The 54,467-nt window shown below is 69.3% G+C and carries 66 protein-coding genes and 3 pseudogenes (1 of these 69 running past the window's edge); 29 read left to right on the top strand and 40 right to left on the bottom strand.

What is annotated here, in order from left to right; translation table 11 throughout:
* The 3 genes and pseudogenes from RM445_RS27890 to RM445_RS27885 all read left to right on the top strand — a co-directional run.
* On the top strand, positions 1–39 hold the final stretch of the coding sequence (locus RM445_RS27890; RefSeq protein WP_311559849.1) for a hypothetical protein. It extends 102 nt beyond the left edge of the window; only the last 39 of its 141 coding nucleotides appear in the window; the start codon falls outside the window, past its left edge; its stop codon occupies positions 37–39.
* A gap of 102 nt (positions 40–141) precedes the next feature.
* Positions 142–360 (top strand): annotated as a pseudogene (locus RM445_RS32570) (AI-2E family transporter); the annotation flags it as partial.
* A gap of 43 nt (positions 361–403) precedes the next feature.
* Positions 404–853 (top strand): AI-2E family transporter, encoded by a 450-nt coding sequence (locus tag RM445_RS27885; RefSeq protein WP_311559855.1) that lies wholly within the window; start codon positions 404–406, stop codon positions 851–853.
* Positions 854–1,044: 191 nt separating this feature from the next.
* Here RM445_RS27885 and RM445_RS27880 read toward each other — a convergent pair whose 3' ends face one another.
* From RM445_RS27880 to RM445_RS27865, 4 genes are all read right to left on the bottom strand, one after another.
* Complete coding sequence (locus RM445_RS27880) at positions 1,045–1,836, bottom strand: IclR family transcriptional regulator (protein ID WP_311559848.1); 792 nt, start codon at positions 1,834–1,836, stop codon at positions 1,045–1,047.
* A 206-nt stretch (positions 1,837–2,042) separates the two neighbouring features.
* Positions 2,043–2,489 (bottom strand): hypothetical protein, encoded by a 447-nt coding sequence (locus RM445_RS27875; protein ID WP_311559847.1) that lies wholly within the window; start codon positions 2,487–2,489, stop codon positions 2,043–2,045.
* A 140-nt stretch (positions 2,490–2,629) separates the two neighbouring features.
* A complete protein-coding gene (locus RM445_RS27870; protein WP_311559846.1) occupies positions 2,630–3,109 on the bottom strand; it encodes a hypothetical protein in 480 nt (159 codons plus the stop codon).
* Positions 3,110–4,226: 1,117 nt separating this feature from the next.
* Positions 4,227–4,790, bottom strand: a complete 564-nt coding sequence (locus tag RM445_RS27865; RefSeq protein WP_311559845.1) for a dihydrofolate reductase family protein — start codon at positions 4,788–4,790, stop codon at positions 4,227–4,229.
* A 317-nt stretch (positions 4,791–5,107) separates the two neighbouring features.
* Between RM445_RS27865 and RM445_RS27860 the strand changes: the two genes are divergently transcribed.
* The 4 genes from RM445_RS27860 (at position 5,108) to RM445_RS27845 (ending at position 8,717) form a co-directional block, all read left to right on the top strand.
* The gene (locus RM445_RS27860) at positions 5,108–5,542 is read left to right on the top strand and encodes a universal stress protein (protein WP_311559844.1); all 435 of its coding nucleotides are present in this window, start codon (positions 5,108–5,110) and stop codon (positions 5,540–5,542) included.
* A 13-nt stretch (positions 5,543–5,555) separates the two neighbouring features.
* Positions 5,556–6,584, top strand: coding sequence for a Bug family tripartite tricarboxylate transporter substrate binding protein (locus tag RM445_RS27855; RefSeq protein ID WP_311559843.1), 1,029 nt, complete (start codon positions 5,556–5,558; stop codon positions 6,582–6,584).
* Between the two features lie 74 nt (positions 6,585–6,658).
* The gene (locus tag RM445_RS27850) at positions 6,659–7,210 is read left to right on the top strand and encodes a tripartite tricarboxylate transporter TctB family protein (protein ID WP_311559842.1); all 552 of its coding nucleotides are present in this window, start codon (positions 6,659–6,661) and stop codon (positions 7,208–7,210) included.
* Between the two features lie 22 nt (positions 7,211–7,232).
* Positions 7,233–8,717 (top strand): tripartite tricarboxylate transporter permease, encoded by a 1,485-nt coding sequence (locus RM445_RS27845; protein WP_397469413.1) that lies wholly within the window; start codon positions 7,233–7,235, stop codon positions 8,715–8,717.
* A 169-nt stretch (positions 8,718–8,886) separates the two neighbouring features.
* Here RM445_RS27845 and RM445_RS27840 read toward each other — a convergent pair whose 3' ends face one another.
* The 6 genes from RM445_RS27840 to RM445_RS27815 all read right to left on the bottom strand — a co-directional run bounded on the left by RM445_RS27840 (position 8,887) and on the right by RM445_RS27815 (position 13,986).
* Entirely contained in the window at positions 8,887–9,084 is a 198-nt protein-coding gene (locus RM445_RS27840) for a hypothetical protein (RefSeq protein WP_311559840.1), read from the bottom strand.
* A gap of 979 nt (positions 9,085–10,063) precedes the next feature.
* On the bottom strand, positions 10,064–10,342 hold the full coding sequence (locus RM445_RS27835; protein ID WP_311559839.1) for a glycine-rich protein: 279 nt from the start codon (positions 10,340–10,342) through the stop codon (positions 10,064–10,066).
* Between the two features lie 172 nt (positions 10,343–10,514).
* Positions 10,515–11,042 (bottom strand): hypothetical protein, encoded by a 528-nt coding sequence (locus RM445_RS27830; RefSeq protein WP_311559838.1) that lies wholly within the window; start codon positions 11,040–11,042, stop codon positions 10,515–10,517.
* Between the two features lie 165 nt (positions 11,043–11,207).
* On the bottom strand, positions 11,208–12,107 hold the full coding sequence (locus RM445_RS27825; protein ID WP_311559837.1) for a bile acid:sodium symporter family protein: 900 nt from the start codon (positions 12,105–12,107) through the stop codon (positions 11,208–11,210).
* A gap of 134 nt (positions 12,108–12,241) precedes the next feature.
* Positions 12,242–13,504 carry an alpha/beta hydrolase family protein gene (locus tag RM445_RS27820; RefSeq protein ID WP_311559836.1) on the bottom strand — a complete coding sequence of 421 codons (1,263 nt, stop codon included), beginning with the start codon at positions 13,502–13,504 and terminating at the stop codon, positions 12,242–12,244.
* Complete coding sequence (locus tag RM445_RS27815) at positions 13,501–13,986, bottom strand: hypothetical protein (protein WP_311559835.1); 486 nt, start codon at positions 13,984–13,986, stop codon at positions 13,501–13,503. The genes RM445_RS27820 and RM445_RS27815 overlap by 4 nt, the downstream gene beginning before the upstream one ends.
* A gap of 170 nt (positions 13,987–14,156) precedes the next feature.
* Between RM445_RS27815 and RM445_RS27810 the strand changes: the two genes are divergently transcribed.
* On the top strand, positions 14,157–16,766 hold the full coding sequence (locus RM445_RS27810; protein WP_311559834.1) for a helix-turn-helix transcriptional regulator: 2,610 nt from the start codon (positions 14,157–14,159) through the stop codon (positions 16,764–16,766).
* A gap of 95 nt (positions 16,767–16,861) precedes the next feature.
* On the opposite strand, the gene RM445_RS27805 is transcribed toward RM445_RS27810, so the two are convergent.
* Positions 16,862–17,785, bottom strand: coding sequence for an amidohydrolase family protein (locus RM445_RS27805; protein ID WP_311559833.1), 924 nt, complete (start codon positions 17,783–17,785; stop codon positions 16,862–16,864).
* A 372-nt stretch (positions 17,786–18,157) separates the two neighbouring features.
* Here RM445_RS27805 and RM445_RS27800 point away from each other — a divergent pair, with 372 nt between their 5' ends.
* Positions 18,158–19,039 carry an STAS domain-containing protein gene (locus tag RM445_RS27800; protein ID WP_311559832.1) on the top strand — a complete coding sequence of 294 codons (882 nt, stop codon included), beginning with the start codon at positions 18,158–18,160 and terminating at the stop codon, positions 19,037–19,039.
* A gap of 64 nt (positions 19,040–19,103) precedes the next feature.
* Positions 19,104–19,376 carry a hypothetical protein gene (locus RM445_RS27795; protein ID WP_311559831.1) on the top strand — a complete coding sequence of 91 codons (273 nt, stop codon included), beginning with the start codon at positions 19,104–19,106 and terminating at the stop codon, positions 19,374–19,376.
* 4 nt (positions 19,377–19,380) lie between these two features.
* Here the strand turns inward: RM445_RS27795 and RM445_RS27790 are convergent, their stop codons facing one another.
* On the bottom strand, positions 19,381–19,731 hold the full coding sequence (locus RM445_RS27790; RefSeq protein ID WP_311559830.1) for a hypothetical protein: 351 nt from the start codon (positions 19,729–19,731) through the stop codon (positions 19,381–19,383).
* A 141-nt stretch (positions 19,732–19,872) separates the two neighbouring features.
* Here RM445_RS27790 and RM445_RS27785 point away from each other — a divergent pair, with 141 nt between their 5' ends.
* Complete coding sequence (locus RM445_RS27785) at positions 19,873–20,211, top strand: hypothetical protein (RefSeq protein WP_311559829.1); 339 nt, start codon at positions 19,873–19,875, stop codon at positions 20,209–20,211.
* Positions 20,212–20,255: 44 nt separating this feature from the next.
* On the opposite strand, the gene RM445_RS27780 is transcribed toward RM445_RS27785, so the two are convergent.
* The 4 genes from RM445_RS27780 to RM445_RS27765 form a co-directional block, all read right to left on the bottom strand.
* Positions 20,256–20,651, bottom strand: coding sequence for an STAS domain-containing protein (locus tag RM445_RS27780; RefSeq protein ID WP_311559828.1), 396 nt, complete (start codon positions 20,649–20,651; stop codon positions 20,256–20,258).
* A complete protein-coding gene (locus tag RM445_RS27775; RefSeq protein ID WP_311559827.1) occupies positions 20,638–20,811 on the bottom strand; it encodes an STAS domain-containing protein in 174 nt (57 codons plus the stop codon). The genes RM445_RS27780 and RM445_RS27775 overlap by 14 nt, the downstream gene beginning before the upstream one ends.
* Before the next feature lie 123 nt (positions 20,812–20,934).
* The gene (locus tag RM445_RS27770; protein ID WP_311559826.1) at positions 20,935–22,014 is read right to left on the bottom strand and encodes a sigma-70 family RNA polymerase sigma factor; all 1,080 of its coding nucleotides are present in this window, start codon (positions 22,012–22,014) and stop codon (positions 20,935–20,937) included.
* 76 nt (positions 22,015–22,090) lie between these two features.
* Positions 22,091–22,438: a hypothetical protein gene (locus tag RM445_RS27765; RefSeq protein ID WP_311559825.1), complete on the bottom strand. Its 348-nt coding sequence runs from the start codon at positions 22,436–22,438 to the stop codon at positions 22,091–22,093.
* Between the two features lie 338 nt (positions 22,439–22,776).
* Between RM445_RS27765 and RM445_RS27760 the strand changes: the two genes are divergently transcribed.
* Complete coding sequence (locus tag RM445_RS27760) at positions 22,777–23,112, top strand: hypothetical protein (protein WP_311559824.1); 336 nt, start codon at positions 22,777–22,779, stop codon at positions 23,110–23,112.
* A 108-nt stretch (positions 23,113–23,220) separates the two neighbouring features.
* Here RM445_RS27760 and RM445_RS27755 read toward each other — a convergent pair whose 3' ends face one another.
* Genes RM445_RS27755 through RM445_RS27710 form a run of 10 tightly spaced genes read right to left on the bottom strand, consistent with a single transcriptional unit; the run spans position 23,221 to position 28,855 of the window.
* Positions 23,221–23,511 carry a gas vesicle protein K gene (locus tag RM445_RS27755; protein ID WP_311559823.1) on the bottom strand — a complete coding sequence of 97 codons (291 nt, stop codon included), beginning with the start codon at positions 23,509–23,511 and terminating at the stop codon, positions 23,221–23,223.
* A complete protein-coding gene (gene gvpJ, locus RM445_RS27750) occupies positions 23,508–23,681 on the bottom strand; it encodes a gas vesicle protein GvpJ (protein ID WP_311559822.1) in 174 nt (57 codons plus the stop codon). Before gvpJ (RM445_RS27750) ends, RM445_RS27755 begins: the two co-directional genes overlap by 4 nt.
* Complete coding sequence (locus RM445_RS27745; RefSeq protein ID WP_311559821.1) at positions 23,678–24,445, bottom strand: GvpL/GvpF family gas vesicle protein; 768 nt, start codon at positions 24,443–24,445, stop codon at positions 23,678–23,680. Before RM445_RS27745 ends, gvpJ (RM445_RS27750) begins: the two co-directional genes overlap by 4 nt.
* Positions 24,438–24,827 carry a gas vesicle protein gene (locus RM445_RS27740; RefSeq protein WP_397469409.1) on the bottom strand — a complete coding sequence of 130 codons (390 nt, stop codon included), beginning with the start codon at positions 24,825–24,827 and terminating at the stop codon, positions 24,438–24,440. The genes RM445_RS27745 and RM445_RS27740 overlap by 8 nt, the downstream gene beginning before the upstream one ends.
* Entirely contained in the window at positions 24,824–25,171 is a 348-nt protein-coding gene (gene gvpO / locus RM445_RS27735; RefSeq protein ID WP_311559820.1) for a gas vesicle protein GvpO, read from the bottom strand. Before gvpO ends, RM445_RS27740 begins: the two co-directional genes overlap by 4 nt.
* Positions 25,172–25,207: 36 nt before the next feature.
* Positions 25,208–25,438 carry a gas vesicle protein GvpG gene (locus RM445_RS27730; protein WP_311559819.1) on the bottom strand — a complete coding sequence of 77 codons (231 nt, stop codon included), beginning with the start codon at positions 25,436–25,438 and terminating at the stop codon, positions 25,208–25,210.
* A 3-nt stretch (positions 25,439–25,441) separates the two neighbouring features.
* Positions 25,442–26,188 carry a GvpL/GvpF family gas vesicle protein gene (locus RM445_RS27725; RefSeq protein WP_311559818.1) on the bottom strand — a complete coding sequence of 249 codons (747 nt, stop codon included), beginning with the start codon at positions 26,186–26,188 and terminating at the stop codon, positions 25,442–25,444.
* On the bottom strand, positions 26,188–26,616 hold the full coding sequence (gene gvpJ / locus RM445_RS27720; protein ID WP_311559817.1) for a gas vesicle protein GvpJ: 429 nt from the start codon (positions 26,614–26,616) through the stop codon (positions 26,188–26,190). The genes RM445_RS27725 and gvpJ (RM445_RS27720) overlap by 1 nt, the downstream gene beginning before the upstream one ends.
* A gap of 3 nt (positions 26,617–26,619) precedes the next feature.
* Positions 26,620–27,834, bottom strand: coding sequence for an SRPBCC family protein (locus tag RM445_RS27715; protein WP_311559816.1), 1,215 nt, complete (start codon positions 27,832–27,834; stop codon positions 26,620–26,622).
* On the bottom strand, positions 27,827–28,855 hold the full coding sequence (locus RM445_RS27710) for a hypothetical protein (RefSeq protein ID WP_311559815.1): 1,029 nt from the start codon (positions 28,853–28,855) through the stop codon (positions 27,827–27,829). Before RM445_RS27710 ends, RM445_RS27715 begins: the two co-directional genes overlap by 8 nt.
* Before the next feature lie 129 nt (positions 28,856–28,984).
* On the opposite strand from RM445_RS27710, the gene RM445_RS27705 reads away from it, so the two are divergent.
* From RM445_RS27705 to RM445_RS27695, 3 genes are all read left to right on the top strand, one after another.
* On the top strand, positions 28,985–29,908 hold the full coding sequence (locus RM445_RS27705; RefSeq protein WP_311559814.1) for an STAS domain-containing protein: 924 nt from the start codon (positions 28,985–28,987) through the stop codon (positions 29,906–29,908).
* Between the two features lie 4 nt (positions 29,909–29,912).
* The gene (locus RM445_RS27700) at positions 29,913–30,215 is read left to right on the top strand and encodes a phosphatase RsbU N-terminal domain-containing protein (RefSeq protein WP_311559813.1); all 303 of its coding nucleotides are present in this window, start codon (positions 29,913–29,915) and stop codon (positions 30,213–30,215) included.
* 255 nt (positions 30,216–30,470) lie between these two features.
* A complete protein-coding gene (locus RM445_RS27695) occupies positions 30,471–31,955 on the top strand; it encodes a sensor histidine kinase family protein (RefSeq protein WP_311559812.1) in 1,485 nt (494 codons plus the stop codon).
* Here RM445_RS27695 and RM445_RS27690 read toward each other — a convergent pair.
* Positions 31,941–32,309, bottom strand: a complete 369-nt coding sequence (locus tag RM445_RS27690; RefSeq protein ID WP_311559811.1) for a cupin domain-containing protein — start codon at positions 32,307–32,309, stop codon at positions 31,941–31,943. The two genes, RM445_RS27695 and RM445_RS27690, sit on opposite strands and share 15 nt — an antisense overlap.
* Before the next feature lie 240 nt (positions 32,310–32,549).
* On the opposite strand from RM445_RS27690, the gene RM445_RS27685 reads away from it, so the two are divergent.
* The 5 genes and pseudogenes from RM445_RS27685 (at position 32,550) to RM445_RS27665 (ending at position 34,307) form a co-directional block, all read left to right on the top strand.
* A complete protein-coding gene (locus RM445_RS27685) occupies positions 32,550–32,738 on the top strand; it encodes a hypothetical protein (protein WP_311559810.1) in 189 nt (62 codons plus the stop codon).
* Positions 32,708–32,902: pseudogene (locus RM445_RS27680) on the top strand (hypothetical protein); the annotation flags it as partial. The gene RM445_RS27685 and the pseudogene RM445_RS27680, both read left to right, overlap by 31 nt.
* A 135-nt stretch (positions 32,903–33,037) precedes the next feature.
* A pseudogene (crcB, locus tag RM445_RS27675) lies at positions 33,038–33,439 on the top strand (fluoride efflux transporter CrcB); the annotation flags it as partial.
* A gap of 61 nt (positions 33,440–33,500) precedes the next feature.
* On the top strand, positions 33,501–33,878 hold the full coding sequence (crcB, locus tag RM445_RS27670; protein WP_311559809.1) for a fluoride efflux transporter CrcB: 378 nt from the start codon (positions 33,501–33,503) through the stop codon (positions 33,876–33,878).
* Positions 33,879–33,902: 24 nt separating this feature from the next.
* Positions 33,903–34,307 carry a universal stress protein gene (locus RM445_RS27665; RefSeq protein ID WP_311559808.1) on the top strand — a complete coding sequence of 135 codons (405 nt, stop codon included), beginning with the start codon at positions 33,903–33,905 and terminating at the stop codon, positions 34,305–34,307.
* Between the two features lie 81 nt (positions 34,308–34,388).
* On the opposite strand, the gene RM445_RS27660 is transcribed toward RM445_RS27665, so the two are convergent.
* A complete protein-coding gene (locus tag RM445_RS27660) occupies positions 34,389–35,414 on the bottom strand; it encodes a substrate-binding domain-containing protein (RefSeq protein ID WP_397469412.1) in 1,026 nt (341 codons plus the stop codon).
* A 139-nt stretch (positions 35,415–35,553) separates the two neighbouring features.
* Between RM445_RS27660 and RM445_RS27655 the strand changes: the two genes are divergently transcribed.
* Positions 35,554–35,976, top strand: a complete 423-nt coding sequence (locus RM445_RS27655; RefSeq protein ID WP_311559806.1) for a MarR family winged helix-turn-helix transcriptional regulator — start codon at positions 35,554–35,556, stop codon at positions 35,974–35,976.
* Positions 35,977–36,003: 27 nt separating this feature from the next.
* Here RM445_RS27655 and RM445_RS27650 read toward each other — a convergent pair whose 3' ends face one another.
* The 3 genes from RM445_RS27650 to fmdA are packed head-to-tail and all read right to left on the bottom strand — an operon-like array spanning position 36,004 to position 38,236.
* Entirely contained in the window at positions 36,004–36,663 is a 660-nt protein-coding gene (locus RM445_RS27650) for an AmiS/UreI family transporter (protein ID WP_311559805.1), read from the bottom strand.
* 25 nt (positions 36,664–36,688) lie between these two features.
* On the bottom strand, positions 36,689–36,961 hold the full coding sequence (locus tag RM445_RS27645) for an FmdB family zinc ribbon protein (protein WP_311559804.1): 273 nt from the start codon (positions 36,959–36,961) through the stop codon (positions 36,689–36,691).
* 21 nt (positions 36,962–36,982) lie between these two features.
* Entirely contained in the window at positions 36,983–38,236 is a 1,254-nt protein-coding gene (fmdA, locus tag RM445_RS27640) for a formamidase (protein ID WP_311559803.1), read from the bottom strand.
* 176 nt (positions 38,237–38,412) lie between these two features.
* On the opposite strand from fmdA, the gene RM445_RS27635 reads away from it, so the two are divergent.
* A complete protein-coding gene (locus RM445_RS27635) occupies positions 38,413–39,639 on the top strand; it encodes an MFS transporter (protein ID WP_311559853.1) in 1,227 nt (408 codons plus the stop codon).
* A 988-nt stretch (positions 39,640–40,627) separates the two neighbouring features.
* Here RM445_RS27635 and RM445_RS27630 read toward each other — a convergent pair.
* The 3 genes from RM445_RS27630 to RM445_RS27620 all read right to left on the bottom strand — a co-directional run bounded on the left by RM445_RS27630 (position 40,628) and on the right by RM445_RS27620 (position 43,096).
* Entirely contained in the window at positions 40,628–41,152 is a 525-nt protein-coding gene (locus tag RM445_RS27630) for a 2'-5' RNA ligase family protein (RefSeq protein WP_311559802.1), read from the bottom strand.
* A 215-nt stretch (positions 41,153–41,367) separates the two neighbouring features.
* Positions 41,368–42,528 (bottom strand): amidohydrolase family protein, encoded by a 1,161-nt coding sequence (locus RM445_RS27625; RefSeq protein ID WP_311559801.1) that lies wholly within the window; start codon positions 42,526–42,528, stop codon positions 41,368–41,370.
* Between the two features lie 286 nt (positions 42,529–42,814).
* Positions 42,815–43,096 (bottom strand): cupin domain-containing protein, encoded by a 282-nt coding sequence (locus RM445_RS27620; RefSeq protein ID WP_311559800.1) that lies wholly within the window; start codon positions 43,094–43,096, stop codon positions 42,815–42,817.
* 598 nt (positions 43,097–43,694) lie between these two features.
* On the opposite strand from RM445_RS27620, the gene RM445_RS27615 reads away from it, so the two are divergent.
* A complete protein-coding gene (locus RM445_RS27615; RefSeq protein ID WP_311559799.1) occupies positions 43,695–43,931 on the top strand; it encodes a hypothetical protein in 237 nt (78 codons plus the stop codon).
* Between the two features lie 563 nt (positions 43,932–44,494).
* Here RM445_RS27615 and RM445_RS27610 read toward each other — a convergent pair.
* The 3 genes from RM445_RS27610 to RM445_RS27605 all read right to left on the bottom strand — a co-directional run bounded on the left by RM445_RS27610 (position 44,495) and on the right by RM445_RS27605 (position 45,567).
* Entirely contained in the window at positions 44,495–44,659 is a 165-nt protein-coding gene (locus tag RM445_RS27610; protein WP_311559798.1) for a DUF4177 domain-containing protein, read from the bottom strand.
* Between the two features lie 132 nt (positions 44,660–44,791).
* On the bottom strand, positions 44,792–44,932 hold the full coding sequence (locus tag RM445_RS32565; protein WP_397469411.1) for a KTSC domain-containing protein: 141 nt from the start codon (positions 44,930–44,932) through the stop codon (positions 44,792–44,794).
* 128 nt (positions 44,933–45,060) lie between these two features.
* A complete protein-coding gene (locus RM445_RS27605; RefSeq protein ID WP_311559797.1) occupies positions 45,061–45,567 on the bottom strand; it encodes a hypothetical protein in 507 nt (168 codons plus the stop codon).
* Positions 45,568–45,653: 86 nt separating this feature from the next.
* Here RM445_RS27605 and RM445_RS27600 point away from each other — a divergent pair, with 86 nt between their 5' ends.
* Complete coding sequence (locus tag RM445_RS27600) at positions 45,654–46,814, top strand: site-specific integrase (protein ID WP_311559796.1); 1,161 nt, start codon at positions 45,654–45,656, stop codon at positions 46,812–46,814.
* A gap of 386 nt (positions 46,815–47,200) precedes the next feature.
* On the opposite strand, the gene RM445_RS27595 is transcribed toward RM445_RS27600, so the two are convergent.
* Positions 47,201–47,398, bottom strand: a complete 198-nt coding sequence (locus tag RM445_RS27595) for an IS3 family transposase (RefSeq protein ID WP_397469410.1) — start codon at positions 47,396–47,398, stop codon at positions 47,201–47,203.
* A gap of 287 nt (positions 47,399–47,685) precedes the next feature.
* Here RM445_RS27595 and RM445_RS27590 point away from each other — a divergent pair, with 287 nt between their 5' ends.
* The 3 genes from RM445_RS27590 to RM445_RS27580 all read left to right on the top strand — a co-directional run bounded on the left by RM445_RS27590 (position 47,686) and on the right by RM445_RS27580 (position 49,746).
* The gene (locus tag RM445_RS27590; RefSeq protein WP_311559795.1) at positions 47,686–48,300 is read left to right on the top strand and encodes a GNAT family N-acetyltransferase; all 615 of its coding nucleotides are present in this window, start codon (positions 47,686–47,688) and stop codon (positions 48,298–48,300) included.
* A 720-nt stretch (positions 48,301–49,020) separates the two neighbouring features.
* Positions 49,021–49,242 (top strand): hypothetical protein, encoded by a 222-nt coding sequence (locus tag RM445_RS27585; RefSeq protein ID WP_311559794.1) that lies wholly within the window; start codon positions 49,021–49,023, stop codon positions 49,240–49,242.
* 213 nt (positions 49,243–49,455) lie between these two features.
* Entirely contained in the window at positions 49,456–49,746 is a 291-nt protein-coding gene (locus RM445_RS27580) for a hypothetical protein (protein ID WP_311559793.1), read from the top strand.
* Positions 49,747–49,793: 47 nt separating this feature from the next.
* Here the strand turns inward: RM445_RS27580 and RM445_RS27575 are convergent, their stop codons facing one another.
* Together RM445_RS27575 and RM445_RS27570 are read right to left on the bottom strand one after the other, a co-directional pair.
* Positions 49,794–50,948 (bottom strand): IS256 family transposase, encoded by a 1,155-nt coding sequence (locus RM445_RS27575; protein ID WP_449619193.1) that lies wholly within the window; start codon positions 50,946–50,948, stop codon positions 49,794–49,796.
* Positions 50,949–51,433: 485 nt separating this feature from the next.
* Entirely contained in the window at positions 51,434–51,616 is a 183-nt protein-coding gene (locus tag RM445_RS27570; RefSeq protein WP_311559792.1) for a hypothetical protein, read from the bottom strand.
* 832 nt (positions 51,617–52,448) lie between these two features.
* On the opposite strand from RM445_RS27570, the gene RM445_RS27565 reads away from it, so the two are divergent.
* Both RM445_RS27565 and RM445_RS27560 read left to right on the top strand, forming a co-directional pair.
* The gene (locus RM445_RS27565; protein ID WP_311559791.1) at positions 52,449–52,781 is read left to right on the top strand and encodes an acyl-CoA dehydrogenase family protein; all 333 of its coding nucleotides are present in this window, start codon (positions 52,449–52,451) and stop codon (positions 52,779–52,781) included.
* Between the two features lie 337 nt (positions 52,782–53,118).
* Positions 53,119–54,393, top strand: coding sequence for a carboxylate--amine ligase (locus RM445_RS27560; protein WP_311559790.1), 1,275 nt, complete (start codon positions 53,119–53,121; stop codon positions 54,391–54,393).
* Positions 54,394–54,467: the final 74 nt, after the last annotated feature.

Genomic DNA, 54,467 nt, shown 5'->3' with positions numbered 1-54,467 from the left:
TTCCTGGTGCGCCGGGCAACTACCCGCGATCATCTCTGACGCCCGAGCAGGCCGTGGTCCCGTCGGGGACCTGCTCGAGCGCAGCAACGCGCTGCAGTTCGTTCAGGACAACGAGGCGCGGATCCGGAGTTCGCCACCGGGTTGGGCACCCCGGCGCTGAACCTCCTGCGCGGGCTGGGCACCGGGGTCGTCGCAGCTGTCACCATCTTCGTGCTGTCCTACCTCGCGGTCCTCGAAGGCCCCAAGGTCGTCGACGGCACCCTTGCGCTGTTCCCCCCGCAGCGTGCCGAGCGCATCCGTCGGGTGACCCGGGACTGCGCCAAGACCGTCACCGGCTACATCTCCGGCAACCTGCTGATCAGCGCCATATCGCCCTGTTCGTGGCGATCGCCGACCTCATCCCCTGGTCGGGGCCACCCTCGGCGCCGTCGTCGCATCGATCGCGGCGTTCCTGCACTCGGTACCCGCCGGCATCGCCGTGGTGATCTTCTTCGTGATCTACCAGCGACTGGAGAACCACCTGTTGCAGCCGGTGATCTTCGCCCGCACGGTCAAGCTGAACCCGCTCGCCGTACTGATCGCGATCCTGCTGGCCACCGAACTCGCCGGCATCCTCGGCGCCCTGCTCGCCATCCCGGTCGCCGGCATCATCCAGGTCGTCCTGCGCGACGTGTGGGACCACCGCCGCGGTGCACCGAAACCCGAGCCCACCGTCGGAGAGGCGCGGGTTCCGGTTGATCACGCGGCCGGCCCCGACGACCACGCCCGCCTCGACACCACCGACAACAGCACGACGCGTGATGGGAACGATCGCATACCGACACCGGGCAGCAGGCAACAGTCAACGCCTTGAGGGCCGCGCAGCCAGTCCCCACCGCTTCGCGGCTGCGCGCACCGCTGTGCCCGTCCCGGCGGGCGGTCACACTCTCAGCGCGGGGCCGATCGACCGCGCCCGGTTCACAGACGCGCCCGTCAGCAGGATCCCGACGAGGTGGACCCTTTCCGCCTTGTCTCCGGCAGACGGTCTGGCGAACGCCGAAGTCGTCACCCGGTGGCGGACGCGGATTGTTCGATCGGAGGCGGTTGCTCGTGTTGCCGGGCGCCTCGGTGGTGGGCGTGGGGATGCAGTTCGCGGTTGAGTGCGTGCGCGGCGAGTCGCAGCGCGGGCAGAACCTCCTCGACGGCGACCGGGCTGATCGTCTCGACCTCGACTTCGACCGCCGCGTAAGCGAGCCCGTTCGCGTCGAGTACCGGTACCGCGATCGCCCGGCGGTTGATGGTCAGCTCGCCGTGGTTGGTGGCGAACCCGTTGTGGCGCACCGTGTGAAGAGCCTGCAGGAGTTGGTCGGTCCGGGTGAGGGTGCGCCGGGTGTGGGCGGCCAGGCAACCACTGGTGGCGAGCCGGACGGTCTCGGCGGGAGCGAAGGCCAGAAGTGCTTTGCCCAACGCGGTGGCGTGCACGGGGAGGCGGGCGGCCGGACCGAACGACGTCACCGGCGTGTAGCCGGGGGACTTCTCGATGTAGGAGATCTCCATCTCGTCGAGCACCCCCAAGCGCACCGTGCGGTGCAGCACCTCGACCAGGTCGGCGACCACGTGCGGCCCCCGCTCCTGGAGCGTCGGCTCGGGCGGAACGTCGTAGGTGAGCCGCTCCAACGCGGGTCCGTGCCGGAACGTCCCGTCGGGCTCGCGGGTGAGCCACTCCCGGTCGGTCAGCTCGTAGACGAGCCGGTGCGCGGTCGACATGGGTAGCTCGGCGTGGCGAGCGAGGTCGGACAGGTGATAGCAACTGCCGCGGTTGAACTCGGTGAGGATCGCTGCCAGCTTCGCCGTCACAGACCTGCCCTGATCCGCAGAATTGCCTGCCATGCCACCCCGTCCACCTCGACGCCCGGGCCGGACCATAAAACGACTGCGGTCATCCCGCCGAGCGTGTCGCCGAACTGGAACACATCCAACGGAAAATGGCCAGGGCAGGATCGGTCCGATCCGTCTGCCGAATCAAACGGCCTGCAAAACAGATGGAAAGGGCGTGGCGTGGCCTATCTGCATTCGCTCGGCGGCTGAAGCGGAGTGGGACTCGGCACCCCACGAGCCGCGTCCCCTCTGGTGAGTGCAGCCTCGACGGGTCCGGGGTGTGCGTAGCCCGGGAGGAATCCGTCGAAATCGAGCGCTTCCTGCAGTGAGCGACTCGCCTCGGCCAGGTCGGCGCACACCTGCGAGGTGTGGCTGCCTGCCCGATGGCGGGCGCACCGGCGGGTGGTGTGGAGCAGCCGGGTCATGGCCTCGTAAGTGGGCCAGCCGACCAGCGGGCGGGCAGCTTGTGCGGCTCGGTCGATCGCCGCGGCCAGCTCCGTGGCGCCGGCGCCGGCGGCGAGCAGGTCGATGACCTCGCCCACCGCAGCGGCGCCGGCGCGGGCTGCCCCGGCGGTGCGCCGCTCACCCGCCCCCGCGCCCCGCTCTACGGGTGGGTGCTCGCGCTGTTCCACCGCGCTCGGACGACGTCCCGCTGCCTGACGTCCCGCTGCCTGACGTCCCGCTGCCTGACGTCCCGCTGCCTGACGTCCCGCTGCCTGCGTGCACCGCACGGCCTGCAGCTCGAGGGCAGGCGGCTCGGTGGGCGCGGTGTTCATCCGGTCGCTGCTGCCGTGCGCGCCGGTGTCTCCTGCCCGGGCGGCTGATGCACCGCTGGTCGGGGCGTCGTCGATTGACGTGTGTCGGGTTGACGTGTGGGTGGCCGGGGCGTGGTCACGCCGTAGCGCAGCCACCGGTTGACGGCGGCGGCTTGCAGGACGGGGTCGGCGACCTCGCAGACGATCCGGTGGTAGGGCTCGCCGCGCAGGTAGAGGGCGAGCACGACCGGCCTCGAACCGGCCGCCCAGAGCTGGGCGGTGTCACCGATGCCGAACACGCCGACCCGGTGGCGGCGGGTGCTCCAGCCGGGGCAGGGCAACCGGGGGCTGGCGGTCATCGCAAAGGATCGGCCCAGCACGAACGCCCGGTGGATCCGCTCGCGGGGCAAGCGCACACAGCGCCGCCGGGCCAGCACCGCGGCAACGCCGGTGAGGCGCAGGTCCAGGTGGGACTCGGCGATGTTCAGCTCCAGCATGACCGTGAACCCTCCGGCAGCTGTTTGGACACGTCTCCCCCTCGGACACCTGCCGCATCGCCCCGACCCCCCGGAGCTCCGACCAATAACGGATCGCGCGGATCCACCGAAACACATGCCGGCACAAGCGACAAGAGGCAAACCAGGAAACCATGTGCGGTCCATTAAGGACAGTCAGTTTTCGGTCACGCAGTGAAACCGACCGAGGTGTCTCTGCGAGCCGAACCAATCCTTCCCGGACACGCGCTGACACCTGTCACGCACCGTGTCGCCCGAGCCGAGATCCCGGACACGAACGGGTTGTCACCGGAACGAAACCCCACTGCTCAGGGCTCTCGCCGACGATCGTCGCTGGTAGCGCGCACATGGCCTGCCCGACCGGACGCCACCTGCTCCCAGCGGGGTGCGCCCGGGGCCGTCGAGACCACCTCGGACAGCGCCGGCAACCCGAGGCGTTCTACGCCGCATCTCTACACCCCCATTTCTTGGTACCGCCTGAACTGCCGTTGGTGGTACTTCCGTCACTTCTCGCGCGCTCGAGGTTCCGCACGCGACGCTCAGCACATTCTCTATTTCTGCTTTCACGTCCTGTGGACTCGGATCGATCCGTCAGCGCAGTGACCCGTCACCGGTGAGCACACGAGGACCCGCGCACGGCAGATCGTCCGCACGCGGACCCCGACGACAACGCGTCGCGCAACTGAGTCAAACGTTGGTCACTCGACAGATAGCGATCACCAGCGATGCCGCCGTCCGCGTCGACCGCCGATCCCATCGTGGTTCCTGACGTCTGCGAGATCTTCGTGACAGATACCGATGGCCGGGGTCTCCGACAGGCCGGCGCGGGCAATGGCCGCTCCCCGGCAAGAGCAGCGACAACGCCCGCGAGGCACCTCAGGCTGTCGACGAGTGCACCCCCTTGCGGCGACTTCGACAGCCGCGGCGGTGTTGGTCAGCCGAACCGTGCCCAAGGGGGCCTCGCGGGCCGTACCGCCCTCCGGCGTCGCCCTGCACGGCGGAAGAGCCTCACGCAGTGTGACGACCCAATCTGCCCTAACGGGTGAGTCGAGGTTCGGTCAAGGGGCCGTGGCCGCCCCGCCGAACCGACGTCGGGCTCTCAGTGCCTGGTCTCGTACCTGGTCAGGACCACGCCCTCGGGGAACGTCCGGGTCTCCACCAGGGTCAGGTTCACCCAGTTGTCCAGGGCCGTGAAGAACGGCGTGCCGCTGCCCACCAAGACCGGTGCGGTGGCCAGCACGTACTCGTCGATCAGCCCGGCCCGCATCGCCGCTGCGGCGAGTGTGGCGCCGGCGATGTCCATAGAGCCGCCGTCCTCGGCCTTGAGCCGGGCGATCTCGGTGACCGCGTCGCCGGTGACCAGGCGGGTGTTCCAGTCGACCGTGCTGATCGTGGAGGAGAACACCGCCTTCGGCATGTCCCTCCAGCGGCGGGCGTACTCGATCTCCGCCGGTGTGGCGTCGGGCTGCTGGTCGGCGGTCGGCCAGTGGGAACTCATCGTCTCCCACAGTTTGCGCCCGTACAGCGCCAGGCCGGTCGCCCCGACCCGGTCGGACCACCACTGGAACAGCTCGTCGCTCGGCACGCTCCAGCCCAGGTCGTCGCCCGTCGCGGCGATGTAGCCGTCCAGGCTCAGGTTCATGCCGAAGGTCAGTTTCCGCATGCGTCAGCTCCCTGTGAGTCGGTATCCGGCGTGCAGACCAGCACGGCGCGGGAAAATCATCGGTAGGCCGACGCCGAGGAGTCCGCCGGGGGCGACCATCGCGGACACCACCGTCGCCCGCGGCCGGCCACCGCTCCGGCGGACAACAAGCAGATTGCAGACACGCCCTGACAATGCACACAACGCACGTCAGCGCGTATAACCCTCATGCACCCCGGCTCTGCCTCGCACGGTGTTCCGCACCACATGGCTCAGCCTTCGCAGCTGGCACACCATCGATCCGGCGGCGCCGTCGGGTCGGAGTCGGACGGAGTGAGATGACCATCGTCGTCGCCTACCAGGAGACTCCGGAGGGCCGCCGGGCGCTCGGGCACGCAATGGCCGAAGCCGGACTGCGCCACACCGACCTCGTCGTGCTGACCGCGCCGTCGCGTCCCGACGGCGACCCGGTGACCCGGCTGCCCGAGGTCCCGGTGCCCCACTTGGGCGGCCCGCCCGCCGCCGACGGCGCCGCCGACGGTTCGGTGGCCACCGCCGAGCACCCAGCCGCGGCGGTGCACCTGCGCAGCGCGGTGAAGCCGGACCACCTCGCCGACGAGCTGCTCGACCTGGCCGGCGAGCTCGACGCCGAGCTGATCGTCATCGGACTGCGGCGACGGTCCCCGGTCGGCAAGCTGCTGCTCGGCTCGGCCGCGCAGCACATCCTGCTCAACTCCACGGTGCCGGTGCTGGCCGTGCGCCTTCCCGACTGACCAGGAGGCGACGATGGCAGCCGACACCGAACAGGCACCACCCGCCGACCCGCCCCGCCGACGATCGGTGGGCACTGTCGTATGGGCCGTGTTCGCCACGATCGTCATCGTGGCCGGGTTCATCAGCACGCTGGGCTCCGAGGCCGGTGATTCGGCCCGCAGCCGGCTCGGTCTGATCGCCCCTGCCGCCCCTGGCGGCGGCTGGGACCTGGTCGCCCGCGAGTCCCAGCAGGCCCTCAAGGCCGACGGCATCGTCAACAACGTTCAGGTCGTCAACATCCCCGGGGCGGCCGGCACCATCGGGCTGGGTCAGCTGACCGACATGTCCGGGCAGGGCAACACGTTGATGGTCACCGGCACCGTGATGGTCGGCGGCATCATCGCCAACGACAGCTCCACGACCCTGGCCGACGTCACGCCGATCGCCCGGCTCGCGGAGGACTTCGAGGTCATCGTGGTGCCGGCCGCGTCGCCGCACCAGAACCTGCGCAGCCTGCTCGACGCGTGGAAGGCCGACCCGGCGGGCACCGCGATCGGCGGCGGCTCCAAGGGTGGTACCGACCACCTGCTGGCGGGCATGGTCGCCGGGGCCTACGGCATCGACACCACGAAGCTGAACTACATCGCCTTCTCCGGGGGCGGCGAGGCACTCAACGCGCTGTTGGCCAACACGGTCGCCGCGTCGGTCTCCGGTTACAACGAGTTCGCCGACCAGATCGAGGCCGGCAACGTCCGGGCGCTGGCCGTCGGCACCAAGGACCGGGTCGAGGGCGTCGACGTGCCCAGCCTCGGTGAACAGGACATCGACGTCGAACTGACCAACTGGCGCGGGCTGGTCGGCCCGCCCGGGCTGAGCCCCGAGCAGCGCCAGGTGTTGATCGACATCGTCACCGAGATGCGCAACGGGCCGGCCTGGCAGGACACGATCGCCCGCAACAAGTGGCGGGACAACTTCATCAGCGGCGACGAGTTCGGCGCCTACCTGAAGACCGAGGCCGAGCGCATCGGCGTGATCGCCCAACAGCTCGGGATCGGAGCGTGATGACCACCAGCAGCCCAGCCCCACCCAGTGACGACACTGCCGCCGGCACCACCGCCAAGCCGCAACCCTCCGGCATGGCCGAGCTGGTGGTACCGGCGATCCTGGTGGCCATCGCCGTCTTCCTGATCATCGGCACGGCCACCATGGTCGAACCGCCCAGCGTCCAGCGGCCCGGCCCGGCCTTCTTCCCCGGCATCATCATCGGGTTGCTGCTGATCATGGCCGTGCTGCACACCGTCCAGACGCTGCGCACGGTGCGCGCCCGGCGCGCCGGGCTCCTGCAGGACGAACAAGAGGCGCACCTGGACGCCGACGGCGACCCGATCGAGGAGATCCCGCCGGACCCGCCGCGCGGCCGCGAGCCGTGGCCGGCCGGCGCGGTGACCGACTGGCGGGCCGTGTTGACCGTGCTCGGGTCGCTGGTGGCGTTCATGGTGCTGCTGCGCCCGGTCGGTTGGATCGTGGCCGCCGCGGTGCTGTTCTGGGGGGTCGCCTATGCACTCGGTTCCCGCCGACCGATCTTCGACGTCTCGGTCGCTCTGGTCATGTCCTCGGTGATCCAGCTGACCTTCGGGTACCTGCTGGGCCTGAACCTGCCGGCCGGCTTCCTCGCGGGGGTGATGTGAGGTGGACCAGCTCAGCCACCTGATGGAGGGGTTCAGCCTGGCGTTGACCCCGATCAACCTGGTCTGGGTGGTCGTCGGCTGCGTGCTGGGCACGGCGGTCGGCGTGCTGCCCGGGCTGGGGTCGGCGATGGCGGTGGCGCTCCTGCTGCCGGTGACGTTCTCGCTGGACCCGGTCGGTGCGTTCATCATGTTCGCCGGCATCTACTACGGCGGCCTGTTCGGCGACTCCACGACCGCCATCCTGATGAACACGCCCGGCAACTCGACGGCGATCGCTTCCACCTTCGAGGGCCACCGGATGGCCAAGCGCGGGCGCGCGCCGCAGGCCCTGGCCACGGCTGCGATCGGCGCGTTCACCGGAGGCCTGCTGGCCACCATCCTGGTGGTGTTCTTCGCGCCGGTGCTGGCCGAGCTGGCCACGGTGTTCGGCCCGGCCGAGTACTTCGCGCTGGCCGTCGTCGCCTTCGTGGCCACCGCCGCGGTGGTGGCCGACTCCGTGGTCAAGGGCGTCGCCGCCCTGGCCATCGGGCTGGCGATCGCCCTGGTCGGGGTGGACGCCATCAGCGGCGCCGCGCGCTACACGTTCGGCATCCCGTCGTTGCTCGACGGCATCGACATCGTGGTGATCACGGTCGGGCTGCTGGCCCTTGGCGAGGTGCTGTTCATCGCCTCGCGCATCCACAAGGACCCGCAGGCGACCGCCATGAAGATCAGCGGCCGCCCCTACCTGAGCGGGAAGGAGTTCCGGGAGGCGCTGCCGGCGTGGCTGCGCGGCTCGGCTTTCGGGCTGCCGTTCGGGGCCATCCCCGCAGGCGGGGCCGAGATCCCGACCTTCCTGGCCTTCGGGCTGGAGCGGAACCTGGACCGACGCCGAGCCGACCCGCAGTTCGGCACCGGCGCGATCCGCGGTCTCGCCGCGCCGGAGTCGGCGGCCAACGCCACTGCCGGATCGGCGATGGGCTCGCTGCTCGCGCTCGGCCTGCCCACCTCGGCCACCGCCGCGATCATGCTGGCCGCGTTCCAGCAGTACGGGATGCAGCCGGGCCCGCTGCTGTTCGTCCGCAACGGCGAGCTGGTGTGGGCGCTGCTGGCCAGCCTGTTCATCGGCATGATCGTGCTGCTGGTGATCAACCTGCCGTTCGCGCCGCTGTGGGCGAAGCTGCTGATGATCCCCAAGCCCTACCTCTACGCGGGCATCACCGTGTTCTCCGCGCTCGGCGTGTACGCCTCCTCCGGGTCGATCTTCGACGTGGCGATGCTGACGGTGATCGGGCTGCTCGGCTTCGCGCTGCGCCGGTTCGGGCTGCCGCTGGCCCCAGTGCTGATCGCCGTGATCCTGGGGCCGCTGGCCGAGACCAGCCTGCGCCGCACGCTGGCGATCAGCGAAGGCGACCCGGGAGCACTGTTCTCCTCCGGGTTGACCATCACGCTCTACTGCCTGCTGCTACTCGGCGTGGCCTGGGCCGCATACTCCCGCCTGCGCAACCGGGCACAGGTGGACATCTGATCCGAGACAGCTCCGGCGCGCTACAACACCAGCCCGGCTGCGAACGCCGCCTGCAGCAGCATGGCAGTGCCACGCCCTTCGGACTATGAGATCCAGGTGAGCGTGACCGCTCCATTCGCGCTGGATGCTGCAGCAGACGTCGTGCTCGCCGAGATCAGCGCGCCGTCGATCATGGACGTGCCGGCGCCCCCACCGCCACCACCTCCCCCACCGGTCTGACCGCCGTCACCGCCTTTGCCGCCCACAACGCCACCGCCTCCGCCGCCTCCCTCACCGCCGCCGGATCCACCGTGCCCGCCAGGGTCGGCAGCGGATTGCGCTGCACCACCGGCCCTGCCACCGGCGCCGCCGCCGTCATGGTCTCCACGGGTGCCGTCTGCCGCCGTCGGACCAGCCGATCCGCCCTCGCCGCCGAGGCCCCATAGGCCGATCGCCCCACCGCCGCCACCCCCACCGGCCACGACCACCGTCGTGCCGTTGAGCTGGACCGTGGTCGCGCCACCGCCCCCACCGGCCGGAGCCTCGATCATGGGGTAGCCGTTCATGCCGGGTGCGCCGGACGCGTTGCCGCCCCAGCCGCCGGTCGAGTCGACGCCGGTGTCGCAGCGGTTCGTGCCGCGGCCACCGACAGTGATCGTGAGCTGGTCACCGGGATTGACCTGGGCTGTGCCGGTGATGACTGCCCCGACCCCACCAGCGTCGTGGTCACACACCCCGGCATCGTTTCCCGGTCCCTGCCCACCCGCACCGCCGCCACCGGTAGCGGTGATCTCTACCGAGCTCACTCCCGCCGGCACGGTCACCGTCTGGACGGCCCCGGTAAAGGCAACGGTCTGCGCTGCGGGTGCGTCCATCGCGTCTTCGAGCGAACCAGCATCGGCCGGCGAGCACGCCGTCGCCAACGCTGCACACAACGCGGCGGCAGGCGCCAAGCCGACGATCCAGGGGTTCCGGGGCTTCGTCGATCGCGTCTGGGCAGCTTTACGTGTCCTCTGCATGGTCCGACACTGGCCCGAGCGGCTTCAAAAGCTCTCCAACGAGGGAACAGCCGAAGGCGCTCTACGCCCCGGAGTTGGAGATCCACGTGAGCCTGGCTTGGCCGCCGCCACCCGAACCATCCTCGGTCGTGGGGCCAGTGCCCGATCCCCCGAGTGCCCCGACGCCCGTCGGTTCGACACCGGCCGCCCCGCCATCGCCGGGCCCGTCGGGCCCACCGGGGCCGTTGCCCTTGTTGCCGCCATGGGCCGGATCACCGGCCGCTCCGCCGTCTCCGCCGCTGCCCCCGGCGTTTCCAGCGCCGCCGCCCCCGCCGCCTCCGGCGATTGCCATCGCGGTGCCGTCGACGGTCAACGTCGTTGCTCCGCCACCCCCGCCACCCCCGATGTTTCCGTTGTCGTCCACGTTGATGCCGCCGCGCCGCCGCCGCTCGCACCACCCCACCCACCCTGGTTGTTCTGGGGGTTGGTGCCGTAGTGCCCGCCCTGGCCGCCGATGCTCACCTCCAGCGTGGAACCGGGTGTCACCGCGATGGTGCCGGTAGTGACGGCGCCGTAGCCACCGCGCCCGCCGTTGGTCGTTCCGCCTCCTCCTGACGCCCCCTGCAGCTCGAATGCAACGGCGCTCACCCCGGCCGGGACCGTGATCGTCTGTACTGCACCGGTGAACTGGAACGGGGGCAATGTCGGCACATCGCCACGTGGAGCATCCGACTGCGCCGAACCGGCGCCGATTGCCTGCGGATCAAGGGCAGGAGCGCCCTCGGCGGCACCACAGGCCGAACCCGTCAACCGGCAACTACTAGTTCTGGTGCGCGAGGCGAGCGACCGCCAGGTCGTGGGCCTCCGCGCTGACCCGCGCCGTGTAGCGCACCGCCCACCAGCTGAGAAGAGCGGGAACCACCCAGTTCAGCAACAGGTCGACGGGTCGCGAGGGAATGGTCGTACCCAGCTCGGGAATGAGCGTCGCGAGTGCGTGGCCCACGCCCATCATTGCGATGACGGCGCCCCACGCAGCGCTGATCTGACGGTTGACCGACCGGAAGACCGGCGAGTGCCAGTACTGCTGCGGCGCAGTCTCCCGGGCGTACTGCTCGGTGAACGGCACAATCGGCAACAACACGAAGATGACGACAGCCAGGATGAGCGTGGCCAGTGATCGACCGTAGTCGGCGAGGAAAGCATCCACGGCCGGATTGCTTGCGCCGACAATACCGAAGGCGGCGAACACCACGGCCCCGGTCACCTCCAACAACTTGGGCGAGCGGCCGCGGGTCATCGACACGATGAGGAACGCCGCGGCTACGACAAAGGCCAGCAGCGCGGCCATGGTGACCCCGCCCGGACCTTCTCGGGTGGCGACGAGACTGAACACGGCCCAGGGGACGAAACCGGCGATGACTCTGAGGAGATGCATGGCATCAGCATCAGCGGGGTCGGCGCCGGGCCGACTGCTCGAAATGAACAGTTCCTCGCAGGTGCGGTGGCCGACCGATCAGCCGGGTTCCACAGCGCCCTCTGAAGCGGTGGATCGTGGGGTCTGTCGGGCGCGGCAGCCCGCCAGCCAGGCGAATGCCGCAGCGGGCAGGTACATCAGCGCCCCGTACATCGCGGGGGCGACGGCGGCGATCTGGTTGTCCAGCACCGAGATCGACACCGTGATCGCCAGGACGGCGTTGTGGATGCCCATTTCCATGGCCGCCGCCACCGCCTGCCGGTGCCCGATCCGCGCCAGCCGGGGAACCACGTACCCGACGGTGAGGCTGAGCGCGCTGAACAGCAAACACACCAAGCCGACGGCGGTCAGGCCCCACAGGAAACCGTCGCGCTGGGGCACGATCGAGGCGATGATCGCGGTGAACACCGCGACGATCGTGGTGGTCCGCAGGGGCCTCTGTATGCGATCGGCGAACCCCGGATGCCGGCGGCGGACCGTCATGCCGATCGCGACCGGCACGAGCACCACCAGCCCGATCTGCACGACCTTGTCCGCCAGCAGGCCCACCGTGGCGTCATTGCCGAGGAAGTGGCCGACCGACAGCGCGACGACAACCGGCAGCGTGAACACCGCCAGCACTGAGTTGATCGCAGTGACGGTGATGTTGAGCGCGACGTCACCACCGGCGAGGTGGCTGAACACGGTCGCCATCGCGCCACCTGGTGATGCCGCGAGGACCATCATGCCGACCGCGAGGTTCGGGCCGAGCCCGACGCCGACGACCAGCCCGAAACACAGTGCCGGGAGCAGCACCACCTGGCAGAGCAGCGTGATCAGTACCGCCCGCGGCACCGCGAGCACGTGTGCGAAGTCGGCCGCCGTCAGGGAAAGTCCCAGGCTGAACATGACGACGGCCAGCAATACGGGAAAGAGGATCGAGAAGACAGGAGAGGTCATGCCGTACCACGCCCCCGCACACGCTCAACCGCCTCGGTGCAGGTGATCCTAGGGCCGATTCGCCGGCGTCCACTCTGATCACACCGGCGGAGTGGGCAAGCCGGGACCTTCGGTCTGCTACCCGTCGACGCTGCTCACCGCAGTTGTTCGTCCATCCAGTCGAACATGCGCTGCTCGGTGAGCTCGCGCGCCATGGGTTGGCAGTGGTAGCTCGCCCCCTCCTCTTGCGTGAACCTGGCGAGGGTCGCGCCCGGGACGAGCCCGGCGAGCTCGGCGGACTGGCCGCCGAAGAACTGCTCGCCGTCCGGGTCGGTGATGTAGAGCGGGGTGGTGATCCGGCCGGCGACGTCGTGCACCGTGTACTGCGACACGGCGTCGAGCACGGCGGAGTACCCGGACACACCGTAGGGGCGGGCGCGGAACTGCCAGACCTCCTGGGCAGCGTTGCCGCCCCGCAGTTGCATGCCGTACGCCATCTCGGTGTCGAACTTCTCGCTCTTACCCTGCTGGTAGAGCTCGAGGAGCGGCGGCGGGATGTGCGCGAACCACGTCCGGCTGATGTCGACCGCCCCGCCGTCGACGACCGCCGCGGCGAACCGGTGCTCGAACGCGAGGGCACGGGGCACCCAGTAGCCCGCCTGGCTCACGCCGTAGACCGCCAGTTTGTCGGCGTCTACGTCGTCGCGGCCGACGAGGAAATCGACGACGGGCGTGAGCACCTTCTCCCAGTCGGGCCGGAACGGGACGTCGCGCTCGAAGAGCATCGACTGCTGCCCCGGGCCGTCGAACAGCAGAACGTTGTACCCGCGCTCGAGGCCACCTTCAGCGCACTCGCACCAGCAGCCACTCAGCGAACCGTCGCTGCCGTTGTTCACCACGAGCGTGCGCCGCACAGCCCCCGAGGCGTCGGGGTGGAACAGCCAGCCCGGCATGCTGGCGCCCTCGTAGGGGATGTCGACGCGCTCGACCGGCCAGTGGGTGGTGGCGGCGAAGCCCTCCCAGGCCGCGCAGTGGGCGCGGAACGCCGGCAGCAGGTCATCAGTGCCATCGAGGCCGTCGATCGCGTTGACCGCGACGGACAGGTAGTCGGCCGCCCGCAGATAGGCACGGGCCGCGCTGACGCGGTGGCCCCGCTGGGCGCAGGCCGCGCCGACGGCGGCGATGCGTTCGCCGAGTGCGACCCAGGCCGCTAACCATGCCGCACGGTCTCCGGGCTCGACCGCGGCGATGGTCGCGAGCACTTCCCCGGCGTCGGCGCCCCCACGGGAGGCCTTGCCGAGGAGCGAGCGGACGACGTAGTCCCAGCCGGAGTCGTAGAAGCCGGCGGTGTACACCTCGTGCGAGCGGGTGCCGCAGTGGTCGAGCTCCGCCACCGTGCGGGCCTGTGTCGTGGTCACGACGCGTTCCTCTCCTGCATCGCATGCGCGGTGGCCACGACACGCTTGGTGTAGGCGCCGGCCTGCTGGAACGCGAAGAGCGGCAGCACCCAGTTGACCGCCAGCCGCACCAGCAGCTGTGCGTCCTCGAGGCCGATCAGCGCTCCGACCAGGTGGCAGGCGCCGAGGACGAGGACGGCAAGCCCCCAAGCGGTGCTGATACGCCGGTTAAGGTTCAGGAATCGCCGGTTGTGCCACAACTCGGGTGGCACCTCGCTGCGGGCGAACTGCGCCGTGAACGGCATGGTAGCCGCCGTCGCGACCATGAACAGGCCCAGCAGCAGCCCGGCGAGCCCCGGCCCGTACTTGACGAGGTCGGCGTCGACGAGCCGGTCGCCGGTGAAGCCGACGACCGTCATACTGGCCAGGATCACGGCCTGCGCCACCGGGAGGATCTTGATCCCGCCGCGGGCGGTCGCTGCGACCACGACGATCGCGGCCACGAGCCCGGCGAGAGCCGCCAGCCGACGGGAACCAGGACGGCCAGCAGGGAGAACAGGAGAAACGGGACGAATCCGATGATTACCTTGACGGGGTTCATAGCATCAGCATCAGCGGGGTCGGCCCCCGGCCGACTGGTCGAAGTGAACAGTTCCTCGCAGGGAGGTGCCCCGTGCGGTGGCCCGCCCCGACGATCGAGGTGTTGGACGACGCCGCGGCGGCGGCCCGAGCGGGCACCCCCACCGTGCTAGCGATCGAAGGCAGGGCCGGGTTCGGGAAGAGCGCCCTGCTGCACGCGGCCATAGCGCGGCTCGACGGCTTCCACACCCTGCGCGCGTACGGCGAGCAGAGCGCACAGGACGAGAGGTTCCAGCTCCTGCAGGAATGGCATGCAGAGACAGGGTCAGTACAGCCGCGCAACATGATGCAGGCAATGCGGCTGCTCGGCCAGGTCGTCGACAACCGGCAGCTCACCGGCCCGGTCGCGCTCGTGGTCGACGACCTGCAGTGGATCGACCCCGAGTCGGTCGACACGCTGACCGCGCTCGTGGAGCGCGCCGCGGGCGACCGGCTACTCGTCCTCGTCGCGCACCGTCCGCTCGGCAGACGGCACCCCGCATGGCGCCGGCTCGGTGCACCGACCGTCCATCTCGACGGGCTGGACATCGACGGCTCGACGGCCCTCGTCGCGTCTGTTCATCCCGACGCGCCGGTCCACCTCGCCGAGCAGCTACGCGCGCACACGGGTGGTAGCCCCCTGCACATGCGCGCACTGCTGCAGGAGCACTCGTCGCAGACGCTGGCGGCGCTGGCCGCCCGTGGCGAGCTGCCCGCGCCTGCCGACCTCGCCGCCGCCGTCCACGCCCGCCTTGCCGAACTCGCCCCGGACGCGGCACGGCTGCTGCACGCCCTCGCCGTGCTCGGCGACACCTTCACCGATGTTCCGACCGCGGCCGCGGTCGGCGGGGTGACCGATGCCGACACCGCGGTCGAGGTGCTGGCGGACGAAGACCTGCTTCAGCTTGACCGGACATCGGCCGTCCCCCGGATCCGCATCGTCCACGCAGTGCTCCGGGCCGCCGCCTACGAGACGATCCCCGTCTCGGCGCGGCGCGGCCTGCACCGCGCCGCGGCTGCACGGCTCACCGGCGCCGGCGACCGGTTGCGGCACCGCCTCGCCGCGGCTCCCGGCCCCGACGAAGGTCTCGCCGTTGACCTCGACCGGCACGCCGACGACCGGCACAACCGCGGCCTCTTCCGTGAGGCGGCGCGCTACCGCCGCCTCGCCGCCGGCGCCACCATGGCGGTCGCGGCTCGGGAGCGGCGTCTGCTCGACGCCGAGATCGAGGCGATCATCGCTTGCGACTTCGACGAGGTCTCCGTCACCGAGCTCGACGAGCACGCGAGCGCCCACCGGCGCTTCGTGCACGCGCTGTGGCTCTCCGCCACCCGCCGATGGGTGCGAGCCGGCCGCGTGCTCGACGCCCTCGACCCCGACGACCTCGACCCGATCAACGCCTACCGGGCGCGAGTGATCCACGGCTGGACGACCTTCGCCTCAGGCCGGACGCCGGCGCACGCGCTGGCGCCGCTGCAGGCGGCCGCAGCCGCACCGGTGCAGGACGGCGCCTTCCGCCGGGTGTTCCAGATGACCTACGGCCAGGTCAAACAGGCCGGCGCCGGCCGCGACGACCCGGTGTGGGGGGTCGACGACCTCAAGGGCGTGGACCGCGCCGCGCTCGCCGCCTCACCCGAGGGACTGGCCCGGTTGTCGTGGCGCGGCGCGGTTCTTGCCGTCTCCGGGTCCACCGCAGCGGCGATCGGCGACCTGACCGTCGTCACGCAGCGGCTGGACGAGGGCGCCGCGGACCTCGACGACGGTGTTTTCCACGCCTTCCTGGGATTCGCGCAATGGTGCAGCGGCGAGTGGCGGCGCGCGTCGATCAGCATCGGCCTGGCCCTGGCGGCCGGCCCGCGTCAGGTGCCGCCGCACCCCATTGTGCTCGCGATCGCCCCGCTGGCGGCGGTCGTCACCGGCGACGACCCGCGGCCGAGCCTCGCCCGCAGCCGGGACGCCCGGCTCGCCGGACCGATCCCCGGTGCGATCTACACCGGCGACGTCGCCGAGATCGCCGCACTGGCCTTCACCGGAACCCCGCAGGACCGGCACGACTGGCGGACCCGCCGCACCGCGGACTTCGGCGCCCCCACCCTGCCGACCACCAGGAGAGCCCCCTCGCTCTGGCTCATGGCGATGGGCCTCGGCGCCGCCTGGGCCGGCGACGCCGACGCCACCGACGCCTGGGCCGACGCCCTCGCCGCACAGCAGAAAGGCGAGTGGCAGGCCAACGCCGCGGACTGGCTACGCGCGCGTGCCGGTCGGCTCCGCGGCCACTTCGCGTCGGTCAGCGCCCTAGCCCAGGCCGGTCTGCCCGGCCTCGACTCGTTCGCGGCCCTGGCACGGATCGACGCGGCACGCCAGACGGCCGACGCCGAGGTGCGGAAGCAGGCAGCGCTGGCACTGACCCGACTCGACGCCGGGCGCTACACGACAATCCTCCTGCCGCAGGCGACCGTGCCGGACGACCCGCTCGCTCCCCTGTCGGATCGAGAACGCGAGGTCGCCAAGCTGCTGCTGGAAGGACTCAGCTACGCCCAGATCGCGAAGGAGCTCTTCGTCACCCGCAGCACGGTGAACTTCCACCTGTCGAAGGTGTACGCGAAGACCAATACATCGAGCCGGCACCAGTTCGTACAGCTCCTCCGCCCGGTCCGAGCATGAGTCAGGCGCCGCCCGCGACAATCCAGGCACCACGCGCCTGGGCTGCTACGACACCCAGTCAACCTGAACATGGGAAACGCGGTCGGTCCCTCGGCTCACGAGAGCGCGTACTGACGCTGCGCGCACCCCGCGAAGAAGTCGTGCTGCTCGTCGGCCGCGAAGCCGTCGAGAATGGCGGACATGGTCTGGAGGAGTTCCTCGGCGCTCCACAGGAGCCGGTCCACGGGTAGGTGAGTAGCGAACATGCAGCGCCTCGGCCCGAAGATCTCCAGTGCCCGGCGGACCCACGGCTCGATCGCGGTCCGTGTAGGGCCGAACAACAGCGCGAGGCCCTGCATCTTGAGCGTGACGTTCGGGAACTCGCTCACCGTCTCAAGCCGCTCGGCCCAGCGCCGGAAGCCGTCAGCGGAGTGGTCGAGCGGCCACCCGACGGCTTCGAGCACAACCGGCGTCTGGGGGAACGACCGGAGGAGCTCATGGGCGTCGGGTAGCTGTTCGTCGTAGACGAGCAGATCCCAGACCAGGTTCGTCTCGGCGACCCGCTCGAAGCCGTGCAGCCATCGTGGGTCTGTCAGGAAGTCGGGCCGTGCGCCGAGGCGTTTCCGTGGGTCCGCGGCCCAGTAGAGCGGTTGGCGGACCCCGCGGACCACGGGTCGGTCTTGGTAGTGGGCGAGCGTCTCGCCGAGGGTGTCCGAGGTGAGGTCGACGGCGGCGACGAATCCGTCCGGGCCGGCACCGGAGTCCGCGCAGCGCTGGATCCAGGTCGCCTCGGCCACAGGGTCCGCCGCGCCGAACTCACACGCAACCGTCTGCATCACGCTCAGCCCCACGAGGTCCGAACGATACGCGGCGGGGTCGTAGTCGTGGGCGATGTCGTAGTAGTTGTCCAGGAGCGCCTCGAGGACCGGGCTACGGGTCCGGATCCACGGATATTCGACCTCGCCGAGGGCGAGCAGATGGTGGTGGGCGTCGACCACCTGGATCCTGGCTCCGCTCGCGGTGTCGGTCGCACTCGCCACGAGCACACCGTAGACCGGCAGTCCGGCCGGTCCGGGGACGTGGACCTCGACATCGCGGTGAGGTCGATGACGACGTAGATCCGCTTTGCGCCAGTGATCGTCGCCGACACGGAGACAACCATCATGGGCTCCGCATCCGACGGCTCCGCCGCCTCTACGACCGCTGCTCTCGCGGACCGGACGGCTTCGCCTCGTCGACGGGCGGAGATCATCGTCATGCGCCGGCCGGTAACGAGTCCTCTGTAATAGGCGCTGCACCCGCAGCGAGCGATCGGACAAGGGCGCTATCCGCCCGCGGGACCTTCCTTCGGTTCCCGCGGATCGATGGTCGGCCACCCCCGCTCGGGGTCACTGAGAGAGGCGAGGACAGGCGTGGCGAACAGCGGGCCCGGACCGGGCGATGATCAGCAGGTCTGGGGAGACCACGCGGCGTTGCTGCCCGAGTTGGTGTCGCATCTGCAGACCAACCGCACGTCGCTGCGTGAGCAGTGGGCGAAGCGGATCACCGACGCGCGGCTGCTGTCGGCGATGACCGCACAAGAGGTGTTCACCGAAGTCACCTCGGTCTACGACAACTACGTCGCAGTCCTCGAGACCGGCAGCGTCGAAGAACTCCGCCGCTACGCCCGCGACCTCTCCGAACGCATCATCCCCCGCGGAGTCGAAACCGACGAAGTCGTCGGCATCGTCCTGCTCCTCCGCGACGTCCTCGCCCGATCCCTGTTCGAGAAATACCGCGACGACTTCGACCTGCTCAACCGCGTCCTCGACGCCTACGAACCCGCCGCCAACCGCATCGCCAACACCGTCGCAGTCAGCTTCGTCGAACAACGCGAACGCGTCATCCGCCAACAACAAGACTCCATCCGCGAACTGTCCACCCCCGTACTCCAAGTCCGCGAACGACTCCTCATCCTCCCCATCATCGGAATCCTCGACCGCCCACGCGCCCAACAACTCACCGACCAACTCCTACGCGGCATCCGCACCCACCGCGCCAAAGTCGTCGTCATCGACATCACCGGCGTCCCCGACGTCGACGAAGCCGTCGCCGACCACCTCGTCAAAGCCGTCGACGCCTCCCGACTCATGGGCGCCAACGTCATCATCACCGGACTGTCCTCAGAAATCGCCCAGACACTGGTCACGATCGGGGTGGACCTCACCAAGATGAACACCGTCGGCGACCTGCAAGGCGGCATCGAAGAAGCCGAACGAACGCTCGACATCACAGTGACAGACGACCGGCACTGACTCCGAGGCCCAGTGACCGGTGTCCGCACCCCTTCAACACGACTCTCGAAAGAAGGTGTAGACCATGACGATTTTGGTGACAGTGAGCGTGAATCTGGCAGAGCCGGTTTCTCTGCATGAGCTCAGGAAGTTCTTGGAGACGGTCGAGCAGAACGGTGCAGACGCCGACATGGATCTTCGTGAGTACGACGAGAACAACGACCTGGTCGGCCTCGCCGCCGTCGGCGAGCTGAGTGCGAGCGAGTCGGAGAGCAATGAAAGCGACGAGGGGGAGAGCGCTAAAGTCGAGGAGACGGAGAGCGCTGACGCACAGCCTGACGAAGAATCAGACTGCTGACGGTTCAGTCCCTGTCGACGAATCGCCCCGCCTGCGCGGAGCGCGCGGGGCGCGCCGTCAGTACTCGTAGGAACTTGCCGGATTCGACGACTGCCGACAGGGCAATCCTGGCGGCCAGCACGCTCATTTCAGAAAGCAGCATAAGCGGCGCCGGCGGCAAGGTGTCATTGTCGTCCTGGGCGCGCCTTGGGCCGTCGAGCGGAACCACATCACCCGAGTGATCAGGGGGAACGTCTCCGTCTTCTCGACCCCGAGGCTCCTGAGAGATCTTGCCCGCCGCGGCGCTGAGCTCGATCCAGCGTCGACTCCGCCTCATGGGAAGCTTTTCCCGTTCCGACCCGACGTCACGCTTCATGCCACCTCCAGCCACAGAACTTTTCGCACACCGCAGCGGATCGATCGTACTCGTGTCCGGCGTCGGACATAAGGTGGGCGAGAGCTGAAATGAGCTCATGCAGGCCTTTATCAGTGGCCGTCCTTCAGGGATACTTGGCAGGTGGACCGCCTGGATCAGCTATTTGCCCGGTCTGCACGAGAGATCGAGGCGCACTCGCCGATCCTCGGAGAGACCGAGGCCGGCCAACAACTTCTTCGCGAGTCGGCGTTCCTGCTTGCCGGGCTGCGACTGTGGGCGCAGGATCAGTACAGGTCGGATCGAGCAGTCAGAGATCTACTCGAGAGATGCGACACTCGTGAACTCCACGCGGTCGCTCATGAACTGCGCTCCGGCCACACGCCCGGCGCAGAGGTCGCCGGCCAGTTCATCGTGTCGATCACGGACAAGCCGGCTGCAGAGCTGGCAATTGTTGCGAGCTGCGCCGTGGCGGCACTGTGACCGGATCAGCAGGTCGACCAAGGATCGAAATCGTCGAGGTGTGCTCATCGACCGACGAGGTCGTCGAGCAGTGCAGTCCCTTCTTCGAGATCCAGCGCGGTGTGCGCGGGCTCGAGAGCGAGACCCCACGTCGCCATCGCGATGGCGACCGAGGGCTGGATCCCGACCACGACTGTCTGCGCGCCGCGCAGCCGGGCGGCCGCAGCCAGGCTGCGCAGCGTATGAGAGGCGAAGGAGTCGATGACGTCCAGTGCTGCGACATCGATGATCACTCCGCGCGCTCGATTCCAGCCGATCTGCTCCATGAGGTCGCGCTGGAACCGGACCAGCTGGCTGTCGTCGAGCGCGGTGTGGATGGACGCGACGAGGTAACCCCGTTGCGCAAGGATCGAGACGCGCAGGGGTTCCTGCGTGTCCGTACCCGCGTCAGTGGTGGACATCAAGATTCCTGGTCACTGCGAAGCCGAGCGTTCGTCCGGCTTCTTCGATGCCGCCTTGCAGGTCGCCGACGGTGTTCATCTTGGTGAGGTCCACCCCGATCGTGACCAGTGTCCTGGCGATTTCCGATGACAGTCCGGTGATGATGACATTGGCGCCCATGAGTCGGGAAGCGGCACCGGCTTTGACGGCTTTGACCAGGTGGTCGGCGACAGTGGTCCCCCCAGACCTGCCGACCGCCGCGGCTTCCGAGCCTGCCGTTCATGACGTCTGTCATCGCCTTCCTCACGCGTCGGCGTCCACGGCGTCGCGCCACTTCGTCATGGTCACCGTGGTGCCGACGCCGACCTCCGAGACGATCTCGAACTCGTCCATGAGACGGCGAGTGCCGCCGAGCCCGAGCCCGAGCCCGCGGTACGTGCTGTAACCGTCCTGCAGCGCCCGGGCCGTGTCCGGGATCCCGGGGCCACTGTCCCGGGCGACGATCGTCACCCCGGTCCGGTCGCCTTCGGCGACCAGCGTGATCGTGAGCTCGCCCCGTCGGGCGAACTTCACGATGTTGCGGGCGATCTCCGAGATCGCGGTCGCCAGGAGCGTGAGGTCCGTCGAGGAGAAGCCGGCACGGCCGGCCATCTCACGGCCCTTCTGGCGGGCCGTGACGACGTCCGGGTCGGCAACGATCAGCACCTTCGTCTCGTTGGCGTTGACCGGCGCTGCCCGGCGCTCGAGCAACGGTGTGCTCAACCGAGCACAGAAGTCGCACGAGAGGAGATGCCCGGAGGTGTCCACTTCTCGCTGTCGGCGTCGGTCACCGGCCGAGAGTGCCAGCAGAACGGGCCGGCAGCGATCCGTCGGTGGTTCGGCTCCGCTCTGCGCGAGCAGGTACTCCATACGCAGACGGGCACGGGTCCGATTGAGTTGCGCGGCGATCGCGCCGGGGGTGGAGCGGCGCTGCGCGGCGAGCGATGCGGTGTCGACCCCTTCCACCTCGTGGGCGAGGAGAATCTCCCGCTCCGGCTTGCTCAGGCGCGACAGCGCCGCCCCGACCATCGACGTCTCGTCGTTGCGTAACGTCGCCTCGTCCAGGTCCACCGACTCGTCGTGCTCCACGAGCAGATGGGCCTGACGACGGGCCCGCTCGTCGCGCTGCGCGGCGGTCGCGATGAGATTGCGCGCCGTCACCACGGCGTACGGAGCGAGGGTGTCGCCCTCGACGCGGCTCCGGGCCGCCATCACCCGGGCGAGCGTCTCCTGCACGAGATCTTCGGCCTGATGCGGGTCCTTGACACGGGCGCCCACCACTCGGCGGATGAGCGGAACGAGATCGAGGATCGGGTCTTCGATCTCGGCTTCCGCGCTTTCCACCTGCACCCTCTCCGCCACGTCCGTGGGGCGTCCGCGGGCCGGATCGTAGTCGAGTCCCCGACGACTCGTGCTCACATCAGGCGCCGGCGCCGGAGCGAACCGCGACGACGACGGCCACCACGATCAGCGTCAGCAGGAGCAGCACCAGGACGACCGGCCCGAGGACGAGGGCGAGAACGATCGCGAGGACGACGAGAACCTTCGTCGTGGTGCTCGTCCCCGTGATCATCCCTCGCACCGCACCCCAGATCGGGTTCCGCCCGGCGACGAACGCCGCCAGCCCTCCCCCGGCTGCAGCCGGCAGCAGCCCACCACGGCGTGTCACGTCCTCGAACTTCTCGCTGAGACGGTCCACCCCTGTCAGCGCGGCCCGCAACCCGCGGTCCACCAGTGCGTTCCCCAGCTTCCACAAGCTGGAGGTCAACGGACTACGTCGCGGTGTCGGGACCTCCATCGGGCTTGCAGCCCCGCGACGCCCGACCGGAGAACGCTCTGCCAGAAGCTCATTCATCGGACGCCGTCCGGGCCCGCCTGACCTCCCGGGACTCGCCGACGGGCCGGCGCCGCGGGGGCGCCCGGCGCCGGACGCGGACGACGGGGCGGCTGCGCCTGCCCCGCAGCTGCATCACCGGGGGGACGCGGCCTCTTCCCCGTCTTCCCGCTGTCGACTCCGGGCGGCGTCCGACCGGAGCTCGTGGGCTGCTCGGGCTCCTCCTGCGGGGCCTCCTCGGGCTCCTCCTGCGCGGCCTTACCCCGAACGCGGTGGACGAGGCGGGCGAGCGCATCGAGCAACTGCTGGGCCAACCGCTGGATCAGTTGCAGCAGCACCATCGCGCGGTGGGCGACGAAGCTGAACGACGCACCGACCTTCGCCCGCACCGCGCTGCCCCGCCCAGGACCACCACCCGACCCGGCAGCACCCTTCAGGGGCGTACCGGCGACACGGGCACGCGGCGGTCGCGGCTCCCGCGCCGCGAACTCGTCCAGACGGCCGGCCGTCTGATCGACCTTGCTGACGGCCCGGTCCACCGCGGCCTTGAGGACCTGGTTCCCGGCGGTGGCGAGAATCTGCCGACCGGCGGCACGCGCCGCCTGTGACGCGGCGCCGCGTGGCGCGGCCGTGCCGGTGCGACCGGCAGCACGGCCGGCAACAGTGGAGGTCGAATTCATGGTTCATCCCTTCCTACGGTGTCTCGCCGCCGAGCGTCACTCGGCGGGTGGTGCCAGGAGCCGACCCAACGGCCCGAGATCGACGTTCAGGTCCTCCGGTTCCAGCCCGAAGTGCTGCCGGAGCTCCTCCATCGCCTCTTCCAGGTGCATGAGCCCCAGCCCGAGCCGCTCGACGGTCTCCGCCGGCAGGTCGCCGGCCTCGACCCGGCGCAGCGCCTGCCGCTCCATGAGCTGGCGCAGGAGCTCGACGAGCGTCAGCACGAGCCGGCCCAGATCACGTCCGACCGTGTCCGGCTCGCTCTCGATCCGTTCGGGCAGCGACGTCATGGTTCGACCATCCGGGAGACCGAACTGATGAGGGCCCGCAGAGAGATCTGGATGAGGTCGACTCCGGCGAGCGAGATCGTCACGTCCCCCGAGAGGACCACGCCTCCGGCCAGGAGACGATCAAGAAGGTCGATCAGGTACAGGTCGTCGTCACGCCGGGCGAGAGTCATGATTCCTCCAAGGTGGCGAACGAGTACGGCGCCCAGGGACCGGTCAGCTCGACCTGCAGGTACGGCGACCGCCAATGGTCGACAGCGCTGGTGAAGTTCGACGACGCCGACTGCTCGACGAGGTAGGCCGCATTGAGCGCGAGATCGGGCGGGTGGCCCGACAACCGCGGGTCCTGCAGCACGTAGCGGCGGCTGTGCTCGGCCGACGCCGCGAGCACTCGGTGCAGGTCCTCGACCGCGTCATGCACCTTCCCCCGGAGGCGCGAAGTCCGGTCGCGCGTCTCACGCTTGCGTTGCAGGTACGCCGCCCCGGGGCCGAGCTTCCTGTCGTCGTCGTCCTCGTCCGGTTGGGCCTCGGGGTCCGGCACGGCGAACGCCTTGACGCCCCACTCCTGCCGCCCCCGGACCCGGTCCAGGAGCGCCAGGAACGCGGCCTCGCGGCTGTGGAGCATCGCGCGCACGTTGTCGTCGTCGACGTAGACCGTGGCCAGGCGCAGTGGAGCGACCGGCTCCCGGCGCCACACGGCGTCGACGACGGCGTGGTGGGCGCGAGCCGTCGACGCCAGCCAGGACAGGTCTTCGAGGTTGCGCCGCAACGGTTCCGCCCCGAAACCCAGCGGGTCCACGGAGCTGACGACAGCGGCAAGCCGGTCGGCGACGATGACCCGGACCGGTGCGTCCCCGATCCCCGACAGCCCCGTGGGGAGAACGGTACGAAGGGCGGCTCCGCCGACCGCGTAGAGGTACACGAGCATGTCACTCATCGCTCGCGCTCTCCTGGCTGCGGGTCTTCGAATGCTCGCCGCTGGGCCTGGTCCGCCGCGCCGTGCCCCGTGACTCCAGCGCGCGGACCCGCTCGCGGAGCTGCCGGTTCTCCTCCGCCAGCTCCCGGCCGCCCGAGCTCAGGGTGGGATCGTGCTCCCACCAGTCGATGCCGATCTCCCGTGCCTTATCCACCGAAGCCACGAGCAGCCGGATCTTGATGGTGAGCAGTTCGATGTCCAGGAGGTTCACCCGGATGTCGCCCGCGATCACGATGCCCTTGTCCAGGACCCGCTCCAGGATGTCGGCCAGGCTGCTCGATTGCGGTGTGCTCTCGACGGGCTGCCGGGCGCGTCCGGGCACGGCCATTCCTCCGGAGGTCATCGCCCGCACCTCCGGCTGACGTCACCCCGCACGTAGCGGCCCGTCCTCCGGTACGAGACGAGGTCGCCGTTGGCATCGAGCAGTACCTCGAGAACACCGAGGATGTCCGTCGTATCCGGGATCCGAGCCGTCTCGACGACCTCGACCCCGACCCGCCAACCGCCGTCGGCGGGTTCGATCGAGATCACCCGCTCCGGCCGCCGCCGAACCAGTGCGGCGATCTGTTCCACCGCCCGGCGGGCGATGAACGCCGCCCTCCCCTGCAGACGTCCACCGCCCGCCGCCTCGCGCCCCGCCGAAGCGGCACGGTCCCGGCCCGTTCCAGGGGCGGCTCGGTCGGACATCGGACTCTCCCTCACGCAACTCTGCGGGCGGCTGCGTCAGCCACGCCGGTGCATCAGCCGCTGCAGCAGCTCGTTCTCGATCTCGGTGCACTCCTCCTCGGAGAGCTCACCGCTGCGACGCGCCTCGTCGACCCGATCGAGCTGGGCACGGATGCGGGCCGGGTCGTAGAACTGGTCCTCCGCTTGTTCGAGGACCTGCTCGGCAAGCCACAGGACGCCGCGAACCGGTACCAGCGGCAGCCCGAGCAGCCCGGTCACCAACCCCACCGGTTACTCCTCGTCGACGAAGTCGTACGGAGCGACCGGTCCGAGCAGCCGCAGCCGGATCCGACCGGCCAGGGCCTTCCCGACGCTCTCCACGGCGTCCTCGAACTCCCGCCGGCGCTTCCGCTCGACGAGGAACGCGGTGTTGACCACGTCTTCGGGGGCGGCGAGTGGATTCGAGGCGGTCGTCACCGCGAACGGCCCGAGCCGGTCGACGATCTCTGCGGCCTCGACGTCCCGGCGGTCCTCCAGGGCTTGCACCACCAGCTCGCCCAGCCGCACCCGGTGGTAGTAGGTCGCGTCCTCGGGCAGCGATCGGATCTTCTCCCGCAGCGCGGCGATCTCCGGATCCCCCTCGAGGATCTCGCGCAGCACCGCGTCCTGCTCGTACCGTCCGGTGAGGGTGAACTGGATCCGGTTCTCGAGCCCGTCCAGGAGCGTCAGGAAGCGGTCCTCGTTCGGCGCGAGAAGCTCGTCGACGACGGCATGCTCCTCGACGACGGCCGGGAACCGCATCGGAACGACTGCGGCTCGGCCGGCCACGGCGTCGAGGACCGTCTCGTGGGCGACGAGATCGCCCCGCACCCCGAGAGGACGGCCGACGGGCACGTCGCTGACGATCGCCGCCAGGTGGCCGTGCACGATCGTCGTCACCCGCCCGGAGGGGCCCAGCCCCGCCAGACCCTCGGGAAGGGTGGTGTCGGCTCTCACCAGGCCGTAGACGTAGGTGGGCTTCACCGCGTCGGTCTCCATTATTCCTGACGCTCCCTCGGCCGCTGGCGGACTGGACGCCGGACTTCCTCGCGCTCCTCACGACCGCGGGCCAACATGTCCCCGACGGCGTCGGCAGCAGCCTCGATCACCCCGGTGGTCTTGCCCCTGGCCCCGCCCTCGGTGATCGACTGCACGAGCTCCGGCAGGTCCTTCCCGCCCTTCTCGTACAGGTCGAGCCGGTTGGTCGCCTCGGCGAACCGCAGGTAGGTGTCGACACTGGCAACGACGATCCGGGCGTCGATGGTCAGGATCTCGATCCCGACCAGGGAGACCCGGACGAAGACGTCGATGACCAGGCCCTTGTCGAGGATGAGTGCCACCACGTCGGCGAGGCTGCTCGAGCCCCCGCCTGGGGCGCGTTCGACGGCTCCGTTGCCGGCGCCGCCTCGTTGTGTCGTGACGGACATCGGTCAGCCCCTCGAGCCGGATCGCGCGGGGGCCCGGGCGGCGGTCTCGTCCGGGTAGTCGTCGGCCTCGTCGGCCTCGTCGGCCTCGTCGGCCTCGTCGGCCTCGGCGTCGGGCTCCTCCGCCTCGGAGTACTCCTCGTCGTCGTAGAACTCGTCGTCCTCGGCCGCGGCCGTGTCCTCGTCGTCGAGGTCGTCGACGTCTTCGGTGTCCTCCTCCGTGTCCTCCTCCGCGTCCTCCTCCGTGTCCTCCTCCGCGTCCTCCTCCGCGATGGCGTCGTCGGGTCCGTACGCGTCTTCGTCGGTTTCGTCCTGAGTGGCCGAGTCGTCGCCTTCGGACGTCTCGGTCGCAGCCTGCTCGGCCGCGAGGGCGTCTTCGTGGGTCGTGACGACCTCGCTGTCGCGGATCTCGCCGCGCCAGCCCTCGATCTCCTCCTGGTGCAGGATCGCGCTGGTCATGGCGTGGCGGAGGAAGTGCTTGAACTCCAGACGAGCGCGACGACCCTGCGCGCGCCACAGGTTGCCCGTGTGCTCGAACAAACCCTTCGGCCAGTACTCCATCACCAGCAGCACGCGCGTGCTGTTGGGGCCCAGCGCCGTGAAGGTGACAGCACCGTCCACGTGGCCCTTGGCTCCTGTCGACCGCCACACGATGTGCGAGTCGGCCACCTGCTCGACGGTCGTCGCTTCCCAGGTGCGGCGGGACCAGAAGACCTTCGCCGTCCAGTTGGTCTTCTCGTCGGCTGCCTGCTCGACGGTCTCGACCTTCTTCATGAAGCTGGGGAAGTCCTCGAACTGCGTCCACAGGTTGTAGGTGGTGCGCAGAGGCAGGCCGATGTCGATGCTCTCGACGATGTTGGTCATCTTGAGCTTCTTGGACCCGCCACCACCGCCACCGCCTCCGCCACCGAAGGCGCCCTTCACGCTGCTCCACGCCCTGGCGAAGAAGCCCGGCTTGTCGTCCTGCTCGCCGTCGTTCTCACCGTCGTTCTCAGCGTCCGGGTCGTCGCTCTGCGTCCGGCCACCGGTCATGGCCGCCCGGACGTCACCGCCGCTCGTCGTGACGTCGGTGAGGCGGTCCGCCAGTCCGGAGACCCGCTGAGCCGCCGCGTCCGTGGCTCGCTGGACGAGCAGGCCGAGCAGTTGCTGTCCGGCGACCTTCAGTGCATCGGTCGGCAAGGCGTCGGCCAGCCCGTTCCTGTCGTCGCGCTGCTCAGGCATCGCTGCCCCCCTGGCGTGCCCTCGCCGACCGACCGGAGCGACGTCCGGTGGCCCGGACGGCGGCCGAGCCCGCAGCAGCCGCGCGCGTCCCCGCGGGGTCGCCGGCGCGCCGTGCATTCGCCGCGGTCTTCGAGGCACGTCGACGGACCGGCGGTGGCGCCTCGACCGGGGCCGCGTCCTCCTCCTCGTCGACGGCGTCCTCATCGGTGGGCTCCTCGCCGTCGACGGCGTCCTCGTCGTCGAGCGTGTCTTCGTCCGTGCGCTCCTCGTCGACAGCCGCGTCATCGTCGACAGCCGCGTCGTCGTCGGTGACCGTGTCCTCGTCGACGGCCGTGTCGTCGTCGACGGCCGTGTCCTCATCGACGGCCGTGTCCTCATCGACGGCCGTGTCCTCATCGACGGCCGTGTCCTCATCGACGGCCGTGTCCTCATCGACGGCCGCCTCCTCGTCGATGACCTCGTCCTCGTCGCCGGCAGCGTCGGCACTCACCGTCTCGTCGTCGTACGCGTCGTCGTCCGGGCGCGACCGACCTCTGACCCGTCGGCCGACGTCGCCCACCGACCTACCGACGTCCCCGACCGTGTCCCCCACATCGGTCACCGTCCGGCCGCCGACATCGGTCAGCGATCCGACCCGGCCCACCACCCGCTCGGTGAGGGCCTCGACCTGACGCGTCGCAACCGCCACGGCTGCTGCCTTGCCCGCGTCCAGCAACCGGCCACGGATCTCATCGGTCAGTCGGGTCAACTCGGGAGACTGGCCGAGGAGCTTGGTTCCCTGGGCCAGGAGTTGGCCGGGTCCTCCGGCCTTCTTGCCGGCGGCCATGCCACCGATCATCAGGGCGAGCTTCATCTTCTTGGTTCGGCCCAGGAGATATCCGCCTGCGACTCCCAGGGCCACTCGTACTCCGCACTTCACTGGAACTCCTCCACTCGCTCGGGGGTTCGTCCTGTCGGGTCTTCTCTCTTGTGACTCCGAGTGCGGTCGGACATGACGCGGGACGCGGGAGAAGGTCGCCAACCGGGAGCGGTCAGCAGGTCTACGCTCACGCGTCGAACCGGGACGCGCACCCGAGCCGAGCGGCACGGTTGACGACACCGCAGGGTCGACAGGGGTGGGACGATGACGACGACGAAGCACGCGACCGGCGTGTACCGGGTCGACGACGGCGAGGAGGACGACGGCGTGCCAGCACCGCGTTCGTTGGTCGGCGATGTCGAGCAGTCATCCGAACACGGAGTGCTGCTGCCCGAGCTCGTCGCCCATCTCCAGACGAACCGCACCTCCCTGCGGAAGGCATGGGCGCAGCGGATCACCGACGCGCGGCTGCTGTCGGCGATGACCGCACAAGAGGTGTTCACCGAGGTCACCTCGGTCTACGACAACTACGTCGCAGTCCTCGAGACCGGCAGCGTCGAAGAACTCCGCCGCTACGCCCGCGACCTCTCCGAACGCATCATCCCCCGCGGAGTCGAAACCGACGAAGTCGTCGGCATCGTCCTGCTCCTCCGCGACGTCCTCGCCCGATCCCTGTTCGAGAAATACCGCGACGACTTCGAGCTGCTCAACCGCGTCCTCGACGCCTACGAACCCGCCGCCAACCGCATCGCCAACACCGTCGCAGTCAGCTTCGTCGAACAACGCGAACGCGTCATCCGCCAACAACAAGACTCCATCCGCGAACTGTCCACCCCCGTACTCCAAGTCCGCGAACGACTCCTCATCCTCCCCATCATCGGAATCCTCGACCGCCCACGCGCCCAACAACTCACCGACCAACTCCTACGCGGCATCCGCACCCACCGCGCCAAAGTCGTCGTCATCGACATCACCGGCGTCCCCGACGTCGACGAAGCCGTCGCCGACCACCTCGTCAAAGCCGTCGACGCCTCCCGACTCATGGGCGCCAACGTCATCATCACCGGACTGTCCTCAGAAATCGCCCAGACACTGGTCACGATCGGGGTGGACCTCACCAAGATGAACACCGTCGGCGACCTGCAAGGCGGGATCGAAGAAGCCGAACGTCTGCTCGGACTACAGGCTTCCAAGTCGGACAACGCCAAGTCCTGACGGCGTGGTCACTCCCGTCGCACGCCTGCGACAGAACTACGCCGCTGAGTTCACCCGGTACCTCATCCATCGGGACGAGGCGGCTCGCGAAGCTGCGTACGAGCTCGGGCGGAGCAGCCTGGAAGACGGCGTGCGCCTGCTCGACGTCGTACTGATCCACCACGAGGTCGTCATCGACGCGTTGCCGGGAATGGAAGGTCCGCAAGAGCTGGCCAACGCCGCCGCCGCTTTTCTCATCGAGGTCCTCGCCTCTTTCGAGATGGCCCAGCGCGCCTTCCAGGAACGACGGAACACCGTCGAACCCTGATCGAGAGCCGGCCCCTCCGGCGTGTTCGACCCGTTCTGAGGAACCTCCAAGAACAAGGGGGAAGCGTTCGACCGATGCAGATCGAAACAGTGCGGCGGTGAGCCGGGCTTCGAACGGGCGTGTTCCCGTCGTCCACTACGACGTGCACGGCCTGGTCGCGCTGCGGCTGTACGACGCCCCGCAGCACGTCGTCGAGGACGTCACCCGCGAGCTCGGCGCTCCGCAGACCGTGCCGCCCGCGAGCCGGACCTGGTCGTGCGGTTCGTCGACCGGATGGCTCCTTCGGGCTTCCTGCGGATGCTCGGGCTGCACAATGCAGCCTTCGACGAGGAGCACTTCTATCTTCTCGACGCCCAGCGGCGCCGCGCGCAGGTCGACTTCACGCGGCTCGGCGAGCCGTGCGAGATCGTGTGCGAGCGCGAGATCGCGATGATCCCGCTGCTCATCCCGATGATCGGGCTCTATCTGGCGGCCGCCGGGCACGTGCTGCTGCACGCCGCGTCGTTCGTGCACCGCGGCCACGGCGTGCTCGTCGCGGGCTGGCAGAAGGGGGGCAAGACCGAGATCCTGCTGCCGTTCACCGCCGTGGGCGCGGACTTCGTGGCCGACGAGTGGACCGTCGTCGGGGGCGTCGGCCAAGGCATGTACGGGCTGTCGGAGGTCGCGCGGCTGTGGGCCGCGGCCGTGGTTCTGCTCCGCGACCAGGAACAGGCCGTCACCAACCTGCAGAACGCGACGATCGCGCTGGCCGACGACGTGGACGACCCGCCGCTGGACACCTGGCTGGTCATCCGCGATGCGCGTGGGCAACAGGACTCGACGGGAGGCCTCCCGGCCGGAGCCGACGACCCGGCCGCATTCGCCGCGGCAGTCGTGGGCGGACCACCGACGACGACCGACCGGCAGGTCGACGGCGTCACCTACCGCGTCACCACCGAACGGCGCACGGACGGCTTCGTCGTCCAGGCCGTACTCGACCTGACGCCACGACACGACGACCGCATCCGGATCCTCGCCGCCATGCACGCCGCCGGGGCCGCGGGCCTGGTGCTGGCGGCGGTGGCGGGGACGTGGCTGAGCCGGCGCGCGCTGCAGCTGATGTCGGCTGCGCTGGCGTTGCAGCGCCGGTTCGTCGCCGACGCCGGGCACGAGCTGCGCACCCCCCTGACCCTGCTCGGCACCCGGGCACAGCTGTTGCGGCGACGGCTGCAGCAGGTCGTGGCCGGCGACCCACCCCGGGCGTGGTCCGACTCCCGCCCTCTGACGGTCCCCTCTGCCGCCGCCTGTTCCTCGCCCTCGACCCGCTGGTCTCCGCAACTGACGACTATCGAAGGCAGACTCGTTGCTATGACGAGCAATTCTGAGGTTCTCGACAGGGCAATCGCCACAGCCAACGCCAACGGCTGGAAGGGCAGCGTTGTCTACCCGGGCGTGTACCGATCGCCCGAGCAGCTGATATACAGCCACGACTTCGCCCGCGCGCTGTGGGGCAAAGAAGCACCGAACGACTATTGCAAAAATAGCAGGGGTGGACATGTGGCAGTTCCACCTCCAGCAGATGGTTGTAGCCGACGATCCCATCGCCTACCTCGGCGAGCACATCTAGCAACTTCTGCAACCGTCGCAATTCGTACTATGTTGCCAGTAAGACAACATGGCGTGACTAAACCGAAGTCGAGATTGACGGCAGACCTGCTCGCGGAGCCGTGGGCGCGGGGAGCGTGGTCACGGCGAGCCTGATCGGTAGGAACGCTCGACGGTGGGCTTTCCTTCTGGATTCGGCCCGTACACCGCCAGCATCCGCGCGTACCTGGGAGCCCAGTAGTGGCCGGTCGACCCGGCAGGGACACGGATGACGTCGCCTATGTCCGCGATGACGGTTACGCCCCCTGACTCGACGTGGAGTTCCCCCTCCAGGACGTAGTTCAACTCGTCGTACTCGTGCCGATCTGTCCAGCGCGCGCAGCGCAACTCCCACTCCGACAGCACGGGTTGTTGCCAACGTCCCGACTCGGGCCGGTTGAACCACCGGTGAGCCGGTCCGTCGGCCGACTCCTGAAGGGCCTGCTTCGTCATCAGCTCGGGCTCGCCCATCCCTGCACCTCTCATCCGACCGACGCCGTCGCAACCGTACGGCCACGACTGCGGGGCACGCCGCCTCGGGAAGTAGGTCCAGCAAGGCGCGCTGCGCAATCAGTCGAACCTGGCGCTCGCGGTCGTCGGCCGGGCCCGCAACGCCGCCTGGTCGCCCCCTGCAGGCCCAGGTGTTTAACCGCCGACCTCGCCATCCGCCTGCCACTGTGCCTGGGGGTCGCCACGATGGACGTCGGCGCGGTGGCCGCCCCGCTGGCGCCGTCGTTTCCGGTGCTGGTGGGCGCCCGGGTGCTGCAGGGCGTCGGCGCCGCCGCGGTACCGGTGCGGCGCCTGCTCGTGAAGGAGCAGGAGCTGACCCGCTCCCGGGACGCGCTGGCGCGCAGCGCCGGCGGATGCCGATGGGCGGCACCTGGGCCTACCTCGACCTGACCGCACCCGGGCGGCAGGAGCAGTGGGAGGACTCGCCCGAGGGCTACCCACAGACCCCGGCATACGAGTGGTGGAACTGGCATGACGAGTACGGCGAGACCGCGATGGCCAAGGACTGGAGCGACCAGGTGCAACGCGGCGTGCAGGCGTTCCGCGACAGCTGACGCCGCCGGTCGGGTCGTGGCCATGCCCGGTGACCGGCCGCCACGCCCGCCGGGTGCTCCTGTCCCACACCTCGGAGTTGTGGCACTCTTCGCTGTTTCGGCTGCTGCCCTGGGTGGACGTGTCGGGGAGGTCGGATGACCAGCCGCTGGAGGCCAGGACGCGTCGGCCGGATGGAGCCTTTCGGGCATCCGGTGGAGGTGCTCGCCGTGATCGCCCTGGGCGGTGTCATCGGGGCGGAGGCACGCTATGGACTCGGGTCGGCAGTGCCCCACACCGCCGCTTCCGCGCCGTGGGCGACCCTTGCGGTGAACGCGGTCGGGTCGGTTCTGATCGGCGTGCTGATGGTGGTGATCGTCGAGCTCCGCGAGGCGCATCGGCTGGTGCGTCCGTTCCTCGGCGTCGGGGTGCTGGGCGGGTTCACCACCTTCTCCACGTACGCGGTGGACGCGCTCTTGTTGGCGGATGCGGGACGAGCGGGTGTGGCCGTGGGTTATGTGGTGCTCACACCGCTCGTGGCGGTGCTGGCGTGCGCGGTCGGGGCGATGGTCACCCGGGTCCTCGCCGGGCGCACCATCCGCCGGCCGTCCGAGGTGGACCGTGAGCCCGCCGGCGGCAATGTGGGTCGCACTCGGCGCCGCGGTGGGCGCTCCGCTGCGTTACGTGGTGGACAAGGCGGTCCAGGCGCGCCACGGTCTTCGGTTCCCATTGGGCACCTTCACCGTCAACGTGATCGGCTCGTTCGTGCTCGGGTCCCTCGCCGGAGGGGCCGCAGTTCTTCCGGCGGCGGCGGGACTTGCGGCCGGGGTCGGGTTCTGCGGGGCGTTCACCACCTACAGCACCTTCAGCTACGAGGTGTTCAGCCTGATCGAGACCCGCGGGCGCGGCACCGCCGTGGCGTACGTCGCGGGCAGGGTCGCCGCCGGTTTGGCCGCGGCCGCGCTGGGGTGGTCCGTGGTGCGCGCGATCGTCTCCTGATGGCTGCCGGGAGAGGAGGATGAGATGGTCGAGATGGGCGGCACGGCGCCGACGTTGGTGGTCGGTCACAGCCAGGATCCCTCGAGCGACTTCGCGTTGGCGACGGCGGTCGACCTGGCGCGCAGGCTGGGCGGGCGCCTGCACGTCGTGCACGTCATCGGGATCGAGGACTACCCCGTCGACAGCGATGCCGCCGACTGGGAGCAGCAGGGCGAGGCGGTGATCGCCGAGCAGCGTCGCCGGGTCGAAGCCCGACTCGCGGACGCCGGGGTGCCGTGGAGCTACGAGGACAGGCGTGGTGACCCGGCGAGCGAACTAGCGGAGGTGGCAACGGAGCGCCGCGCACTGATGATCGTTCTGGGGACCCGAGGAGAGGGGGTCCGGCAGGCGCTGTCGCGGCTGATCGAGCGTCGGTCTCCCATGGCGTGATCGCCCGCCAGCACCGACCGGTTCTGGTCGTCCGGGGCCCGGAGTAGCTGTCCCGTCCACCGCCTGGCCCGGGCGCCACACTCACAACTGGCAGAGCACGTCGAACTCGAGCCCGTCCGCCACCGACAGGTACACGGGCTGGTCGAGGTGGTGGTCCCGGATGTGCAACAGCCCGCGGGCACCCTCGTAGGACACGGAATCGGCGACGGCGGACACCTCCGGCAGCGCGGTCGACCCCGCGGCTCGGACGAGTTCGGCGAGCAGCTTGACCCCCTCGTAACACGACTCACCGAGGCTGTTCAGCATCGGTGAGTCGACGCCGAAGCGGTCGGCGTAGCGGCGACCGAAGTCGAGGCCGTAGGCGCTGGGCAGCGACTCGAAGAAGCCCGCCGCGGAGTACAGCCCCCGGCTCGCCCGCGCCCCGGTCGCGAGGAGCATGTTCTCCTCCATCAGCGGGCTGAACCGCGGACAGACCAGATCCAGCTCCTTCGCGGCGAACTGTCGGTTGAAGTGAACGGCATCCTCCCCGACCAGCAGCATGACGACGAGGTCGCAGCGGCAGGACTCGATCCGGCGAAGGGCCGCGGTGAAGTTTTTTGTACCGAGAGGAACGAACGTCTCGAGCGGGACCGTGGCCCCCAACGCGGCCGCGTAGCGGCGGACCGCCTGCGCCGTACGACGCGGCCAGACGTAGTCGTCACCGACGACCGCCCAACTCCGCGTGCCCAGTTCCAGCCGCAGCCAACGCAGCGCGGGCAGCACCTGCCGATCAGGGGTCTCGCCGGTGAGGAAGACCCCCGGCCGATGCTCTCCGCCCTCGTACAGGGGCGTGTACACGTAAGGCACCCGGCCGGAGATGCGCGGCGCGACCTCGTTCCGCACGGCGGAGATGTGCCAGCCGGTGACGGCGTCGACCGCGCCCCGGGCGAGCAACCCGTCGACCTCGTCGGCGACCTCCGTCGGAGGCCTGGCGCCGTCGACGACGACGAACCGCAACTCGCGGGCGAGGACCCCGCCCTCCGCGTTCACCTCCTCGGCCGCCAGCTGAGCGCACAGTTCACAGGACGGACCGAAGACCCCTGCAGGGCCCTGCAGGGGCACGACCAAAGCGACGTCGAAGACCGCCCGACCGCTGGCCGGTCGGTTGGCCCGATCGGATCGAGGGGACACAGCGCGAAGTTGATGCTCCTGTAAAATGTTTCCATGCGCGGGGACCAGACGCTAGCCACCCCGCTGGTCGTGCGCAATGGGTGACGGAAGTCCGGGCCCCGGCCTCCTGCAGCTGCTCAGTCACACCCAGCACCACCTGACCACCCGGGTCGCGGCCACTCTCCGCGAGCAGCGCAGCAGCCTGGAGGAGTGGCGTGTGCTCTCGCTGCTCTCCGATGGCGCCGGGCACTCGATGCGCGAGGTCGCGGAGTTCGCGCTCATGCCCGCGCCCTCGGCGACGAAGCTGATCGACCGGATGGTGTCGGGCAACCTCGTCTACCGTCGCGTCGACGCACACGACCGGCGGCGAGTGCTCGTGTTCCTGTCCGCGCGGGGCCGGGCGGCGCACCGCAGGCTGCGTCCCGTGGTCGAGGCGTCGATCGACAGCGCGGACGAGGGGCCGCTGCGCGACCTCGTGCGCGAGCTCCTGCGCCGGGTGGGACCTGCCACGGCAGGATGAGCCGGCCGTCATCCCGTCGGTCGTCGATCAGAAGGCCAGCGCACCGATCAGGACCGCGAAGCCGAGAGCCCAGGCCGTCAGGATGCCCTCGATGATCGCCAGCCATCCCGCGAGCCGCGCGACCGGCCGGTCCAGCGCCAGCAGCGCCCAGAACACCCCCCATAACAGCGCCCAGGCGAACCAGTTGATCCCGAGCCACACCAGGGCCGGATTCCCGCCCGCGTTCTGCAGCGTGTAGATCCCGGCAGGGACCGCCGTGATCGCGACGAACAGGCAGTACCAGCCGAACGCGTGGCCGCCCGCGTCGAGGAACTGGTTGAACGCGACCCACAGGTAGGTGAACGCGAACAGCAGGATGAACCCCCCGCCGCGCACCGAGGCGAGGTCGCCGCGGATCCCGCCCTGCACCAGCAGGATCACTGCGATCACCACACCGACGAAGCCGGTGAAGATGTTCAGTACCGCGACCTCGCGATTCTGGATCAGCAGCGGTGAGCGTTCCGCGCGCGCCGGTGGGGGCTCGACGCCCCGACCGCCGACCGACGCGGACACCTGCCCGCGGTCCTCGCCCGCGCCTGCGGCGGCCGGCGCGGGCGCGGGCTGTGCCGCCCGCGCCTGCCCGATCAACCAGATGCCGTTCACCGCGAGCACCGCGCCGACGTAGAGCAACACGACGCCCAGCAACATCGAAGGTCACCCCACTTCCGGAGGGTCAGTGCAGCACCCAGGGCGGTGCGGCCACGACCGGCCGCGGCATGGGCCGCCCGCGCTTCTCCGCCACGACCCGGGGCTCGTGTGCGCTGGCCTCCTCGGCCTCCAGCGCCCGCCTCACCCCGGAGGCCAGGGCCGGCAGACTCGGCGGGGTGAAGACCCGCCGAGCCTGGTGCCGGCAGTCCGGACACCGCGCACCCTCCGCCGCCAGCGCCATCGGACGGGTGAGCTCGAAGCGGCCGCAGGCCGGACAGGCGAAGACATAGACCGGCATGACGTGTCCCGACGCTCTGGGTCAGCTCGTCCGGGCGCACGCCCCGCGGTCGGCCGACTGCGGGCCCTCGCTGTTCGGGCGGATGTCGAAGTCGAAGATCGCCGTCGGCAGGTACAGCGAGCAGCACGCGTTCGGGATGTCCACCACGCCGGAGACGCGGCCCTCGATTGGCGCCGAACCGAGCAGCAGGTAGGCCTGCTCGCCCGAGTAGCCGAACTTCTTCAGGTACTCGACCGCGTTCAGGCACGCCCGCCGGTACGCCACCGTGGCGTCGAGGTAGTAGTTCTCCCCCGAGCTCTCGTCGACCGAGACCCCGATGAACGTCAGGAAGTCGCTGTAGCGCGGCTCGACCCGGCCCGGGATGAGCACCGGGTTCGACGTGATGCCGTACTTCTCCATCCCGCCCTTGATCAGGTCCACCCCGAAGTCGATGAAGCCGCCCATCTCGATGGCGCCGCAGAAGGTGATCTCGCCGTCGCCCTGCGAGAAGTGGAGATCTCCGCCGGAGAGCTTGGCCCCGGACACGTGCACCGGGTAGTAGACGCGGCTGCCCCGAGTGAAGTTCTTGATGTCGTGGTTGCCGCCGTTCTCCCGCGCGGGCACCGTCCGCGCCCCCTCCCTGCCGACCCGCTCGAGCTCCGAGCCGCTGAGCGTCCCCGCGAGGACGCCGTCCTCCAGCGGCGGCAGGGCCAGCGGCGGCACCCGGTCCGGGTTGCTGTCGATGAGCGCCTGCTCCCGCCGGTTCCACTCGGCCAGCAGCTCGGCCGACGGCGCCGTGCCGAACAGGCCGGGGTGGGTGATCCCCGTGTAGCGAACCCCGGGGATGTGCCGGGATGTCGCGTCCTGGCCGTGGAAATCCCAGATCGCCTTGTACGCGTCCGGGAAGTGGTCGGTAAGGAAGCCACCACCGTTGGCCTTTGCGAAGATCCCGGTGTAGCCCCAGCCCTGCCCCGGGGCGTCCCCGTACTCCTGCGGAGGCTGGCACGGCCCCAGGTCGAGGATGTCGACCACGAGCAGGTCGCCCGGCTCAGCACCTTGGATCTCGATCGGGCCGCTGAGCATGTGCGCCACGTTCAGGTTCACATCCCGCACATCGTTCGACGAGTCGTTGTTGCCCAACTGGGCGTCGGTCCACTCCCGGCACTCCACCCGGAACTCCGACCCCGGACGCACCGACGCCGCGGGCGGGATGTCCGGGTGCCAACGGTTGTGTCCCGGCACCGCCTGATCGCGCATGGACGTGGACTGGTCGACGCTGAACACCACCTCGGGCACCGCTGCTCCTCCCGCCGAACTCGCGCAGATGCTTCCTGCAGAAAATATTCCCTCCTGGGGGCCGTGTCAACGAGCCGGACGGCTGGTCAACGGGCTGCGCGGGCGGCTGCCGAACGCCCCATGACCCCCACAGCTCCGACCATCGGCCCGCGCACCCTCTGACGGGGCCACCCGTGATGCACGCTGCAGGGGTGCTGGCGAAGCCCGATACCTTGAGCGAGTTCGGGCTCCGCCGTGTCCTGGTCGTCCTGTGTGTCAGCGAGATCGTCAGTTGGGGTGTGCTGTATTACGCCTTGCCAGTCCTGGCCCCGGCCATCGCCGACAGCACCGGGTGGTCGATCGCCGGGGTGACCGCCGCGTTCTCCACGGGGCTGGTCGTGTCGGCGCTGGTCGGGATCCCGGTCGGGCGGTGGCTCGATCGCATCGGCCCGCGCCTGGTGATGACGACCGGCTCGGTGCTCGCGGTTCCCGCGGTGGTCGGGATCGCCCTCGCACCGACGCTGCCGTGGTTCGTCGCCGCCTGGGTGCTGGCCGGCGTGGCCATGGCCGGCACGTTGTACCCGCCCGCGTTCGCCGCCCTGACCCGTTGGTGGGGCCCCCGCCGTCTGGCCGCGCTGACCGCGCTGACCCTGCTCGCCGGACTCTCCAGCACGATCTTCGCGCCGCTGACCGCCACCCTCCTTGCTCACGGGGGGTGGCGACACACTTATCTCACCCTCGCCGCCGTCCTGGGGTCGATCACGATCCCCGGGCACCTGTGGGGGCTGCGCGGCCGCTGGCCCGAACCCGATCCCGCCGAGACCGTTCGCCAGGAGCACGTCCCGGACGCGATCATCCGCAGCCGCGCCTTCCTGCTCCTGGTCGCCGCGGTGGCGCTGGGCACGTTCACCGCCTTCGCGGTGGTGGTCAACCAGGTGCCGCTGCTGATCGAACGGGGCATGTCCACCACCAGCGCGGCCTGGGCGCTGGGCCTGGGTGGGCTCGGCCAGGTCCTCGGCCGCCTCGGCTACCGCCACCTCGTCGCCGCCACGACCGTCCGCGTCCGCGGTGTGGTCGTCCTCGCGCTCACCGCGGCGACCACCGGCCTTCTCGCGGTCCTGCCCGGCCCGGCGACTCTGCTGATCGCTGCCGCAATGCTCGCCGGCGCCGCCCGCGGCGTGTTCACCCTGCTGCAGGCCACCGCGATCAGCGACCGCTGGGGCGCGGCCCACTACGGTCGCCTCAACGGGCTGCTGTCCGCGCCCGCCCTGCTCGCCACCGCGTTGGCGCCGTGGGCCGGCTCGGCCCTCGCGCAGACCCTCGACGGCTACCCCGCCGTGTTCGCCCTGCTCGCCGCCCTCGGCGCGCTTGCCGCAGTCCTCGCCGCCGGTACGGTGCCGACAGGGCAGCGACACCCCACTTGACCGTAGCCGCTCAGCTGAGCCGGCAATCGACTCGATGAATGGGTCGTGTTCGTCTGCACCCGCAACTCCCTGCCGATCGTCGGCCACAACGGCGCCGGGGTCGGCCCGCTCAAGCCCGCCGGCCACGCCGGCGACCCGGCCGTCGGACGGCCTGGCGCTCCGAACCCGCATGCGGGGTCAGCGCCCCCGCGCGTCGCTCGTCGTGACCGTCCAATGCGACCGGAGCGGCGGCTCTCTGCCGACCTCGGCTGAGCATTTCGACCAGCCTGCGGCCCATGCGTTGTCGCGAGGTCTGTGAAGAACGCGTCGAGCTGCGGCACGGTGCCTCCCGCAGCTGCCACTGCCCGATCGCCGGAAGGACGACCGACCGGAGGCGCTGCCGGTACGTGTCCGCGGTCGTCGCCGCCCGCGTCCCCTCGCCCACCTGGGCATCGAAGGTGGCCAGGTGGGCCTCGGCCGCCCGCGCGAAGGTGTGGTGCGGACGCAGCGGCGCGGCCGGCGTCCCGACGCGACTCCGGAGCTCGTCCTGCAGAGCTGCCATCGCCGCGGCTATCGACCGTCCGGCGCGCTCCAGCGAACGTGTGACGCCGTCGAAGTCCCGGAACCGACACCGGGCGACGTAGGTCGCGCTGCCCGGCTGCTTCGTCACCGACATGCTGCCGTGCGCGACCATGGCCGGTGGTGGTCGCGCCACCCGCCTCGACATCCACCGATTGCGTTCCCGTGGGGTTTCCCTGGGAATTGATCGTGGTTGGTACCGTGAGCGGACGATAGACCGGCTTGAGCTGCTGCGATGTGGGGCGGGTGGGGCTCGAACCCACGACCTGACGGATTATGAGAGAACACATCGCCACCGCAATCCGCCTCTACCAGCAACAACAGTCGCACGCCCAACACCATCAGACGCCTCTGACCCCACTGGTAGCCGCGATTTCGCACCACGAACGGCACCACGGCGATCAGCAAAGCAATCCGGCTGAAGCGCTCGTCACCCCACAGCCGAAACCGGCCAGACTTCGCCGGTGGCGCTGTCGATCAACGCGATGCGATCGAGCCGAGCCTCGAGCGGCAACACGTCGTAGATGGCGGCAGCAAGTACCGGCAGTTGAGCCAACGAGGCCCGCGGAGCCACCGAGCAATGCGGCAACCACCTGCCAGGGCGGTAGTGCTTGTGTAGTTCGGCGCCGGTCTCGGTGATCGCTTCGACCACCCGCTCCTGTCTCGTGACGAACTCGGCTGCGGCGCCGGCCAGCAGCCAAGCCCGACCTCGTCGGAACAGCCCGACACCGTCGAATGTCAGCTCTACCGGGGCCATAGGGCCAAGCCCCGCCACGGCCGCGGAGACCGCAGCCAGGTCCCAGGTCCGCAGGACCGCGTACGAAACGTGCGGCATGTGCTGGCCGTGGGTGTGCGAGCGCAGGCTCGGAACGCCAGCTCGCTCGAGCCGATCCCACAGCGCGCGCACGGCCCGCTCCGAGCGCTGATCAAACAGAAGGCAAACCGCCAAAGCCACCCTGCCGACGCTAACGTGGCGCTACGCGACGACGCGTGGTAAACGGCCACTGATCGGGCCCGGAGCCAGCGATGGCCCTTCCCCCCCGATCCGGGCTGTCGACCGGCCGACCTCCACCGGGGCCGAGGCGGAGGTCCGGCGACGAGCAGGCGGCACCGCTCGATGTCCCTGAACTCCAGGCCGTGCACGTCCGCCAACTCGCGGAGTAGCAGGGATCAAACCCGCCGGCCCGCGCGAAACACCGCCCGCACGTCCAGGAGTGCCCGCACATCGGTGGTCGGGTCACCGGCCACGGCCAGGATGTCGGCGTCGAAGCTGGGGGCCAGCCTGCCCTTCCTGCTGCCGACCCCGCAGGCCCGCGCCGCCACACTGGTCACGGCGGCCAACGCCTCCATGGTGCTGAATCCGAGGCTGGCGAACAGCACGACTCCGTGCGGCAGCACGTCGTGCGGCTTGCGCGAACCGACCCCGGCGTCCGAGCTGCACACCACGCGGACCCCGGCCCGCTGCATCCGAACGACGTTGGCCCGGCACTGCTCGAGTCGGACCGCATCGGCGGGCGGCAGCGGCGGCCCCCCGGGCAGCCAGGCCTCGGTGGCACCGACGAATACGCCCGCCGCCGCGAGTCGATCCACCGTTCCCGCGTTGAACTCGACCCCGTCCGGGGTGAGGAAGGTGGCGTGTTCCACCCCGTCCACCCCCGCCGCGAACGATTCGGCGATACCCCGTGGGCCGTGCGCGTGCGCGGTGACCGCCAGCCCGCAGTCATGGGCGGCCTCACACGCGGCCCGCAGCTCGACCGGCCCGTACTGCGACTCGTGCACGCCAAATCCTGGCGTCATCAACCCACCGGTCGCCATGATCTTGATGACGTCCACCCCGGCAGCGACTCGCTGCGCCACCGCCGCGCGGACACCATCCACCCCGTCCGCCTCGCCGCCAAGGAACCAGCAATGCCCGCCCGTGCGGGTGATCGGCGGCCCGGACATCAACAGCTCCGGACCCCCCGCCCAGGCACTACGCAAGCGACCGGTCAGGTAGCGGGCGTCGCCCAGGTCGCGCATCGTCGTGATCCCCGCGGCGAGGGCTTGCGCGGCATTGGCCCGCATCCGCGACAGCAGAACGTCGTCATCCACCTCGAGCACGTCAACCAGAGGGTGCCCCATGGGGTCGAACGCCAGGTGCACGTGCGCATCCACCAGCCCCGGCAACAGGGTGGCATCGGTCAACTCGACAACCTCGGCGTGCGGCGGCGGTGCCGCACCGGACCGGTCCACCGCCACAATCCGATCGCCCTCAACCAGCACCATCACCCGGCCACGCGTCACCGCCACCCCATCGAACAGACCCTGCGCCCCCAACGCGAGCAACCGCACTCCTCAACGCACTCCTCGTGGTGACCGACCTGGTCGAATACTCCTCCGCCGCCGATTTGTGGTCACTGCCGCCAGCGTGGCCTTACCCGTCGGGCACAAGTCCCTTCGGCGCTGCGGCAACGAGGACGATCACGGGCCGCGGGGGTGGTCGTGGCCGTCGCCACCGAGACGATCGTGCCTGCGCGGCGGGCGCCGTCATGCGGTACCCGACGACTCCTGCGCGATCGCGTGGGTTTGACCGGCGGCCGCGCCAGGGGCCGACCTCGGGCAACTGTCGAGGCAGCGATCAGCCGCCCGCGTTCTGGATGTGCCGCAGCACCTCCTGGAGCTGAGCCGTAGGAGAAAAGTCCACGTACGCGCAGTCCTCCAAGGCTTCCGGGGCATGCCCGGGGGCCCAGTAGAACGCCTGGCCGGCCTCATAGGTGTGGTCCCCCGACGGGGTGCGCATCAGCAGCGTGCCCTCAAGCATGTAGCCCCAGTGCGGGCACTGGCACATGTCGCCCGGCAGCCCCGCCAACGCGGGACCCAGGTCGGTTCCCTTGGCGAAGCGGAAATACCCGACAGTCATCTCGCCGACCTCGGATAGCCGGACCTCGACATTGTCGTCCTTGAGTGCGATAGGGACATCGGCCGCCCTGATTGATCGCATAACGCATACCCCTTCCCCCGTGGAGGTCGAGCAGCGCGCCCCGTACCGCGAGCAGGTGCTATCTCCCGGCCTACCTCGGTCCCGTCGACCTCGTGCGTCTCGGCCTCGGCGATCATGCTCTTCCGTAAGCCGCCGGTAAAGACCTCGATCCCGGCGAGGGTCGACGATCAGGCCCTCCGGCCGTGATGATGCTGACGTACAACCCGTCCCGGTCCCGGTCAGCTGTGATGGTGCCGCGGCGCCCGGGCGTGCTGGCCGGGCGAGCGGCGGTGGCGCAGCCAGGGGTGAGCGCTCGGTGCGGCAGATCGAAACCAGGTATAGCCCGGTACGGCCCAGCGCCGTCGTGGCTGAGGAGTTCAACGTCAAGAGGAGTGCGCCCATAACACGTGCACAGTTGCCTCTGGCGCCTCGCTGATCGTCGGAGGACCATGACTGACCCTGGTAGCCGGGAGAAGGGGTGACAGCGATGCCGTATGGGCGATGTGTGGTTTACAGCTTCCGGGGCGACAAGGATGAGATGATCGAGAAGGCTCGAGCCGGCATTCTGCCGATCTTCAAGCAGCAGTCGGGGTTCATCGCCTACGGCGTCATCCCGGTCGGTGACAAGCTCGTTTCAATGAGCGCCTGGAACTCCGAGAGCGACGCGAAGGGCGCGGACGAGGCCGCCAAGGATTGGGTGTCGAAGAACGTCGACATGACCGTGGAGCAGAGCTACATGGGTGACTACTCGTGGTTGGAGTTCGCCTCGCGATAAGGGCTCGTGGATCAAGGCGGGTGTCTGCCGACTGACCAAGCAGCACCCGGCATATGGGTGCCGAGAACACTGACACGGCTGACGAGGGGCGCAACGAGCCGGGGACGAACCCGAGCTCGGCGAGGACAGCAGCTTTGCCCGGGCGGAGTGCCGGTGGGGACCCACCCGTCGATCGTTGTAGGACGGCTCCGCTCGTGCTGGAGGGAAGTACCCGGTCGGTGGGGTGCTCCCGGCGCGGGCAGGCCGACGACCAGTCGGAGAAACATCGGTCTCGCGTTCGGTCAGCCGCCGCCCTAAGTTGGTCAAGGCCAGTTGGTGAGCACCTCAGCCCCTGGCCAGCGTGACGACTCGCTCGAGGTCGGGCTCGGCTAACTCTTCCGGCAGCGTGCGACGGCCCGGCGCCGGTTCGCCGAGCTCTTGACCGGCTCGGCCGAGCAGAGATCGCCCGTCTCGCACGGCGAGGGACAGGTGCGGCCGAGCGGCGACGTTAGGCGGGAATTCGGCGGACGGCACCACCCGGCGTGGGCGAGAGGATCGAACTCGACCACTGCTGATCGGGGAGGTCAGTTGCGCGGACGCTCGAAGGTCACCAGGACCCCCTCGACGCCACCCGGCCCGATCCGTCCCTTGACCTCGACCGCGGTGATCGCCTTGACCTGCCAACCACTGCTCGCGTGATCGTTCAGGATCCTCTCGAGCTTGTCCCCCGACATCTTGCCGCCGATCATGCCTTCGCGAACCTAAACCACCTTGTACTCGTACTTCAATGAGGTCGGCCGGGCAGGGCTGTGGTCGGGGCGGGCATCACCCGAGACGTCACTGCGGAGCGGATCTTCTAGCAATCATTGATAATTCAAGACTTAACCGATACGACTATGTGAATACTTGTCCCGCACGTAGTGGCTGAAGTAGCGCCCGTGGCTTCCAGCACCCATCAGGCCTCCGAAAATGTGCGCGGGTACGCCATGATAACGATAGATCCCACTGCTGCGGAACTCTATGTCAAGCCATCAATTGATCGACTCGTAGCCAATTGCAAACAATGTTGCCCGAGACGACTGGCGTCCTGATCAAGATTCTCCTCACAGCGGAGCGGACGGTGTCGGCTCGGCGGATGGCCGAGATCCTCCTAAGTGCGCCGCAGAGCTTGCTGTCCTGCTGAGCGAAGCACGGTCTCCTGCGTCAGGCGGTTTTGACCCGCCACGAGCACCGCCACCGCGGCGAGGCCTGACAGCGACCGCTGCCGCGTCGACTGCGTACCGGTGAGCGCCGCCCAAGCACGACGCTTGACTGCGATGGCGACTGCCGGGGAGCCGCTCGCCACTGTCCTGTCCGAGTGCGTCGCCGTGACGGACTTGATCCCCTCGCAGCTGACGTTGATCGTCGCATGAGACTGGAGGTCGGCTTCCACCACCAGTCGCAGGCGCCACAACGGCATGAAGGTGACCCAAGCTCCGCTCAAGCTGCTCATAGACGCGGCTGCGACCTTGTCTGCCCGAACTGTGGGAGTAGAGTGGGAGTCGATCTTCTCGGCACATGCGGATGGCCACATATCCGCTGGTAGAAGCTCCTCCGACTGGACTCGAACCAGTAACCCTGCGATATGCAGGTATTGCTTTGCATCGTTATGCATCACTGCGCGTCCTCCCGCCCGAGCAGCGAAGACGCCGCGGACCAGTGTGCATCGGTTTGCCTTGGTTGTCCTCGTTTTATGGGGGTAAAATGGGGGTCATGGCCCGCCCGCCACTCCCCCTCGGGACAAACGGCCGCATCCGGGTGTACCGCCACGGTGACAGCTGGCGAGCCCGAACCCTGTACCGCGATTGGGACGGCACAACACGTCACGTCGAGAAGTACGCACGAACCCAGGCCGCCGCCGAGCGGGCACTGATCGAGTCACTACGGGATCGCCACCGCTCCGACGCCGGCGCTCTCATCACCCCCGACACCCGAGTCGACGTGCTCGCCCAAGCGTGGTGGAACGAGATCGAGCAGGGCAGCCACTCCCCCGGCACCCGCCGCAACTACCGCGACCGGTTAGACCGACAGGTGATCCCGACCCTCGGGCGGCTTCGGGTGCGCGAACTCACCACCGGCGCCATCGACCGTCACCTCCGCGTCGTGCGGGACAAGCACGGCGCCGGGACAGCGAAGCTCACCCGCACCGTACTCAGCGGCATGTGCGGGCTCGCCGCCCGCTACGACGCCCTTGATCGCAACCCCGTGCGCGAAGCCAGCGCGATCACCCGCACCACCCCGCGCACGGCCCCCCAGGCGTTGACCGCCGCGCAAGCCACCCAACTCCGAGCCGCCCTGACCTACGACGAGAAAGCGATCAAGCGCGATCTGCCCGACTTCGTCTCGATGATGTTGGCGACCGGCCTGCGGATCGGCGAAGTGTGCGCGATCACCTGGGACTGCATCGACTTCGACGCCGCCACCATCCGCACCGGCGGCATCGTCGTCCGCGTCCCCGGCAAGGGGCTGCAAAACAAGACGACGGAGTCGAGCAAGGTCACACCGCGGCTCCTTCGGCTGCCGTCATGGGCCGTCGAGATGCTGCGCATCCGGGCCAGCCACTCCGTGCTGTCTCACGATCCGTTGTCGCACGATCCGGTGTTCCCGGCGCCACTGGGCAACCTGCGCGACCCGTCCAACACCCAAGCCGACCTCCGAGACGCGTTCGCGGCCGCTGACTTCACGTGGGTGACAAGCCATGTACTGCGGAAGACCGTCGCGACACTCATGGACCAGGCCGGGCTCTCCGCCCGGGCAGCCGCCGACCAGCTCGGCCACGCCAAGCCCTCGATGACCAGCGACAGATACTTTGGGCGAGGCGTCACCGACACCGGCGCTGCCGACGTACTCGAAGCTCTCGCCTGACGGTGCATCCGCGAAAGGCGGCGACGAACTCGGTGGTGACCCGGTGAGTTTGCTGTCGTTGCTGTACTTCACTGCTGTACAGCAGCCCGACCCCTACTTCTCGCCGAGGCCTTGAGCTGGCACGGGTTGTGCGTGAAGGACGTCCCACAGCGTGCGGGACGTGTGGTCCCCGCCCGGGCCCCTACTCCCCGGCGCTCGCGAGGACCGCTGCCGCGGACCTGAGTTGGAAAGCTGCCGCGCGCCACCGGATCCCCCCGGCACCGGTTCGGCGCACCGACACCACCTGGCGGCAGTTCCTGCGCACGCAGGCCACCAGCACGCTGACTGTCGATTTCTTCCACGTCGACTGCGCGGTGTGAGGTTCCCCCGCTTTGCCGGAGTCCCGGTTATCTGTGGTGGTCGCGCTCGGCGCGATGGTAGGTCTCCTCGTACTCGTCGGGGGACAGCCCGCCGAGGCCGGCCTGGATGCGGCGCGGGTTGTACCAGCCGTCGATGTAGCGGAGCAGGGTGTGCTCGGCCTCGGTGCGGGTGGCGAACGTCGTGCCCGGCCAGTACATGAGCTCGACCTTGATGGTTGCCCACAGGTTCTCGGCCAGGGCGTTGTCGAAGCTGTCCCCGGTGCTGCCGGTCGAGGGTGCGACCCCGGCGTCGACGAGGCGCTGGGTGAACCGCAGCGCGGTGTACTGGCAGCGAGCTCGACCTCGAGCGGACCAAGCACCTTGAACAGCACGGCGATCCTCCGCACCAACGGGGCCTCGACCTGACGGGGTCCCGATGCTGGCACGTTGGAACTGTCAGGGAAACGTCACGGAACGGTCAGCGACGCGTCCGATCCTTCTCCTCGCACGGTCCCACACGACGAGGAGACAACATGACCACCGTCCTTACCACCACCACCGGCGACGTACGGAAGGCCCTGCCCACAGACGCCGCGGCGGTCGCGTCGGCGCTCGCCGCCGCGTTCACCGACGATCCGGTATTCCGCTGGATCCTTCCCGATGCCAGGACCCGTCCAGCGGCCACGCAGACCTTCTTCGACCTGGTCGTCGAGATCCTGGCCCCGCACGACGACGCGTGGACCACCACCGCCGGTGTCACCGGCACGGCGCTGTGGGTGCCTGCCGGGCGGGCACCGATGTCCGACGAGCGCGCTGAGCGGTTCGCCAGCGAGATCACCGAGCTGTGCGCGCCCCACGGCGACCGGGTGCTGGAGCTGGTCAGCCTGATGGACGAGCAGCACCCGCACGAGCCGCATGAATACCTGTGGTTTCTTGGCGTCATCCCGACCGCCCAGGGCCACGGGCTGGGCTCCGCGCTGATGGCACCCGTGCTCCAGCGCGCTGACCGGGCCGGCCACCCGGCATACCTCGAGGCCACGAGCCCGCGAAGCAAGGCGCTCTACGAGCGGCACGGATTCCGCGCCGCGACACCCTTCGCCGTCGCGGGCGGCCCGCCACTGTGGCCGATGTGGCGCGACCCAGCCTGACACAGCCCCACCCAGCAAGACGGGCGCCGCCAGCCGGTGTCGGCGCCCCATCGTTCCCCGCCCCAAAGAAGGGAATCCCGACATGACGCGCACCGGCCTCGTGCGCGGCCCGCCGGGCCGCCGGCACGCTTGCAGTGGCGACGGTCCTCGGCTCGGCGCCGACATCGATCGCGGGGTCGAGCCCGGCGCATTCAACGGCCTCATGGAGAACCATTGCCCGGACCCTCGCCTATTCCGCGGTCACGCGCTCCTCGGTGAACGACGTATGAGCGTGGTGCCGCAGGTCGGGAAGGTTCGCGAACTCGGGGAGAACCTGGCCGCCAGATCGCGCAGGGATGCGCGATCTGGCGATTCCCGGTCCGGTCGTGCTGGTGTGCACCCGCACCGAGGAGTGCCGCGAGGCGTTCGACCCCGGGTCGTGCGGACCGACGACCCGGTGCAGGCCGGCGATCACTTCCGGGTCGGGTCGAGCACCAAGACATTGATCTCGCTGGTCGACCCGGCCAGGCTGCCCGCACGTCGAGTGCGGGAGGTGGATGTGGCTCGTCGACCGAGTGTGTTCGTGCGGAGGGAGCCGCCCGGCAAGAGACACACGGAGGGGTAACGAAATCATTAGGCCTAGCGAGTTCTGATTCGTCCCCGGAGTACGTCGGGTTGGCCTGACCCGAACGTAGATCGCCCTCCCGCTGGAAGGCCGTTGTCGCGCAAGCTGGAGGGCTGTTGAACCTGAAATACAACAACCCCGTTCTCTGGATGTTCCTCGAGCATTGGCCGCTGCTGATCCTCACACCAGCGGTCCTGCTGCTCATCGCCGTGCTCGCGTTCATCACTCGGCGGTGGGACCAGCGGGATGAGATCGTAGCGCGCGAGAGGGCTCGTCGAGCCGACAACCGAGTCGAGCCACGCGAGGCTAATCGTGGCGAGCATCCGGTCAACGCGTGATGACACGACGGCGAATCCTCTCGCTTGGCCCTCTATCCCTCTGGAGGGCCTACGGTCCCACATGCGGCTACCACACCGGGACGCTCTCGCATGAACCGGGCCCTGCCGGGGACCGCACCGCTTGCCTCGCGACTCCGTCTGTCGTGGGCCGACCGTGACCCCCACCCGAGCGCTCGGGTGGGACCCCGACTGTGACTCCGTGAGGATGCATCGGTGGATCTTCAACCTAGCGACGTCATAGCTCGGCCTCGTGTCCGGGGCAGCGACCTAATCCCTCACTTAACGGAATCTGCGACTCTTGCCGATCGCCCCGACGACCGAACGCCGTGGGAACAGGCCGCAAAGGCGATCATTCCGACTCTGGAGTACACCCAGTCCTTGGAGGCGACCCCGATCTACTCGATCACAAGGTGGATTCCGCCGGCCGGCCTCCGGCTCGCCACAGTGATCGTCCTCAAAGTGGCGGGCGAGACGGACGTGGAGATCATTTACGGGGACGGTTGACGAGGATGTCCCGAGTTACGTGGAACTTCGGTGGCGGCCCGTAATCATCAGGCCGCGTTGACGGCCTCATCATGGACGGGGGCACCGACGGTTTCGGTGACCTTGTCCAGCGTGTCGCGCAGCGATCGTAGGTGGAGGTGGCCGTTCACCCGGCGGAACTGCTTGCCGGCCTCGACCATCCCGGCGGCGCACCAGCGCAGCGCCATCTGCCCATCACGCCAGCGCTTGACGTTCGCGCTGTGCGCACGACAGATGCTGATCGTGCTCTCGATGGCATTCGTGGACCGCAGCGTGCGCGCGAGTGTGGGCGGTACGCCCAGACGCAGTACGGTGAGCGTCTCGGCCATGCCCTCGCGCAGGCTCGCCGCGGCGCCGGGATGAGTCTTGTCCAGCTCGGCGGCCAGCGCGGTCAGCTCGGCCTCGGCGGCCAGCGCGGACTCGGCGTGGTAGGCCCGCCGCATCCGGGCCGCCACCACCGAGCGCAGCTTGTCCGGCAGCCGATCCTGCGCGTTTCGGATCTTGTGGAGTTGGCAGCGGCCGATCACCGGGCGGTCGAACACGTCCACCACGGCGCGGCGCAGCGCCTTGGACCCGTCGAGCACCGCCAGGGTCGGGCGGGTGACATCCAGGCCGCGCTCGCGCAGCCCGACGATCAGCTCGGTGACCAGGGTGGCATTCTCCGTCGAGCCCTCCACCACAGACAGGGGGTGTTTCGCGCCGTCGATATCGATGCCCAGGGCGACCACGCAGGTGTGCTCGCCAAGTGCACCCGGTCGACCATCATCGCCGACCATCATCGCCACCAGGTCCAGCCCGGACAGGTCCGCGGCCAGCAGCTGGGCCAGCGCGGTCTCGGTGGCCGCGACGAACCGCCGCGACACCGCCGAGCGCGAGGTTGGCGTCGCGGTCTGCTCGGTACGGGTGCCGACCGGCTCGAGCCCGATCGGGTAACGCCGCGTCGACAAGTCTGCGAGCATCCGCTCCAGGGCTATCCGGCCCAGCACCTCGGTCGAGGAGAACAGCTCATAAGAGGGCACCGGCAGCTCGCCGGAGCCGTCGACGGCGCGTCCGCGGCCGCTCGATCGGCACTCGCCGCCTGCCCAGGGCCATCGACCCGCACCGTGCCCGTGTCGGGTCACGGCACGCTGCGGATCGTGCTTGCCCCGCGGGCCGGACGCCGCGCTGACGTCGGCTTCCATCATCGCGCCCGCACCTGCAACCCGGCGCCCCGACCGCCGGCGCCAGCAACCCCTCGCGCAGCTCGCCGGCCAGCTCGGCCAGGGCCACGCTCACCGGCTCCGGCACGCTCCGGCACGGCCGGGTGGCTCGTTTCGCTCTCCTGGTTCTGGTAGTTCTTGCCCACGGCGGTCCCCCTTCCTCGTGGTGTTCCTGGCGGTTCACCCGGTGCCTACCGCGAGGCGGGCTTCAGGTGGGGACCGCCACCTCAAGTTCCATGAGTTCCGGGACGACCTCGCTGCGTCGGCACTGTGCGACAGCTCAACTCGGTCCGGTGACGGCAGCCGGCGTCGCAGCTCGGCCAGCGCGGGTGTAGGTGGTGCGCCCGCCCCCGTAGGCGTGCGGCGGTAGTCGATCGAACCCGGTATACATGATCAGGTGCCCACGCTGAGGCAGACGCTCTTGCCCTGCTCGACGATCACCGGGCCGTTGATGCAAAGGCGCGAGATAGTCACCAGAAATCCTGACCCTCTTCGTCCGCACCGTCACCCAACGTCCGCTTCATATTGTCAAGGAAACCCATGATAGTCCTCGCCTGCTCGCGCAAGTATGCCGCACCCGCGACCGTTGCGTCCGGCCTGCCGGAATACTCTTCAAGCAGTTCCTCTATCTGCTTGCGGGCGGTCTCGATCATGTTACCCGGTCGTGCTTCACGCTCGTCCACTACTCCGCCAACAGGCCGCCCGTGAACGCCCGCAGCTCCTCGTTCACACAGCTCCACTGCGCCTCAAGAACTTCCTCGGGCGTCTTCCGCAGCTCGAACACTGCGCACACTGCCCACCCGGTCAGCCTCTGAGCGACGTGGGGCGGAACGGTCAGCTTGTGCCTGGCGGCCTCGTCAGTTCGTAGCATAAGTGGCTAGTAGCGCGGCCACCGCCTAGACGGAGATACTCTCTTCGGCCCCTGCCCTGCCTATGAAAGTGATCGACATTCCCAGCCGCGGTCGCATTCGTCGAATAGAACGCCAGCGTCCCAACCAGCCTCGACATGCCGTGCCGCGTGCCCGTCCACTTCTTCGCATCCCTTGCCGACCAGCGGGCTGCTGCCCGATCATCACTGCCTGCACGCCATGCATCAATTGTGACAACACCCGAGGGCGTCGGTCGCCGGGCGAGAAGTGGTTCGTCCACAAAGCGGCCTTCTTCTTAGCAATCCCGCCCACGTGATTGTCAATGTGCCTTTCGCCCTTTCACGGTTGACGACTGTCCAAGGTCGCCACCGGCCCTATCGTCAATCTCCTATACGGGCGAGACGTCGGTGTCCGTATAGGAGTCGCTCATGTACTGCCCAGCTTTCGCCATCGCGGCCTATAGTAAAGCGCTCGCTTCGCGCCTACCCCCATCACGAGAAGACCCGGATCGTGCTGCGCACCCGACCCGACACCACCAAAGAGACCGAGATCCTGGTCCTCCCGCGGGGCCTACGAGTTCGCCTTGAAATGAGCTTAAGACGTTACCGATGGCGGGATGTCCCCGATCATCAATCACCAGGCCGTCGGCTACCTCCTGGCCGAGGTCGCCGCCAGGATCGAGGCCTACCGGTACATGTGCTGGACGGCTGCCGAGATCTTCATCGTCGCTATGATCGCCCTATCCGCTGTCGTCGCCGGGTACGAGTCGATCCGCCCCCTGCTCGCCCCGCAGCCGATCGCCTGGGCACCAACACCCCCGTCCGCGGTCACCGTGATCTTCGGTCGAGCCGTTGTGGGCACCTCGAAAGTGTCTCGATCAGGTTCGACGTGGTCCTCAGCAAACTCAGTTTTCCCTACTCCAGGGGCATTTTCGTCTTCCAGGCATTGACACGCCGACAGGCTCGCGAGAGCCAAGGCTAGCCTGGAAGCAGTAGTTTGTGATGTATTGCATCCTGTCTGTAACGCGACCGCTGTCGGTTTCGAGTGCCTGATACAAGGCCCGGAGCCCCGATCCTCGTTAGGACAGACGGGCGTGTCTAGTGAAGGAGCGATAACATGCCCGGTCGGCAGGATGACCACATGCGGTGCGGGTTATCACGGGAACAGACCTCCCCGAGGGGCGGGTCTGATCGATGATGATGACCAGGGCGATCGTGGTTTCCGGAGCGACGCACGGACTCGGTGTGGTACGCAGCCTGGGCCGGCAGGGCGTACCGGTGACCGTCGTGAGTTACGACCGACGCGACATCGCCCAGAGGTCGAAGTACGTCGGAGACGTGATCCGGGTGCCGCACCCGGACAAGGACGAGGCGCAGTTCGTCAAGGTGCTGCTCGAGGCTGCCCACCGCTGCCCGGGCTCGCTGCTGATCCCCGCCTCGGACGCCGCGCTGGGCACGGTGGCCCGGCACAAGACGAGCCTGGAGGACGCCGGGCTGATCGTGGCGAGCGACGGTGCAGAGGTGACCGAGACTCTGCTGAACAAGGCGACGACCCTCGCGCTCGCCCGCTCCGCCGGAGTCCCCAGCCCGGCGACCTTCCCGGTGTCCGACGAGGACGACGTGCGCCGGTTCTGCGCGACCGCGGAGTTCCCGGCGGTGCTCAAGCCCGAGCTCAGCCACATCTACAAGCAGCTGGTCGGCGTCAAGTGGACGCGGGTCGACAGCACCAAGGAGGCCCTGCGCGCCTACACGGTGGCACGGTCGCACTCGCTCGAGGTGGTGCTCCAGGAGCTCATCCCCGGCGACGAGCAGTGCGGAGCGGTGTACAACTCTTATTTCTGGGACGGCGAGCCGCTCGTCGAGTTCACCTCCCGGAAGATTCGGAACTCGCCGCCCGAGACGGGGTCGCCGTCGGTCGTGGTGAGCGAGTGGATGCCGGAGGTCGCCGAGCAGGGCCGCCGTCTGCTGGGCACGGCGAGGTTCTCGGGCTACTCGTGCACCGAGTTCAAGCGAGACCCGCGCGACGGCCAGTACAAGGTGATGGAGGTCAACGCCCGGCACAACCTGTCGTCGCTGCTCGCCACCCGGTGCGGCGTGAACTTCCCGTGGCTGCAGTACCAGCACCTCGTCGACGGCGTCGTGCCGGTACAGCGTGACTACGAACAGGGCATCTACTGGGTCGACATCACGCGCGACCTGCAGCACCTTCGCCACTACCTGCGGCGACCCGGATACTCCCTGGGCGAGCTCCTTCAGCCCTACCGACGCCCGCACGTCTGCGCGGTGCTCGATCGCGACGACCTGGGGCCGGCGGTCACTCGTGGTGTTGACACGGTCCGGGTCGCCGCCGGACGGCTCCGGAGCAGGTTCAGCCGCCCCACAGCATCGCCAGGCCTGAGCCCTCCCCTCCGGCTTCCGCTGCAGCGGGAGCGGGAGGACACGCCGCCCGCGCGGGAAGGGCGCCCACCGCTCGGTTCCGGTCGCTGGACCGAAAGGACCGACCACTCACCTAATGAGGCTCCGCCTCGGACCGCCGAGGTGGGTGGCTGGTCGGGCGGGTGAGCTGCGGTCACGCTGTCAGCCATGGCGACGGTGACGGTCAACGATGTGCTCGAGGGGCATGTGGCGCTGGATCT

It is taken from the genome of Pseudonocardia charpentierae (assembly GCF_031845345.1).
GTDB classification, from domain to species: Bacteria; Actinomycetota; Actinomycetes; order Mycobacteriales; family Pseudonocardiaceae; genus Pseudonocardia; species Pseudonocardia charpentierae.
Note: the sequence above shows the minus strand (reverse complement) of the source record. Positions and strands in the feature narration are given on the sequence as shown.

Bases quoted from the DNA above. Each gene is read 5' to 3' on its own strand.
- RM445_RS27650 (WP_311559805.1), bottom strand. From the start codon at position 36,663: ATGTTGCTGGGCGTCGTGTTGCTCTACGTCGGCGCGGTGCTCGCGGTG.
- RM445_RS27655 (WP_311559806.1), top strand. From the start codon at position 35,554: ATGGGTGACGGAAGTCCGGGCCCCGGCCTCCTGCAGCTGCTCAGTCAC.
- RM445_RS27590 (WP_311559795.1), top strand. From the start codon at position 47,686: ATGACCACCGTCCTTACCACCACCACCGGCGACGTACGGAAGGCCCTG.
- RM445_RS27615 (WP_311559799.1), top strand. From the start codon at position 43,695: ATGATCGAGAAGGCTCGAGCCGGCATTCTGCCGATCTTCAAGCAGCAG.
- RM445_RS27855 (WP_311559843.1), top strand. From the start codon at position 5,556: ATGGCAGCCGACACCGAACAGGCACCACCCGCCGACCCGCCCCGCCGA.
- RM445_RS27740 (WP_397469409.1), bottom strand. From the start codon at position 24,827: ATGACCTCCGGAGGAATGGCCGTGCCCGGACGCGCCCGGCAGCCCGTC.
- RM445_RS27725 (WP_311559818.1), bottom strand. From the start codon at position 26,188: ATGGAGACCGACGCGGTGAAGCCCACCTACGTCTACGGCCTGGTGAGA.
- RM445_RS27635 (WP_311559853.1), top strand. From the start codon at position 38,413: ATGCACGCTGCAGGGGTGCTGGCGAAGCCCGATACCTTGAGCGAGTTC.
- RM445_RS27795 (WP_311559831.1), top strand. From the start codon at position 19,104: ATGACGATTTTGGTGACAGTGAGCGTGAATCTGGCAGAGCCGGTTTCT.
- RM445_RS27825 (WP_311559837.1), bottom strand. From the start codon at position 12,107: ATGACCTCTCCTGTCTTCTCGATCCTCTTTCCCGTATTGCTGGCCGTC.
- RM445_RS27575 (WP_449619193.1), bottom strand. From the start codon at position 50,948: ATGATGGAAGCCGACGTCAGCGCGGCGTCCGGCCCGCGGGGCAAGCAC.
- RM445_RS27620 (WP_311559800.1), bottom strand. From the start codon at position 43,096: ATGACTGTCGGGTATTTCCGCTTCGCCAAGGGAACCGACCTGGGTCCC.
- RM445_RS27780 (WP_311559828.1), bottom strand. From the start codon at position 20,651: ATGTCCACCACTGACGCGGGTACGGACACGCAGGAACCCCTGCGCGTC.
- RM445_RS27830 (WP_311559838.1), bottom strand. From the start codon at position 11,042: ATGGCCGCGCTGCTGGCCTTTGTCGTAGCCGCGGCGTTCCTCATCGTG.
- RM445_RS27755 (WP_311559823.1), bottom strand. From the start codon at position 23,511: ATGACGTCGCTGCCCGAACGGATCGAGAGCGAGCCGGACACGGTCGGA.
- RM445_RS27600 (WP_311559796.1), top strand. From the start codon at position 45,654: ATGGGGGTCATGGCCCGCCCGCCACTCCCCCTCGGGACAAACGGCCGC.
- RM445_RS27745 (WP_311559821.1), bottom strand. From the start codon at position 24,445: ATGAGTGACATGCTCGTGTACCTCTACGCGGTCGGCGGAGCCGCCCTT.
- RM445_RS27665 (WP_311559808.1), top strand. From the start codon at position 33,903: ATGGTCGAGATGGGCGGCACGGCGCCGACGTTGGTGGTCGGTCACAGC.
- gvpO (WP_311559820.1), bottom strand. From the start codon at position 25,171: ATGTCCGACCGAGCCGCCCCTGGAACGGGCCGGGACCGTGCCGCTTCG.
- RM445_RS27845 (WP_397469413.1), top strand. From the start codon at position 7,233: ATGGAGGGGTTCAGCCTGGCGTTGACCCCGATCAACCTGGTCTGGGTG.
- RM445_RS27850 (WP_311559842.1), top strand. From the start codon at position 6,659: ATGGCCGAGCTGGTGGTACCGGCGATCCTGGTGGCCATCGCCGTCTTC.
- gvpJ (WP_311559822.1), bottom strand. From the start codon at position 23,681: ATGACTCTCGCCCGGCGTGACGACGACCTGTACCTGATCGACCTTCTT.
- RM445_RS27865 (WP_311559845.1), bottom strand. From the start codon at position 4,790: ATGCGGAAACTGACCTTCGGCATGAACCTGAGCCTGGACGGCTACATC.
- RM445_RS27610 (WP_311559798.1), bottom strand. From the start codon at position 44,659: ATGATCGGCGGCAAGATGTCGGGGGACAAGCTCGAGAGGATCCTGAAC.
- RM445_RS27790 (WP_311559830.1), bottom strand. From the start codon at position 19,731: ATGAAGCGTGACGTCGGGTCGGAACGGGAAAAGCTTCCCATGAGGCGG.
- RM445_RS27870 (WP_311559846.1), bottom strand. From the start codon at position 3,109: ATGCTGGAGCTGAACATCGCCGAGTCCCACCTGGACCTGCGCCTCACC.
- RM445_RS27690 (WP_311559811.1), bottom strand. From the start codon at position 32,309: ATGGGCGAGCCCGAGCTGATGACGAAGCAGGCCCTTCAGGAGTCGGCC.
- gvpJ (WP_311559817.1), bottom strand. From the start codon at position 26,616: ATGTCCGTCACGACACAACGAGGCGGCGCCGGCAACGGAGCCGTCGAA.
- RM445_RS27715 (WP_311559816.1), bottom strand. From the start codon at position 27,834: ATGCCTGAGCAGCGCGACGACAGGAACGGGCTGGCCGACGCCTTGCCG.
- RM445_RS27570 (WP_311559792.1), bottom strand. From the start codon at position 51,616: ATGATCGAGACCGCCCGCAAGCAGATAGAGGAACTGCTTGAAGAGTAT.
- RM445_RS27645 (WP_311559804.1), bottom strand. From the start codon at position 36,961: ATGCCGGTCTATGTCTTCGCCTGTCCGGCCTGCGGCCGCTTCGAGCTC.
- RM445_RS27775 (WP_311559827.1), bottom strand. From the start codon at position 20,811: ATGGGCGCCAATGTCATCATCACCGGACTGTCATCGGAAATCGCCAGG.
- RM445_RS27860 (WP_311559844.1), top strand. From the start codon at position 5,108: ATGACCATCGTCGTCGCCTACCAGGAGACTCCGGAGGGCCGCCGGGCG.
- RM445_RS27565 (WP_311559791.1), top strand. From the start codon at position 52,449: ATGTCCCCGATCATCAATCACCAGGCCGTCGGCTACCTCCTGGCCGAG.